The following is a 56375-nucleotide window of genomic DNA, read 5'->3' on the forward strand; positions in this document are numbered from 1 at the left end:
AATACCCGAAAACGATTCCTGGGTAAAGGTGGACAAATTGGATAGGAACTCCTGCACCTTGGTACTTCTTTTGTGGATCACCTTACTGATCTGGTAGATCAAAACCGATAAAATAGGTAAGGGCAACAGGGTATAGGACGCCAATGTTGGTGCCTTGATGAACATAAGCGGAATAAGAAAGGCAAAGAGGGTTAAGGTTTGGATACCGTACATAATGGCCGGACCGGCATACATACGAACCTCGTTCACGTCTTCACTAATCCGATTCATCAAATCCCCGATCCTATGTTTTTTGTAAAAATTGAGGCTCAGCAACTGGTAATGATCAAACACCTCATTTTTGAGGTCGTATTCAATATAGCGAGATACATTGATGATCGTCTGGCGCATCCAATACGTGAAAAGTCCGGACAACAAGGCCGTGCCTATGATGATCAAGATGTATTGCAGCAACAATTCCTTGGCATCGGTAAGGGAAATGGTCTCTGACAAAAAATCCTCCACGGCCTGTATGGACTTGTTCACATACGAAGGCAGTACCAAAGAAAAGATACGTGCAATGATGGTAATCAAAATCCCCACCAGCAGCTTTAACCAGTATTTTTTAAAGTATTTATTGAGGTGTTTTAGTTCCTTCATAAAAGGGAGAGGCAGTTTTTTGAGTGTCCGTGTCTAAAGACAATCCAGCAAATATATGCCATTGGGCACAAACTAAATGTTATAAAACTGATAAGAAAACAACTTTGATAGGTAAGATTGAAATATAAGATTACTTTTGCGGGGTGAAAGCCAATCAACGACTTTAAAAGTTCTTACAAATGCTTACCCGCAGGCATATTAGAGTAAAAGTGATGCAGTGCATTTATGCATTGATCCAGTCCAAGGACGATTCCTTGGTGAAACAGGAAAAATTCCTAAGAGTGAGTATAGAAAACATGTATGTGCTCTATCTCTTGATTTTGAGCCTTTTGGCCGAACTTCATCGGATGGCCCAAATACATGTCAGCCACGCCAATAAAAAATACCTCGCTACCGAAGAGGATAAATTCCCTGACCGCGAAAAGTTTGTCAAGAACAGATTGCTGCTTCAAATAGCCAATAATGAGGCCCTAAAAAATGAGCTTTCCAAAAGGAAATTGAACAATTGGTACCTTAATGAGGAGTATATCAAAATTCTCTACAAAGAGGTTATCGGCAGTGATTTGTACAAAGGGTACATGACCAGTGGAAAAAACAGTTATGATGAAGACCGTGATGTGGTGCTGCAACTGTTTCGTGAAATCATCGCGCCTAATGAAAAGGTATACGAATACTTTGAGGATGAGAAACTTACCTGGGTGGACGATTTTCCCATTGTGAACACCTATGTCATCAAGCGGTTGAAAAAGGCCAACGAAACTTCTCCGGACCGATTCTTTTTGCCGGCCTTACTAAAGGACCAACAGGATATGGATTACGCCAATGAGCTGTTGACCAAAACTTTGCTCAACGATGCCAAATGGGAAAAGGAAATTGAGGGCAAAACCCCCAATTGGGACAATGATCGTATTGCAGAGATCGATTCCATCATTTTGAAAATGGCCATTTGCGAGTTGCTCAACTTCCCCTCCATACCCGAAAAGGTAACCTTGAACGAGTATTTGGAGATAGCCAAAGAGTACTCCACGCCCAAGAGCAGCATCTTTATCAATGGCGTTTTGGATAAGCTGGCCAAGGAGTACAAAGCCTCTGGAAAATTGCAAAAAATAGGAAGGGGTCTCCAATAAACAATATTTGTTTAATTTTGGGAAAACAAATTTTAATCATGAAAAGAATAACAACAGTTTTTAGTTTGATCGCAGCGGTTGCCTTGATGGGCATTTCCTGCAAGGACAAAGCTTCAGAAAAAATAGTTGCAGACAATGTAGAAAGCGCTACCACAAGGGATGAAGCACAGAAGAAACTTCCAGTAATGACCTTTGAAACTTCAGAGTTCGATTTCGGCACCATTCAAAGAGGTACCCCGCAGGAAACCGTATTCAAGTTTACCAATACAGGTGATGCTCCTTTGATCATTACCGATGCAAAAAGCAGCTGTGGTTGTACCGTTCCGGAATACCCAAAGAACACTCCGATCGCTCCAGGAGAAACCGGAGAGCTTTTGGTGAAGTTCAACGGATCTGGACAAAACCAGGTGACCAAGACCATCACCGTAACGGCCAACACCGCCAAAGGTTCCGAGATCTTGAGGATCAAGGCTTTTGTTAATGCCCCTGAGGCCATGCCAGCTGGTCCGGTTAAATAAATAGAAGATTTAAATGGAAAACCTCGGGAATTTTTTACCTCTGATCATGATTTTTGCCGTGGCGTATTTTTTTATGATACGTCCGCAGATGAAGCGTCAGAAGGATGAGAAAAAATTTACTTCAGAATTGAAAAAAGGAGATCGCATCATTACCAAAAGTGGTCTTCACGGTAAGATCGTGGAATTGAACGACAAGGATTTTTCCTGCGTCATCGAAACCATGGCCGGCCGTTTAAAGTTCGATCGTTCTGCCATTTCCATGGAGATGAGCAAAAAATTGAACACGTCTGAAGAAAGTAAATAGCGTACAAATTGTTTTATCCAAAACGTCCCTTGTAACATTGCGTTTCAAGGGACGTTTTTTTTGTATCTTATTCCAAATTTTAAAAGCATGAACACACGTAGGCAATTTGTAAAAAGAAGCTCCTTGGGAATGGCAGGACTAGGGGCCAGCTTTATGTTCCCGATCGAAATGTTGGCCTCCATTCGAAGGACCATCAGTCCCAATGACAAGATCCAAGTGGGACTCATTGGTTGTAACGGGATGGGTTTTTCCGATTTGAGCTCCATGTTGCAGAACAGCGAAGTGGAAGTGGTGGCCCTTTGTGATGTGGATGAAAATGTACTACGTGAAAAAACGGCGGAACTGGAAAAGGGCGGTATCAAAAAGCCAAAATGGTATTCCGACTATAGAAAACTGCTGGAGGACAAGGATATCGACATTGCCATCATTGGAACACCGGACCATTGGCATTGCCTGCAACTTACCGATGCCATTGATGCCGGAAAGGATGTGTACTGCGAAAAGCCCATTGCCAATTCGGTGGGTGAAAGTCAAGCTATGTTGGCCAAAGTGAATGCCAGTGACCGAATGGTGCAAATAGGGCAGTGGCAACGTAGCGAGCCTCATTTTGTGGATGCCATCAACTATGTGCATTCCGGGAAACTGGGACAAATACGATTGGTAAAGGCATGGGCCTACCAAGGGTGGATGCAATCCATTCCCGTGTTGCCCAACAGTCCTGTGCCTTCCGGGGTAGATTATGCTATGTGGTTGGGGCCTGCACAAAGTAGACCTTTCAATGCAAACAGGTTCCATTTTAACTTTAGATGGTATTGGGACTACGCAGGTGGTTTAATGACCGATTGGGGCGTGCACATGATCGATTATGCCCTTTTTGGTATGAAAGCCTCCGACCCCAAATCGGTGATGGCCATGGGGGGTAAGTTTGCCTATCCTGATGATGCGGCCGAAACACCCGATACCTTGCAGACCATTTATGATTTTGGTGATTTTTCGCTGCTTTGGGAACACGCTACGGGCATTGATGGTGGCAATTATGGTCGAAACCATGGGGTGGCCTTTATTGGAAACAACGGGACTTTGGTGCTCGACCGAGGCGGTTGGGAGGTGATCCCCGAACACGATCGCCCGCATTGGAGTAAAGATTTGGGCCCAAAAATAGAACCGGTTCCCCTGCAAAAAGGAATTGGCCAAGGTTTGGGACTACATACCAAAAATTTCTTGGAGGCCGTTAAAACAAGAGACGCCTCCATCCTAAAAGCGCCCATAAAAGTGGGGTATGATGCCGCAATGGTAAGCCACTTGGGCAATATTGCCTATAAAACGGGTGAACGTTTGTTCTGGGATGCCGAAAATAAAAAGTTCAATAATGCCAAGGCCGATGCTCTTTTGACCAAAGAATACCATAACGGTTGGAAGTTTCCGAAGATGGGTTAGGTTTTAACTTGTTATGTTTTAGGTTTACTTGTTGCACTTATCGGTTTGGCTATGCGTAGTGCGGAGGCAAGGAAGCGTTGAGTTCTCGTCTGGGTGCTAAGCTAAAGCTTATCGTTTTTTTTTTGTCCAAAGCTAAATCCATCAGATATAGCAACGTATTAAATATACACAGACTTTCCCCTTTTTCCCTAAAGTCCGCATTACGTAGTAGGTTTTGTTGTGTTTAGTTATTTTTTTTTCGCCTCCAACTTCTTAATCAATTTGCTTACAGTTTTGGTGTCCATTCTCGTTACTATTTCATCACTAATATTTTCAATCCGTTCGTTATCAAATTCGTACAAATCCTTTTCAATTCGATCAGATAACGATTGTAAAAAGCCTAGACTACTGTCTTCAACTCTTGCATAGAAACTTAACAAGTCCGTATATTTCAAATCTTTTTTGTTTTGAAACTCTTTTATATTTTTTGTTTTATTGTCTAAAATATTAAGTGAGTGTTTTATTGCGTTATTGAGATTTCTTAAGTCCCGCAATTCTATATAGTTAGACAATTCCTTCGGGTTTATCTTTTTTGAAGTCAAAAAATCCTCAACATTTTCCCAACGAAATAACTTTCTTTCATTAATTTCCGAAGAGTATGAAGCTTTCAATAGCCACTTTAAATGAGTTTCAAAATGCTTGTAACCGTAAAGTATTTTCATTTCTGAAACAACATACAGTTCCTTTTCCAGAAAGTAGACCTCCATGTGTTTCATGTAACCGGACCCTTTTTCGTCCGTTTCAATTTGAGATTTGAGTAGGGCTACTTTTTTTTCAAGGTCTTTAATAAGTTTATTGGAGACGAAATCGTAATGATTATTCTGAATGTTCATGAAGAAAATTTGAAGTCCAAACTTTCTTTGTTCTCTTTTATCTCTAAATGACTCCTGTTCTCTCAATTTATTTATAATTAAACACAACGTTATTAGATATGAACCGTTTTAATGATTGATATAGATCTATAAGTCAAGTTAGTTTTTCTATTTAAAAATGAACTGAGGAATTCCGTAATGGCTCATTGTACATTGCCCTACCTATACCCATCATTCAACCCAACCCCCTTTTCGATCAAGGGAAGGATTTTATCCAGCCTACGCAATTTGGTGGCTTCCTGTTTGGCTTCCGCAATGTATTCGCAGAACTCTTTCTGTTTGTAGGGGGCAAAGGCGTCAAAAGCACTTTTTAAACGTGCGTTTTCAGACAATTTGGTTTTGAGTAGGTCTGGAATTACAGCCTTTGTAGGTTTGGCAGGTGCTAGTTCAATTCCCTTTTTTTGGTTTTGGATGGCTTCTTGCATGTAGGCTGTTACACCCTTTTTGTCAACCTCCTCCAAAGAAAAGAACTTCCAATGCCGCATGCCCTTCGTCTTGCCTTCCTGGGCATTTTCCAACACTTTTTTTGGATCGTTCATTAGGGCCCCATTGAAGAACCAGACACCAAAATAGCCTTTGAATTTACTGATGCCAAAAACGTTTTTACCATTTACGGTATACACCGGAAAACTCCATTTAAAATCCTCCACACAATCGGTTTGGAGGGCCAACTCGCGCAAAAGTGCAATACCATCCTTAAATGGGTGTTCCTTTTCATAAAAGGCTTCTAGTTTTTCCGATCTTTCCATCTTACTTGATTTGACTGGCGGTCAGCTCACAAATTTTCACAATGACCTCCACTGCTTTTTGCATGCTTTCCAAAGGAATGTACTCATATTTTCCGTGAAAATTATGTCCGCCCGCAAAGATATTGGGGCAGGGCAGGCCCATAAAACTCAGTTGGGAACCATCCGTACCACCCCGAATGGGTTTGATGATGGGTTCAATGCCCAAGGATTTCATGGCCTCTTCGGCAATCTCCACAATATGGAAAACGGGCTCCACTTTTTCCCGCATGTTGCGGTATTGGTCCTCAATGACCAAACTCACATAGTCCCCGTACTTTTGGTTGAGTTTGTCCACAATGTCTTTCAACAATTCTTTTCTGGCCTCAAAATGAACGGCATCGTGGTCGCGGATGATCAGTTCGATCTCGGCCTTTTCAATTTCGCCCTTGATCTTGTGCACATGGAAAAAACCTTCCATTCCCGTAGTATGTTCCGGAACTTCCCTTGGGGGGAGCAGGCTTAAAAATTCATTGGCAATGCCGATGGCGTTCACCATTTTGTTCTTGGCATAACCTGGGTGCACACTTTTGCCCGTCAAAGTGATGTTGGCCTTGGCCGCATTGAAATTTTCGTATTCCAGTTCGCCGATTTGGCTGCCATCCATGGTGTAGGCCCAATCGGCCCCGAATTTTTTCACATCGAACTTGTGGGCTCCTCGGCCAATTTCTTCGTCGGGGGTAAAGGCAATGCGGATTTTCCCATGTTTGATCTCGGGATGTTGCACCAAATATTCCATGGCTGTAACGATTTCCGCCACACCGGCCTTGTCATCAGCACCCAAAAGGGTAGTGCCGTCGGTGGTTATCAACGTCTGTCCCTTGTATTGCAACAGGTCTTCAAAATAATCGGGAGACAGTACAATGTCCTTTCCCTTGTGCAAAACGATGTCCTCACCATTGTAATTTTCAATGACCTGGGGCTTCACGTTCTTCCCTGAAAAATCAGGTGATGTGTCCATATGCGAGATGAAACCGATGGTGGGCACTTTTTTGTCCACATTGCTCGGCAGCGTGGCCATGATATAGGCATTTTCATCAATGGAAACCTCTTGAAGACCAATTTGATGCAACTCCATCACCAGCTTTTTGGCCAGGTTCCATTGCTTTTCGGTACTTGGAGTCGATTTGGAATAAGGGTCACTCTGGGTATCGGTCGTCACATAGTCCAGAAAACGGGGCAGTAGTTTTTCCATGTTGGGCGTTTCATCAAAAATAAGGCTTAATCGGGCTCATTTTGAATTTCGAATGGATTAAAAAAGTATCTTTCCCTATCATTTAAATCAACCTACATTGAAGCCAATTTGTTTGATTTTTTTTCTAATCCTATGTATTTCGGCCAATGCCCAAATGGAATGTATGCTGGGTGTGGGCGGAAAGGACAACGAGACCATCACAAAGGTTTTTGAACTTACACAGGAGCAACAGAAGAGCCTGAAAAACTGGAGCGCCGAACTAAAGGTCAGGAATGATATTTTAAGGGAAAAGGCCGAATACCTGATGAAGAAGAACGAAGAGAGTTCGCCTGAGGTTTTGGTCACGGTTTCCATAGAATATCAGGTTATTTTGGATAGCATGAAACAGAACATCCGGATGATGGACAAACGTCTGTTGGGCACCTTCAGCGAGGTGCAATATGAGCGTTATACGAAGTTGTGCAACCAAATGACCTTGCGTCCTATCTACGTAAATAAGTCTGTTGACGAAAATTGAACGAATTGCGATAATCTGTAGCTAGAGTTTTTATTTTTGTCCAAAATCTTTTTGATGTACAAAATCCTCGTCCGCCCAATCCTTTTTTTGTTCGATCCAGAGACTGCACACCACTTTTCATTTTGGGCCATTAGGATTTTTTCAAGGTTGGGTCTGGGCTTTCTTTTTAGGAAAACCTTCGTCTTGGACGATCCCAAGTTGGAGCGTAATCTTTTTGGGTTGAAATTTAAAAACCCTGTGGGGTTGGCAGCAGGATTTGACAAGGATGCGAAATTGTACAACGAATTTTCGGATTTCGGTTTCGGATTTGTGGAAATCGGGACGGTAACACCCAAACCCCAGCCGGGCAACCCACGGAAAAGGTTGTTCCGCCTGGTGCAGGACAAGGCCATCATTAACCGCATGGGCTTTAACAACAAAGGAGTTTTTGAAGCCGTGGAACAATTAAAGAAAAAACATCGGGTATTAATAGGTGGAAACATTGGAAAGAACAAAGTGACCCCAAACGAAGAAGCCATCAAGGACTATCTTATTTGTTTTGAAGCTTTGTTTGAACACGTGGATTATTTTGTGGTGAACGTGAGTTCACCCAATACTCCGGGACTTCGTGAACTTCAGGATAAGGAGCCCTTGACAAATCTGTTGAAAAAATTGAAAAGCCAGAATGCGAAGCTGTCCAAAAAGCTCAAACAAAAGGAGAAGCCGATTCTGTTGAAGATTGCTCCGGATTTAACAGATGATCAACTCATGGATATCATCGATATTGTTAAGGCCACCAATATAAATGGAATCATCGCCACGAATACAACCATTGAACGCAAGGATTTAAAGACCCATTTGATTGTTACTGAGGAAAAGGGCGGTTTAAGTGGTAAACCCTTGACTAAAAGAAGCACGGAAGTCATTCGGTTCCTGTCCGAAAAAAGCAATAAAGCTTTTCCGATCATCGGTGTGGGTGGAATCCATTCGGCGGAAGATGCATTGGAAAAATTGGATGCCGGGGCCGATTTGGTCCAGCTCTACACTGGGTTTATCTACGAAGGCCCAGGACTCATCAAAAAAATCAACAAGGCCATTTTGGACCGGATGTAATAGGTCATGCACAGCTTGTTTTTGTATACCGAGGAAACCATGCATTACCCTATTCTGATAGGGTTTGTGGTGTCTTCATTGGCCTTGGCCCTTTCCCCTGGACCGGACAATATTTTTGTACTCACAGAGAGCATTTCCAATGGTGTAAAATCTGGATTGGCCACAGTGTATGGATTGATTTCAGGTTGCTTGGTGCACACGACCTTGCTGGCTTTTGGTGTTTCGGAAATCATCAAACGGAGCGACACCTTGTTTTTTGCAATGAAGCTTTTTGGGGCAATGTACCTGTTGTTTTTGGCCTTCAAGGTGTATCGAAGTGATGCATCCATCCTATTGAACAAGGAAAAGACGCCGGCCAAATCCACAAAAAAATTGTTCATGACCGGTTTTACCATGAACGTGCTCAACCCGAAGGTTACCATTTTTTTTCTGGCCTTTTTTCCTGGGTTTTTGTTCAGTGATACGTTGAATACCGTACTTCAATTTTATGTCCTGGGATTACTGTTCATGCTTTGCGCCCTGATCATTTTTAGCCTTCTTGCCGTGTTGGCAGGAAGTGTTTCCAAATACCTTACAACCCATAACAAGGCCGGATTTTACTTAAAATGGGTCCAAATCGTGGTTTTTACGGGCATCGCCATTTATCTGATCTTATCGGATAAATAGTGCTATTTTTACGTTTGCCTATGTCAAATATCAAACTCATAGAATGTCCTCGGGACGCCATGCAGGGAATCAAGACCTTTATCCCCACAGATGAAAAAGTGAGGTATATACAGGCTTTGTTGGGCTGTGGTTTTGATACGATTGATTTTGGAAGTTTTGTCTCGCCCAAGGCCATTCCACAAATGCAGGACACCGCAGAGGTTTTGGCCAAACTGGACCTTTCCCGCACCAAGAGTAAACTATTGGCCATTGTGGCCAATATTCGGGGTGCGGAGGATGCCTGTGAACATCAGGCGATTGACTATTTGGGCTTTCCTTTTTCCATTTCGGAGAACTTTCAGATGAGGAACACCCATAAGACCATAGCACAATCTGTGGAAACCCTGAAAGGGATTTTGGATTTGGCCCATGCGCACGACAAAAATGTGGTCACGTATATTTCCATGGGTTTTGGAAACCCGTATGGTGATCCGTGGAATGTGGAGATCGTGGGGGAGTGGACCGAGAGGCTAGCCGAAATGGGCACTCATATCTTGTCTCTGTCCGATACTATCGGAAGCTCTACGCCAGAAGTGATCGACTATCTTTTTTCCAATTTGATTCCCAAGTACCCAGAAATTGAGTTTGGGGCCCATTTACATACCACGCCCACCAAATGGCACGAGAAAGTGGATGCTGCCTATAAGGCAGGCTGTCGTCGTTTTGATGGTGCGGTACAAGGTTTCGGTGGTTGTCCTATGGCCAAGGATGAACTCACGGGAAATATGCCCACGGAAAAAATGCTTTCGTACTTTACCTCCCAAAAAGCGGATACAGGAGTAAACTGGATGGTTTTTGAGGCAGCATACAACAAGGCTACCGAATTATTTTCCGTATATCACTGAAAATCAATACTTAATTTCATTTTTGAATCCTTTCTACCTTGTGATTTAAATTAAGTCTAAATAAATTTGGTTAATCATGAAAGTAAAAATAAATTTGCCGCGCTATTATCTAAAATCTCATGAAACAATCAATTTTACTGTTCAGTTTACTTTTTACAAGTTTAATATTTGGCCAAACCATAACTGATTCAATACAATTGGATCCGCAAAAACAAATTAATGCCGCCCAGCGTTTGCTATCTGGTAATTATGCTTCTGCGGTAACAGTAGGGGCCTACGGCGAAATGCTCTACAATCAACCCGAAGCCCAGAATGGTGAACTTGATGTTCAACGTTTGGTGGTATTGTTCGGTTACCGATTTGATGATAGAACCCAGTTTGTTACCGAAATTGAATTTGAGCATGTTGAAGAAGTTTATGTAGAACAGGCGTTTGTCAATTATAACGCGGCACCAAATTTTAACATAAGGGGTGGCCTTATGTTGGTGCCTATGGGCATCATTAACGAGTTCCATGAACCCACCACATTTAATGGAACTGAGCGCCCTGAATTGGATAATGTAATTGTACCGACAACATGGCGCGAGTTAGGGGTTGGAGTTACGGGTAGATTTAATTCTTTGTCCCTTGGCTATCAGGCATATCTTTTTAATGGGTTCAAATCTTCCCAATCAGATGGTGAAGGTGGTGTTCAGGGATTGTTAGGGGGATCCAGTGGTCTTCGTGGTGGTAGGCAAAAAGGTATTCAATCCACTATTGATAGTCCAAACCTATCCACTAAATTGGATTATTACGGTATACCGGGACTACGCCTTGGATTTTCAACCTATTTTGGTAGAACCCAAGCGGCGGATAATGTTGAGGAGTTTGATGGTTCAGACATTGGAATGGTCATGTATGGCCTGGACGCTCGATTTGCACATCAAAATTTTACGGCAAGGGGACAATTTATCCACGCGTCTTTATCTGATACTGATTTGTATAATAATTTGACAGGCAGTAATTTAGGCAGTGCTTTGCAGGGCTGGTATTTGGAAAGTGCCTATAATGTGCTTCCAATGGGCAAAAGACAAAAGCTTTATGCCTTTGCACGGTATGAAACTTACAACTCGCACTTTAAAGTTGATGGATCTTTACAAGCCAATGAGGCATACGATCGTTCCGATATTACAACAGGATTGACCTATCATATTGCTCCAGGGGTTGTTGTAAAGGGAGATTACCAATTCAGAAGCAATGCAGCTGATGATAGTGATGTTCCTGATCGTTTGAACTTTGGTATAGGAGTGTGGTTCTGATAGATGCCAATCCAAAAGAAAGGATTAGTAAAACATTACATTTAGTCATGACAAAAGCGGGGTTTTTAGGTTTTATTTTTCTATTATTTTCTTTTGGGTCTGCTGTTTTTCCAGGTTTGGACAAGAAATCCATAAAGGAAATTGAAAAGACTTTTGGAACTGCGGATTTTAAGTTGGAACCCATATCTATCCAAGAGGAAATCAATTCAATTTTGCCGATGAAAATTGCTTGGGAAAATCTTTATAAGGTAAATACTTCGGATGCTCTGTTGGGTTATGCATTTTGGAATCAGGCGCCAAGTAAAACAGCTATGTTCGACTACCTGGTAATATTTGATGACAGTTTGAAAATTATCAATGTAAAAGTGCTTGTTTACAGAGAGGACTATGGAGGTGAAATTGGAAGCAACCGTTGGCTAAAACAATTTATTGGAAAATCAAGAGCAGATCGCATAAAAGCTGGCGAAAATATAGATGTAATTTCAGGGGCCACCATTTCAGTGAATTCCATGGCCAAGGAAATGGACAATCTTTTGCAAAGTATTGATATTCTACAAACAAAAGACCAAATTTGATGGAATACAATGGCTTGCTTTGCACCTTATCCAAAGAGATCAGACTCTTTATTGCTACTTTTGTTATCATACTTTCCATAGGATATTTTACAGGGCTACTTTTTATAAAACATACTGAGGCTACATCTCCAAATGGAATTGAGGAGAATTATTTGGGCAACGAAGAGGATGAGGAGGCAACCGTAATGAAGTTCAAAAAGGGGGATAGGGAGATGCTCACCACGGTTCACACCCATATTTTGTCCATGTCTTTCATCTTTTTTTTATTAGGCGGACTGGTTTGGATGACCCAAGCTCCAAAAAAGTGGAAGCTTTTTTTGACCATTGAGCCTTTTCTTTCCGTAATCCTCACCTTTGGTGGAATTTATCTGATGTGGTCTGGAATCAGTTGGTTCAAATATGTAGTAATCGTTTCAGGAATCCTGATGACGGTTTGCTTTACTGGAGCCGCCAGTTTGGTATTGTGGCAATGTATCAGACCGGTAAAGCTGGATAATTGATTTTCCTCAGTTCTCAATAAACTGATAATCGATATCCTGAAAATTCAGAAAGGTAATTCCGGGCTCTTCAAAGGAAAGTAATCCCATTAATTCCTGTACTTCTTCCCTGTTGACCAAAATTATAAAATGTTTTTTGCCTACAGAAATGGGGATTTTTCTATGGTGTGCCCAATGCTGCAAGTGGCTTTCCCAATACCTTAGATCCAATTGTCCAATGTATTCCTTCATGGCATCCAGTTCCCATTCATACAATTCAAAACAGAGGTTATTGAATAACAGTTGGAACAGTTTGGTATGGTTGCAAAAGGTTAAAACACCATTTTTGGGTCGATTAAGAACGTTCAAGGATTGACACATAATATGGTTTTGTGCCTTAAATATAAAAATAAATTAGAATGATTCTAAATAATGATTAAAAAATCTGGAATTGAGCTATAGAAAATCTCTATTTGGATTGCAGGCTGATTTCAATAAAAATAGTGGTATATTTGCACGCAATTAATCCGTAATTGCAATGGAAGCCCACCTAAACAAAATTGTTGGCGAAGGACTAACCTATGATGATGTTCTTCTTGTGCCCGCATATTCCGAAATTCTTCCCCGGGAAGTAAATATTCAATCAAAGTTTACTCGAAATATCACCATAAATGTGCCCATTGTTTCCGCAGCGATGGATACCGTGACCGAATCCCGTATGGCCATTGCCATGGCCCAGGAAGGAGGTATTGGGGTGTTGCATAAGAACATGACCATTGAGCAACAAGCGCTGAAGGTCCGCAAGGTGAAACGAGCGGAAAGTGGTATGATCATGGATCCTGTAACGCTTCCTTTGGACTCCAAGGTCAGGGATGCCAAGGCCAATATGAAGGAATTCAGCATTGGGGGAATCCCAATTGTGGATGCCAATAAAAAATTGATCGGAATCGTAACCAATCGTGATCTTCGTTTTGAAAAAGACAATGATCGTCCAATCTCTGAAGTGATGACCTCGGAAAATTTGGTTACTGTTGGGGAAGGAACTTCCTTGGAACAGGCGGAAGTCATTCTGCAAGAAAATAAGATTGAAAAACTTCCTGTGGTCAACGCCAAGAATGAGCTGATCGGGTTAATCACTTTTAGAGATATTACAAAACTCACCCAAAAACCCATAGCCAACAAAGACCAATATGGAAGACTACGTGTGGCGGCAGCAATAGGTGTTACCGCTGATGCTGTGAAAAGGGCAGGAGCACTGGTTGAGGCGGGTGTGGATGCCATCATCATTGATACCGCACACGGTCACACCAAAGGTGTGGTGAGCATTTTGAAAGAAGTAAAAAAAGCCTACCCACAGTTGGAAGTGGTCGTAGGTAACATTGCCACTGCCGAAGCTGCCAAATACTTGGTAGAGGCCGGTGCCGATGCCGTTAAGGTCGGAATCGGGCCAGGTTCTATTTGTACCACCCGAGTGGTGGCCGGGGTCGGTTTTCCTCAGTTTTCCGCTGTATTGGAAGTGGCCGCTGCCATTAAGGGAAGTGGGGTGCCTGTAATCGCCGATGGTGGGATTCGCTATACGGGTGATATTCCAAAAGCGATTGCGGCCGGTGCCGATACCGTAATGTTGGGCTCATTATTGGCTGGAACAAAGGAATCCCCAGGGGAAACCATTATCTACGAAGGCAGGAAATTCAAATCATACCGTGGGATGGGTTCCGTTGAGGCCATGAAAGAAGGAAGCAAGGACCGTTATTTTCAGGATGTGGAAGATGACATCAAGAAATTGGTCCCTGAAGGAATCGTGGGCCGAGTGCCGTACAAAGGCGATCTATACGAAAGCATGCACCAATTTATCGGTGGTCTTAGGGCCGGTATGGGTTACTGTGGGGCCAAGGATATAGCCACTTTGAAGGAAACCGGTAGATTTGTGAAAATCACTTCCAGTGGTATCCATGAAAGCCATCCACATAATGTGACCATTACCAAGGAAAGCCCAAATTATAGTAGGTAAAAAAAGTTTGATTTTAAACCAGATTTATTTCCCTGCGTAGGTCTGCCAATCCTTGTCTTTGTAAATGTTTTCACCAAAGTACTTGGCAATCTGCATAAAAGGTTCCACTTTTTGGTACCCGGGAACAGGGGAAAGCATGTTCATTTCCTCATCTAAAAATACAACCGTTGGATAACTCAGCTGTCCTTGCAAAAGGGCAGCTGCCAATTCATGGTAACCATTTCTTCCAGAAGGCACGAACTTGAAGGTCTTACCTTTGTATTCAATGGGAGATTTACCTTCCGCATCCAATTTCACCATATAAAAGTTGGCCTGCATGTATTTGGAAACTTCAGGATGTTGAAACGTGTCCTTGTCCATTTTTTTGCACCACCCACACCAGTCGGTGTATACATCAACGAACATTTTTTTGGGTTTGGCATCGGTCTCAGAAAGCTTTACGGCTTCTTCCCAGCTTAACCATTTTATATCTTGGGCATTGGCTTGAAGTCCTACCAACAAAAGAAAAAACAAACTGATTTGGGTAAATGTGCTACTCATGATCTCTTAATTATGAACAAATTGTCGTTCCATCCGTACAAAGCTAACGAAAATTGTGCCAAAAAAGTATTCAGGGCCAGAGCTCTATAACAAAAATCAGAAGGGTTATCAGTAAAGCCAAAGGGACATAATAGCGGCTATCCATTTCAGCGAATTTGGTCGACTTTATTTTTTTGAAGAAACCCAGGTATTTGAAATCACCAATGGCCCTTAAAAAAAATACCATCCCAATCGTCACGGAAATAAAGCTGTGCTCCTTTTCATTGGTAAAATTGATAGCTTTATTGAGATAAACCCATGCAAAAAGACTCAAGAACAGCCCCACAAGTACGATTCCCAACTTGCCCGGTTTAAAGAGAAACTTGCCATTTTCCTTCGTGGGCAGCACCACGGAAGAATCCTTGATTCCAAAAAGGGCCCAATAAAAATGGAGTCCGGCCAAAAAGATAAAAATAATGGAAAGCAACAAGGCAATGGTGCCCATACTAGTTTACCGCTTCTTTCTTGGGAGCTTCAAAAAGCGATTTAACATCCACTTGGTTCCTTAAAATATCATCAAAAGTTTCGCGCTCGCGAATCAAATGACCCTTGCCTTTGTACCATAACACTTCTGCGGGACGGTACCTTGAATTGTAGTTGCTGGCCATGGTAAAACAATAGGCCCCAGCATTTTTGAAGCATAGGATATCGCCTTCGGAAATTTCATTGATACGCCTGTTACTGCCGAAGGTGTCGGTTTCGCAGATATAACCCACAACCGAGTAGTAACGTTCCCTTCCTGTTGGATTGGAAATGTTGATGATCTCATGACTGGAACCGTACAACATGGGACGGATCAAATGGTTGAAACCAGAATCCACACTGGCGAAAACTGTGGATGTGGTCTGTTTTACCACATTTACCTTGGCCAAGAAAGACCCCGCTTCGCTCACCAAAAACTTCCCAGGTTCAAAAGCTAAGGTCAAATCTCTACCGTAATTTTTGCAGAATTCATTGAACCTTGCCGATAATTTTTTACCCAATTCCTCAATATTGGTCTGGATGTCGCCTTCTTTGTAAGGTACTTTAAATCCGCTTCCAAAATCGATGAATTCAAGGTCCTTGAAATTTTTGGCGGTCTCAAAAAGGATTTCCGAAGCATAGAGGAATACGTCGATATCCAAAATATCGCTACCGGTATGCATGTGGATACCGTTGATGTTCATCTTGGTCAAATCCACAATGCGCAACAAATGAGGTATTTGGTGAATACTGATGCCAAATTTAGAATCGATGTGGCCTACTGATATTTTAGAATTGCCCCCGGCCATCACATGAGGATTGATACGGATACAAACGGGAATATCAGGGTGTTTGCTTCCAAATTGCTCTAGAATGGAAAGGTTGTCAATATTTACTTGAACGCCCAAGGAGGCGGCAGCTTCAATTTCTTCCAAAGAAACGCCATTGGGTGTGAAGATGATGGACTCAGGCTTGAAACCGGCCAAGAGACCCAATTTCACCTCTTGGATGGAAACCGTGTCCAGCCCACTTCCCAAACTGTTCATGAACCTTAAAATACTGATGTTGGACAATGCCTTCGCCGCATAATTCAGTTTAAGGCTGGGTACTTCTTTAAAAGCATTGGTAAGCCTGTTGAACTGGGATGCAATTTTATCCGCATCATACACATATAGTGGGGCGCCGTATTGGTCAACCAATTTTAATAGATCTTTGGAATTCATGTTATATCCTTCTTTACAGGGCAAATCTACAGCAAGTCCGTGGGTTACACAAGAACTTTGAACATATTTTATGTATTTATAACAAAATGTTTGAATCTTAACATTTATCCTTTAAAGAATAGTTTGTGGCTTTTCCTGCGACATTGTACTTTTAACCAAACCGCAACCATGAAACTACCCTTATTCCCGCTACAGTCCGTATTCTATCCCGGTGAAACCGTGCCCCTTCATATTTTTGAGGATCGTTACAAACAATTGATCCATGATTGTAGAAAAGAAGCCCTTACCTTCGGTATTCCGGTTTTTATCAATAATTCCATTTCCTACGGTACCGAGGTGCAATTGGTGGAGGTGGTCACCACATACAATTCTGGGGAAATGGATGTAGTCTGCGTGGCCAGGCAGGTGTTTAAGATTTTGGGTTTTGAAAAACAACTGCCGGGAAAATTGTACGCAGGCGGAGATGTAGAGTTTTTGGAAATGGAGAACGATGCAAACGATGACCTTCGGAAGGAAGTGATTCAAAAAGTTGAAACCTTGTACGACCTTATGGATGTGCCTTTCACCCAAACATCGCCCAAACAGTTCAACAGTTATTCGTTGGCGCACAAAATGGGACTTTCCTTTGAACAGGAATACGAACTCCTTCTGATGACAAGGGAAACCGATAGGTTGAATTTCATCAAGGCCCATTTGGAATCCACCACCAATGTTCTGAACGAGGTAAACCGCACCAAGACCGTCATTGAAATGAACGGACATTTCAAAAATTTCGACCCGTTGGACTTTCAGGATTTTAAGCCTTAAGCCAAGATGGGGTAAAAGCATGTAATTATGGTCGAATAATTGGCAATAATTCCTTATTGCCTTCAATTTCTCAGTAGTGTTTTCTATTTTTGTCGGCAAACAAAAGTAAAATTCACAGATGAATCTTCACGAATATCAAGGAAAAGAGATTTTGGCCAGTTTTGGGGTCAGGATCCAGCGAGGTATTGTTGCCCGCAACGCCAAGGAAGCGGTAGAGGCCGCGAAACAACTTACACAAGAAACCGGTACCGGATGGCACGTGATCAAAGCTCAGGTGCATGCAGGTGGCCGTGGTAAGGGCGGCGGTGTAAAACTTGCCAAAAACTTGAAAGAAGTGGAAGAATTGGCGGGAAGCATCATTGGGATGAACCTGATCACCCCGCAAACATCTGCAGAAGGTAAAAAAGTACACCAGGTATTGATTGCTGAGGATGTATATTATCCTGGCGATAGTGAAACCAGCGAGTTCTACATGTCCGTTTTGTTGAACAGGGGAACCGGCAGGAACATGGTAATGTATTCTACCGAAGGTGGTATGGACATAGAAGAAGTGGCTGAAAAGACCCCACACTTGATTTTCACAGAGGAAATTGATCCAGGATTGGGATTGTTGCCTTTCCAAGCAAGAAGGATTGCCTTCAACCTAGGTTTGTCCGGAAACGCTTTTAAAGAAATGGTGAAATTCGTTTCTTCCCTGTACAAGGCTTATGAACAAAGTGATGCCAGTCTTTTTGAGATCAACCCTGTTCTAAAAACTTCTGATGACAAGATCATGGCGGTGGATGCCAAGGTGACCATCGACGATAACGCTCTATATAGAAGAAAGGCCTATGCCGAAATGCGTGATCTTAGGGAGGAAAACCCCATCGAGGTTGAAGCTAGGGAAGTAGGTTTAAATTATGTGGATTTGGATGGAAACGTAGGTTGTATGGTGAACGGTGCTGGATTGGCGATGGCCACCATGGACTTGATCAAAATGGCAGGTGGAGAACCAGCCAACTTCTTGGACGTAGGTGGTACTGCTGACGCCAAAAGGGTAGAGGAAGCTTTCCGTATCATCTTGAAAGATCCCAATGTGAAAGCGATCTTAATCAATATTTTTGGTGGAATCGTACGTTGTGACCGTGTGGCGCAAGGTGTCGTGGATGCCTATAAAAATATGGGCGATGCCATTCAAGTGCCGATAATCGTGCGTTTGCAAGGTACCAACGCCGAGTTGGCCAAGGAAATCATCGATAATTCTGGATTGGCCGTGCATTCTGCGGTACAGTTTCAAGAAGCCGCCGATAAAGTGAAGGAAGTTTTGGCGTAAGAAACCAAAAATCTAAACAAAAAAGGGCAATGTTTTGTTAACGTTGCCCTTTTTTGTTTTTTAATCTCTCCATATCTGGGATATCATTTTTGATTCGATTTCAGAAAAGGTTTGCAAGGTTATTTGTCCTTTTCAAAATTGGTTGAAGAGTATTCATGCTTGGCCCTGTTTTCTTCAAAATTTGCAATATTACTTCCTGGTTACACAAGTTAAACATAGGTTAAATCTGAAAATAGTGTAACATTTTACATTTTTTATCGTCTTATTTTTGTGATGTCATTATAAAAGGGTGTCCTTTTTGACAAAACACAAATCATTCATCAAAACATCAAAAAACAAAATCATGAGAAAAATTAAAATTGCATCCGTAGCTTTTATGTTGTTCGCCACTTTGGGCGCATTCGCTAACAAAGGAAACAACGAGATTCCAGAAAAGAGCTTGTCTTCCCAAATTTATGAAATGTTGAAGCAGAACTCGTTCGAGCTTCAATATAACGAGATGACGGCCGATGTCCGTTTCACCATCAATGAAAAGGGCGAAATGGTGGTACTTTCTGTAGAAACCAAGAATGAGGTTTTGGAAAACTTTGTAAAAAGTAGATTGAACTACCAAAAAGTAGAATCTGGAAATCCTGTAGAGGGTAAGATCTATACGGTTGCCGTACGAATTACCGCATAATTGACGGAGATTGTTTGAGTTAGTTGGAAAGCCTTGATCACATCAAGGCTTTTTTATGCACTAAAATCAACCTTTTTGAGTTATGTAATAGGAAGTAAGCCCTAAAACCAAACCAAATGGGTACCTACGAAGAAAAACTTAGCATCCTTTCTGAGATGATCGCATTTGCACGGGTGGATCATTCCATGAAGCGGTCCGAATATGAATTCTTGCTCAAGGTAGCTTCCAATTTGGGGGTGGACAAAGAAACTTTTGATGGTCTTTTAAAACATCGTTCCCCAAAAATAAACCTGAAGACACAGGCTGAACGGATCGTTCAGTTCCACAGACTGTTGCTTTTGATGAACGTTGATAGGGAACAGCACAAAAGTGAGGTCGATACACTCTATAATATTGGCCTTAAAATGGGGCTTCCGCCCGTGGCCATTGGTCAGGTTTTGGAGGTCATGCACCGATATCCTGACAATGTGATCCCGCCAAATGTGCTCATCGATATCTTCAAGGCACATTACAATTAATGTCATTTTGACATCATTTCTCTTTTAAAAAATGCCATAAAGGCATGTTTTGGCCATTGGTATACCATTTGCCCAGTACTAGGTGATTTAAATGTTTAACTAAAAATTGAATCGCCATGAGTATAGTAAAAAGAAACAACCTGTTTTTTCCATCTCTAATGAATGATTTTATAGGTCCTGATTGGTTTGGTGGAACAGAGAAGTGGAATGCTTCCGTTCCTGCTGTAAACATAAAGGACAATACCGAAAATTTTGAATTGGAATTGGCTGTTCCTGGTATGAAAAAGGATGATTTCAGAGTAGAAATCGATAACGATGTGCTGACCATTGCCAGTGAGGTACAGACCGAAAATGAGGAAAACAAGGAAAACTACACCAGAAAAGAGTTTTCGTTTACCTCTTTCAGAAGGGCCTTTACCTTGCCAGAAACCGTTGATGGTTCCAAAATAGATGCCAAATACGAAGATGGAATATTGAAATTGACCTTGCCCAAAAAGCAAGAAGCTTTACCAAAACCAAAACGATTGATTGAGATCGCTTAAGAAATTGAAGGCACCAACTAAATGTGTTTCATGATGGTTGGATTAGTTGGTTAGTTTGTTGGCGCGCCCCTGCAGCAATGTTCGGGGCGCGCTTTCGTTTATTCCTTTTCCTGGAGCATTTTGATCTCGTCACGCAACTTGGCCGCTTCCATAAAGTTGAGTTCTTTGGCCGCTTTTTCCATAGCCTTGCGTTTTTCCCGAATCAATTTATCCTTTTGGTCTCCGGTCAAGTAGTTAAGGTCGGGCTCTGCCGCTCGCAGTTCTTCTTTCTGAAAATGATAGGTGGATACAGAATTCTTGGCCAGGGCATTGTCCAAGTTTTTCTTTAAGGCTTTGGGAATAATATTGTGCTCCCTGTTGTAGTTCATTTGCTTGTCCCGACGGTAATTGGTCTCATCAATCGTCATTTGCATGCTATCAGTGATCTTATCCGCATACATGATGGCTTTCCCGTTCAAGTTCCTGGCCGCACGGCCTACAGTCTGCGTTAAGGAGCGGTTGCTACGAAGGAAACCTTCTTTATCCGCATCCAAAATTGCAACCAATGAAACTTCCGGTAAATCCAATCCTTCCCGAAGCAGGTTTACACCAATGAGAACATCAAAAATACCTTTGCGTAGATCTTGCATGATCTCCACCCTCTCCAAGGTATCCACGTCACTATGGATGTAACGGCATCGAATATCAATTCTGGTAAGATATTTGGTCAGTTCCTCGGCCATCCTCTTGGTCAAGGTGGTCACCAAGGTACGCTCATCCAGTTCTACCCGCTGCTGAATTTCTTCTACCAAATCATCAATTTGATTGGTACTGGGTCTTACCTCGATTACGGGGTCTAACAATCCGGTCGGACGAATTACCTGTTCCACAAAAACACCTTGGCTCAATTCCAATTCGTAGTCCGCAGGGGTGGCACTTACATAGATCACTTGGTTCTGAAGGGTCTCGAATTCTTCAAATTTTAATGGACGGTTATCCATGGCGGCGGGCAATCGGAACCCATATTCCACCAAATTTTCCTTGCGTGAACGGTCACCTCCGTACATGGCATGCACTTGGGGAATGGTCACATGGCTTTCATCAATGACCATTAAGTAATCATCAGGGAAATAATCCAATAAACAGAAAGGCCTTGTGCCAGGCTCCCTGCCATCCAAATAGCGGGAATAGTTCTCGATACCGGAACAATACCCCAATTCCCTAATCATTTCGAGATCAAAATTGGTACGCTCGTCCAAGCGTTTGGCCTCCAAGGGTCGTCCTATTTCTTTGAAATAGTCTACTTGTTTCACCAAATCATCCTGAATTTCACGAATGGCATTCTGTAGGATGTCAGGCGAGGTCACGAACATGTTGGCCGGATAAATGTTAAGGGAATCGTAGATTTCTATGACATTATTGTTGAACGGGTCAAGGGCTTCAATCTCTTCGATCTCGTCCCCGAAAAAATGGATACGGAACGCATGGTCTGCATAGCCTGGGAATACATCCACCACATCGCCCTTAACCCTGAAATTTCCATTCCGGAAATCTGCGGTAGTCCTGGAATAGAGACTCTGTACCAATTGTTTCAGGAATTTGGTCCTGGAAATCACTTGGTCTCTGTGGATGGTAATCACGTTCTTTTGGAACTCGATAGGATTTCCGATACCATACAGACAGGAAACGGATGCTACCACAAGCACATCCCTTCGTCCCGAAAGCAGGGAAGAAGTCGCACTCAATCGTAATTTTTCAATATCCTCGTTGATGGAAAGGTCCTTTTCAATATAAAGTCCACTTGTAGGAATGTAGGCTTCAGGCTGATAGTAGTCGTAATAGGAAACAAAGTATTCCACCGCATTGTTGGGGAAAAACTGTTTGAACTCCGAATACAACTGGGCCGCCAAGGTCTTGTTATGTGCCAATACCAAAGTGGGTTTTTGCACCGACTCCACCACATTGGCCACGGTAAAGGTCTTACCGGAACCTGTGACCCCAAGCAACGTTTGATGGCGCACATTTCCCTCTATACCCTCCACCAATTGTCGTATGGCTTCGGGCTGGTCCCCAGTGGGTTTAAAATCTGAGACTACCTGAAATTTCATTTGATAAAAATAGTAAAGGATACTGCCATTCCGAAGTGAATCGGTAAGATTATCTTTTCAATGAAAAATGACCTTTAATTTCTTGGTTCCCATCATAGATGGCTACAAACCAATAGTCCCCGGATGGTAGGGGTCGACCTGCGATTCTTCCGTCCCAGCCCTGTGAATCTTGTGATATCTGCTTGAGAAATTTCCCGTACCGATCAAAAATGCGGATACTTTGAAACACCACATCATCGGATTCCTTCGGTTGGATGAACTGCCAATAATCGTTGATATTGTCCCCGTTCGGTGTGAAGAACTTAGGGAAACCTTCCAAAGTTAGGTCTTGAACAAAGGTTTTTTCGACCAATCCACAACCGTTTTTATCACGGACATAGAACGTATGGTTGCCAGGTTCAATGTTATTAAAGATGTTGCTGTCGGAATAAGGACCATCCGCGCTATCAATAGCAAATTCGTAATTGCCATTGCCTGATACTTCTACTTGGATGCTGAGCAGGCCATTGTTGTTTTCAATCGAAAGGTTGTCTATAGAAGCCATTTCAGAAGAGACTACATGGAATATTTTGGTGGTGGGACATTCCAAGGTGCCAGCTTCCCTGTCCACCATATTGTAGGCTTCATAACGATAGGTCCCATTTTCAGTGATGGCAACTTCACTGTTCTCTGATAGCAATGTTTCATTATCCATGCTGTCCAATTTGTACCAACGGTAGCCATCGGCAACATCGGTTGAGAAGGCAACGTATGGGGCCTCGTTTTCACAGAAAGAAATGGTATCAGGAAAGGCAATTTCAGGATTGATGGTTACAAAATCCCCTACGTTTACATCCCAATACGGGCCACATCCAAAGGATGTGGTAAAACTTTCCTGTTGGCAACCATAAGCCGTGCCTGTTTCGTTTGATGGAGATATGGTGATGAAATAGGTCTTGTTGGGTTCCAGGTTGAAAATAGGGGTAGAGTTAGTATAGAACTGTGAGTTATTCAGGATGTCATTTGTATTGGGCGTAGTCCCGATGTTTACATAGTATGAGGTGGCTCCAGGCACTTCCAACCATTCCAATTCTGTAGTCAAAGGAACATTGGTTTCCCCATTGGCCGGATATATCATACTGGTGCATTCCGGTATATTGGTAATCACGCCTGTGGTAAACTGTTGTGTAGAACAACCAACTGCCATTCCGTTCTCATTGTAGGGAACAATGGTAACAAAAATGAGGGTTTCAGATGGAAGATCGGTACTTGGGTTCAAGGTTAGACTGTTCCCAACATCTTGCTCCAAGATGTCATTGCTCCCCGCAGTTGTTCCCAATCTAACCAAATAGCCGGTAGCCCCGTAAACATAATCCCATGAAATGTTGGTTTTTGGGTTCACGTTGGTGGCCATATTAGGAGGTTGTGACATTGTTGCACATGAAGAAGGGGGCTGTGTCAAGGACTCTGTGGTGAAACTTTTACTAAGGCAAGTAATATCCGGCCCATCGTAAAAGTAAAGGGAAATAGTCACATAGATCATCGTATTCTCTGGTAGTCCAAGAGGTGGGGCATAGGTGGTCCCGCTCACGAATTTGGGTGATACAATATCGGTGCCACCGGGTGTTGTGCCTATTGAGATGATAAATGCATTTACCCCATTCACCGGATTCCAAGAAATCATGGTGTTCAGGGGAACATTCAAGGCACCTTCAGCGGGGGTTAGAAGGTTGGGGCAATTTTGCGCCCGCGCCATCAAACCCATCAAAAGCATCAGGAAAACTAATTTTCTGTTCAGCATTTACATGACATGAGTATCTCCCAAGATACTACAAATCACGCTTTTTCAATAAAACATAAGACAAATAGATAAAAATGGAGGCCCAAACGATGGCGATCAGGAACTCGTACCAGTAGGTGTGGTAGTCAAACTTCATGTCTTCCCCGATCTGTTGACCGATGTTCTGCACAGCTGAAAGGCGGGTAAAGGGCTCCTTGATCAAATTGGACATGGATTGCAATGGAAAAAAGTTCTTGATTATCCTTGCTGAATCCCAACTCATCACTTTCCAACCTAAAAGCCCAAAGACCACTTGCTCCAAAATGCTCCAAAGAATCAAAAAGCCCAAAGCAAAGGCCGAACGTTTTACCAAGATGCCCAAAAACAGACAGAAGGAGAAAAAGGCCACCAGTTTTACAAAAAAGGCGAATAAGAAGTCCAGGTCGGAGAAGATGATGGACATTTCATTGTAATCGGAATAGATGAGTCCCAAAATCATGGACACCACAAAAACAAAAACGGTCGAAATTAGGGCAAAGGAAATAACGGTCAGTAACTTGGATAGGATGAATTCCTTTTTGGAAAGTCCGTCGATCAAGTTTTGTTTAATGGTCTTGTTGCTGTATTCGTTGGACATCATGGAAACGATCACAATGGCCAGGAACAATTTAAAAAGTGCCGTAACAAAGGTATTGAAGTGCCAGATGTAGGGAAAGTTGAAAATACCTTGATCGGCCAAGTGGAACTGTACCGGTCCTATATCGAACTTGATGGCCGCGATCAATGCGATGGAGGTCAGAAGCACAAAATAGGAGATGATCAAGACCTTGCTGGCCCTATTGTTCCACAGTTTTATGAATTCTATTTGGAGTAGACGTAACATTCGTTTTTTGATTAGTTGTTTTTGGTCAAGGTTAAAAATTGTTCTTCAAGGCTTTCTTTGCGTTTTACCAAATGGGATAGGATAATACCTTTTTCAAATAACATTTTGTTCAAAGATTCGGCGTCCATTTCCTCTTTCAGGTAAGCCGTAAGGGTGCCGTTGAAGTTTTCAATTTTCCCAAAACTTGCATTTTTTTCGAGCAGATCCTGTAGTTTGTCCAGTTGTCCACATCTCAGTTCAAAAAAGCCATGGCTGGCCAACATACTGTCTACCGGGCCGGAATACAGGTTTTCGCCCCTTCTCAAGATGACCACATGGGAGCAGACCTTTTCCACCTCATCCAGTAAATGCGAAGCCAACAAAATGGTAGTGCCTTGGCTGGCAATTGTTTTAATGATCTCCCGGATCTGATGGATACCTTGGGGATCCAGACCATTGGTGGGTTCGTCCAAGATAAGGATCTCAGGGTCGTTGAGCAGGGCGGAGGCAATGGCCAATCGCTGTTTCATCCCCAGGGAATACGTCTTGAATTTGCTGTCCTTTCTTTCCCAAAGCCCGACCAATTCCAATTTTTCCTGGATTTTGGTCTCGGGCACTTCCTTGATCTTGCATACCAGTTTCAGGTTTTGGATGGCGGTCATGTAGGGATAAAAGTTTGGGCGCTCAATGATGGCCCCTACTTTTTTCAGAGCTTCGTGCGTGGTAGTGTTACCGTCGAACCAACTGAAATCGCCGGAAGTTCGGTTCACCACGTTCAAAATGATGCCTAAAGTTGTGGACTTACCACTTCCATTGGGTCCCAAAATGCCATACACGTTTCCTTTTTCAATGGTAAAGGAAAGATCGTTCACGGCAGTCAGGTAACCGAATTTCTTGGTGAGATGGTTAACGGTCAGAATTGTTTCCAAAGGTTGCTAACGTTTTTTGAATGGTTTATACTAACTTGACGATGTTTATCGAAATTTGTTACAAAATAACCCTTTACAATGTCCGAAGAAAAATTGATGTCCAAAAAGAAACCTGCCTATCCCATAAGCAAGGAACTGGATGAATATTTGGATTACTACAACCGAAAGATAGAGATTCCCATCCACTATGACGACCTTCTTCGGTTTTCGGGCAGCGTGGCGGTTTATGATGCGAATGATGAGGACACCCTATGGGTGAGGGTCTATTATGCAGAGTTTGATAGGGACGAGATCGACCTTGCCCTTAAACGGGTCTATTCCATTTTCGTTTCCGATGGTAGCGATTCCATTTTGCAATACCTGAATGTGGATTATGTGGACTATTGCACTTTTGGGAACTCCAAACCCTTTCGGATCAAGATCCGTAACATTTTGAACGATAACTACACCTTGCTCTATGTAAAAAAGACGGATGCCTCTCGTGTGTATGGCCTGGAATTGGAGCACATGCTCTCTCCTTACAATCTTAACTTTGTAATCTATGAGAATACCTTGATCGAGGAGCATATTGTGGGCATTCCCGGGGATCTTTTCATCAAGAACAATTTACCCGAATGTTCGGAATTTGACAAGGCACAGATTGCGAAGGAGTTCGTAAAGTTCAATGAGCGATGTATGATCCGACTTTTGGGCGATATGCGTTCTTACAATTATGTAATCGTCCCCACCCATGATTTTGACAGTGTGGTCTACAAGATACGCGCCATAGATTTTGACCAACAGTGTTATGAAGGGAAGCTAAAGGTGTACCGTCCTCAATTTTTTAAGGAGAACAAGGTTATGGTGGACATGGTACAGAACAAATTGCGAATGGACTCTGTGAACCAGTACATCGTGGAGGAGCGTTCCATCATTGCCAAACGGATTTTGAGTTGGGGACACCGCCTTACCTCACTTTTGGAAGCTTGCCGTAAGGATACCATTTCCACTCCGGAGAATATTGAAATGCTCAAAACCCAATTACAGGAACTTACGGGCGACATCAATTTTAGGGACAGTAAAAACATGGGGGAAATATTGACCCATGCCCTGGATTTTGTCCGTAGGAATTACGAGGATGTCAGTATGAAACAGATTATTGAGAAGAAGTTCTAGCTTTTCTGCTCCTTGTTGAAGTAGACCAAATAGTAGTACATCTGGCGTTCCTCGTCCCACCCTTTTTCCACAAATTTCTCTGCAGATTCCGGGTTGATAAAGTCCAATTTGATTTGGATGTTAGTGTCCAGATTGATGACGTTCTTGATTTTCCTTCGGGCATCGCTCACCGCCTTGTTAGCAATATCGAAGTTGGAAACATCCTCAATGCTATACTTGGGTCCTTTTTCCACTTTGTAATGCTTGAATTCGGGAATCAATTCCGGGTTTTCCATGACCTCGTTCAAGAAGGCGGTTTCCTCAAAGGCGTCGTTCTTGGCAAAATGGTTCACCGCGCGGTTCATGAACAAAACTTCTTGTTGTTTGTCCTCGGCAGGTAAAACCACATCCTTGGCAAAGTTTTGGCAGAATTTCAGGTAGTTTTTGGTGTAAAAGTTCTCATCTGTCAAAGGGACTAGGCCCAAAAAGTTCTCCAACCAGTATTTGGCATCATAACGGTTGCTGTCCACCGACAACACTTTGTAGCCTTCCTCTTTTTCCACATTGAAGACAATACAACCTTTATCCAGTTTGTTGACGTTGATGCCTTGTTTGATCAAGATTTCCAGATTTTGTTCCGTTTCCTTGAACTGAAGAAAATCATGCTTCAACTCGCTCTTGAAGATGCCCACGGCATCGGTTTTCTTGTTATCGATGACCACGTCCGAAAAATGCACCACATAAACCTCACCGCTTTTGATGTGTGGGTGATTGGATTGGTCATACAGGTGTTGGGTAATCTTTTTGGAAAGCTCGTGCCCGTTGGCCGGGTTTTCAAAAATGCCTGAAACGGCCGTGAACACATCATTGAACTCTACATCCACATCATTGGCGAATCTGTAGTAATTTTCTTCCTTCTCCCTAAACGGTCTGAAAAAATATTCCTTGAGCAGACCTGCCATTTCATCGTTCATGGTAAAAGGTTCCGATGATAAAAAAGCAGCTTCGTTCTTGCTTTTGTTTCCTACTCGGTGCAGTGAAAGACTTTCGATTTGGGCGGTATATAGGTTTAGCATTTTTGGGTAAAGGATTAAGGGTGAAAGGTTTATAGTAAAAGGGTAAAGGGTTTGGGGTGAAAGGTTAAGTTCGATTCAATTCCAATTTTCATCAAAATCCATATCATCATAGCTGTCAAGGAAGTCATCATCGTCACCAAAGTTGTCCTCCAACTCGCCTTCCTCGGCCTCAAAGTTTTTCTCTGGTGGGGCATCGGGCAGTTCCCCAAAACTGAACAACAGACTTGGGTATATGCGTCCATCCTCTTTTTCGGCAATGTCGGCCAATTCCACAAAAAAGGTCCACATGCTGAAAAAGTCGTACACATAGATCATTTTTGGGGTTTGCTCCGTAAGTACGTCGTCCAAACTGGTCTCGTTCATTAATCGGATATCGGAACCGTTCTCGCTCATGTCGAACAGGGCAATCTCCTCATCTTGGTTCCATTCTTCATCACAAGTATAAAAGGAGGCCATTTCACTGCCTTCAAAACCAAAGGCTTGGGTAATGGCGTTGTGGAAATCTTCCAAAGTATTGTTGTCCTCAATCTCAATATCCCTAAAGATATCCTCCTCAGCATCAAGTATTATCCTGATTTTATAAATCATCCAAAAATTTTTAAAGTGGGCACAAAGTTACAATAAATAGACCTTATTTGGTGAACCTGTGCAAGGTAAACGTCATGGTGGCCAAAAGAAAAAATGCCCCTATCTGGTGTGCGATTCCCAACCACAAAGGCACGGCGTAGATCAAGGTAAGCACCCCCAATAAAAATTGTACAAAAACCATGGCCAAAAGTATTTTCAGGCCCTTTTCCTGCAAAGGGGTACGCTCCACTTTTCTGGTCTTGAACCATATCGCCAAAATGAATCCCACCACCACGTAGGCAAGATAACGGTGAACGAATTGCACCCCACTTTTGCCTTCAAAAAAGTTTTTGATCACGGGCTGTTGCTCAATGTAAACCGTTTCGTGCATGAGTTTCCCCTCGCTCATCAATGGCCAATGATTGTGGATGAACCCTGCATCCAACCCGGCCACAAATGCACCCCAAATGATTTGGAGCAGCAGGCCCACCAATGCAATTCGTATGAGGTTCCTGATTTTTGTATTGACTTCCTTTTTGTCGGGATATATCAAATCTAAAGCCACCCAAAGGCTATAGGCAAAGGTAAGGAAGGCCGTTGTCAAGTGGGCGGCCAACCTGAAATGGGACACGTCTGGCCGATCCACCAAACCGCTTTTTACCATGTACCATCCCAAAAATCCCTGAAAGCCACCCATGATCAATAGGATAATCGCCTTTTTAGTGGTAGACTTATCCAATCGCTTGGTGATCAAAAAGTACAGGAAAGGTACAATGAAAACAATACCGATAAACCGGCCAATGAACCGGTGCAGCCATTCCCAAAAATAGATGTCTTTAAAATCCTCCAGATCAAAATGGCTGTTCAGCTTTTGGTACTCTGGGTATTGTTGGTACAGTTCAAAAGCTTCCTTCCATTCCTGCTCATTCATGGGGGGCAATGTACCATGTATCAATTTATAGTCGGAAATGGAAAGCCCGGAGTGGGTTAGGCGGGTAATACCCCCAACCAAAACCATCACAAAGATGAGCGCACAACCCGTTAACAACCAATACACCACATATTTGTTCTTTTTCATTTGGAGTGGACTTTTAGGTTCATTGATTTGCCTTTTTCCAACATAAATTGATAAGCGGCCTCGTATTCGTTCGGAATTTCACCTTCCAGAATGGCCTCTTTGATGGCATCCTTGATGATGCCGATTTCCTTGGAAGGTTTTAGATTGAAGGTTTCCATGATCTCTTCCCCGGAGACCGGTGGTTGAAAGTTTCGGACGTGGTCCCTTTCTTCGACCTCCACTATTTTTTGACGAACAATCTGAAAATTGTTCTTGTACCTTTTCTGTTTCTTTGGATTTTTTGTAGTGATGTCGGCTTCGCATAGGGTCATGAGGTCGTCCACAAAGTCCCCGGCATCAAAGACCAACCGCCGCACTGCGGAATCGGTAACGTGGTCTTCGGAAAGGATGATAGGACGGGAGCTCATCAACACCATTTTTTGCACGAACTTCATTTTTTCGTTCAGGGGCATGTGCAGCCTTTTGAACAGTTTGTATACCATTTTGGAACCCACGAACTCGTGGCCATGGAACGTCCATCCAATTTTATTATGGAATTTTTTGGTGGGTGCCTTGCCAATATCGTGGAGTAGGGCGGCCCAACGCAACCAAAGGTTGTCCGTGGTTTCGGATATGTTGTCCACCACCTCCAGCGTATGCCAAAAATTATCCTTGTGGCGTTGTCCTTCCACCTCTTCAATGCCTTGAAGGGCAGTCAACTCTGGGAGGATCAAAGGTAGCAATCCTGTTTGGTGCATCAACTTAAAGCCAATGGAGGGCTTGGGGCTCATCAAAATTTTGTTCAACTCGTCCACAATACGTTCCTTGGACACGATTTGAATACGCTCTTTGTTTTCCGAGATGGCCTGGAGTGATATCAGTTCTATGGTAAAGTGCAATTGCGTGGCAAAACGGATGGCACGCATCATCCGCAAAGGATCATCGGAATAGGTAATCCCCGGTTCAAGTGGCGTACGTAATATTTTTTGGTCCAGATCGGACAATCCGTTGAAGGGATCCAACAGGGTGCCGAAGTTGTCCTTGTTCAAGGCCAGGGCCATGGCGTTGATAGTGAAATCGCGCCGATTTTGATCATCTTGCAAAGACCCGTCTTCCACCACAGGTTTTCTGCTGTCGTGGTGGTAGCTTTCTTTACGGGCACCTACAAACTCCAATTCCAGGCCATGGTGTTTGATCATGGCGGTCCCAAAAGTTTTGAACACGGTTATTTCCGGTTTCCCTTGAAGTTTGGACGCTACTTTTTTGGCGAGTTCAATACCGCTGCCAATAGCCACAATATCAATATCTTTTGGAGCGCCCCTTTTCAAAAGATAATCCCTCACAAATCCCCCAATCACATAGGAATCAACGCCAAGTTCGTCCGAGGCTTCGCCAATCAGTTTAAAAATGGGATGTTGTAGGGCTTCTGTGTGCAACTCCTTCGTCATTTATTCGCGGATTACCTTCACTTGTCCATCATTACTTAACTTGATGATGGAAGAGGGAACGGCATTTTTATTTACATCCGGCAAATTTACCACATAGTCCACTCCTTTTAAAATTTCGGTGGAGATATCCTTGAATTGTTTTGGGGTGGGTTCCCCTGAAATATTGGCCGAGGTGGAAACAATGGGTTTACCGAATTTGTTGATGAGGTATTGGCAAAATTTATCCGAGGCCACCCGAATGGCCAAGGTATTGTCCTCAGCTACGAGGTTTTCGGCAATTCCCTTGGGTTCATCAAATACGATGGTAGTGGGTTTGGTAGCTAGATCCATGATGTCGTAGGCTACATCAGGAACTTGTTTTACGTGGCGTTCAAGCATGCCCTGGTTGCCTACCAAACAGATAAGTGCCTTACTGTCCTCGCGTTTTTTAAGGGCGTATACTTTTTTTACGGCTTCAGGGTCAGTGGCGTCACAGCCAATTCCCCATACGGTATCGGTGGGGTAGAGGATGAGTCCACCTTCCTTCAATATTTTGATACAGTTGTTGATTTCTTCGGTCATGATATTTTGTTACTGATTGCTTTCCAAAAAGTTGACATACCTGTTTTTTTGTTCTTCAAAAGACCACTTTTCCGAAACGTAATCTTTTTTGCTGATTTCCCCATTAGAAATTTTTGTGAAGATTTCGGATAATTCGATGGCATCCTTATAAAATAAGGAATGCGATACCATGTCCTGAATGTGTTGAATATCTTGGGGAGATATGAGGTTTATCCCGTAACCGAAAGCTAGGTTATAAGATCCCATGATTTTGTACTTTGCATAGTTGTCTCCCACGGAACGTAATGGGATCAATATGTAATCGGAGTTTTTGAGATACCCATGAAAGGCATCGTTCTCCAAAAAATGCTCAAATGTGATGAAATAATTTAAAAGATTGTGTGCTTCTAGGTATTCCAAAAATTCTTTGTTTTTTGGGTCCGAAGGATAAGTACTTCCCAAAATGAGAATTTTCAGGTCGTTTTTGATGGGCATTTTTTCTAAGGCCTCAGCTACCAAATAATAGTCCCTTCTACCAAAATCCAGTTTTCCTGGGATGCTTATCCAAACTTCATCTTTGGGTTTAGCAGGAAGAGAATTTCCATATTCCGGAAAAAATATGGGATAAAAGCTTTTGATCTTGATGGAGTTGTCTTTCAGCGGAACGGAATCCAACAAGAAATCATTCAACACAAAAAAATGCTTTATTGCCTTATTGATCAGTTTTTGGGAGAAGCTGTGGTTCACCTTTTTTAAATTGTGCAATATGCCAAAAAGGTGGGCTTTTCGCCTTAATAAATGACTCAATAGAATCACCTCCAATCTGGAACTGGCCGTATTGAAAACAATGGTCTGTATCCTTTTTTTTCCAACAAGACGGTATAACCGTGTAATAAAGGCAATTCGATTTAAAAACCTTTTTTGAGAGTTTTTGGGATAGATAACGGTATCGTCCACCAACTGTAAATATTCATGGGCCCTTTCAAAGATCTGCTGACTAATGATCAATGTTACCTCGTAACCAGAATCCTTAAGAAACTTTATTTGAGAATAAAGGCATTCGTCGTGATAGGAATTGAACTCGACTAGAGCGGCTTTTTTCATTGTTGATGTTTAAAAAGAAAAGTACTTTTTGCAAAGTTATTCTTTAAATTACAGACTTTGTTATTTTTGCCAGAATGAACCCAATGGAACAAGAAGCACCGAAAATTTCAGTGATCGTGAGTACCTACAATGCCGAGGAGTGGTTGAGGAAAGTACTCTGGGGTTTCAATTGCCAAATTTTCAAGGATTTTGAAGTGGTTGTGGCCGATGATGGTTCAGGTCCCAAGACCAAAGCGTTGTTGGATGAGCTTTCCGAACAAGTTTTTTACCCGATCATCCATGTTTGGCAGGAAGATGATGGTTTTCAAAAATCGAGGATATTGAACAAGGCGGTGGAGGCCTGCAACGCGGAATACATTATCATGACCGATGGGGACTGTATTCCAAGGGAAGATTTTGTTGAGGTGCATTATATCAATAAAGAATCGGGTTATTTCATCTCGGGGGGATACTACATGTTGCCGATGAACATTTCCAAGTTGATCACTCTGGAAGATATTGAACAGCAGAATTGTTTCAACATACAATGGCTCAAGGAAAAGGGAATTCCACAGACCTTTAAAAACAACAAGCTCACGGCCAAAGGGTTTGTTTCCAAGTTTTTGAATACGTTCACCCCAACCAATGCCAGTTGGAACGGTCATAACTCATCGGGTTGGAAAAAGGACATCCTGAATGTGAACGGTTTTGACGAACGTATGCAGTATGGTGGTCAGGACCGGGAATTAGGGGAACGATTGTTTAATTTCGGGATTAAATCCAAACAATTGAGGTATAGTGCCGTTTGTGTACATCTGGATCATAAGCGAGGATACAAAACCCCGGAATCCATTGCCAAAAATCAGTCGATAAGAAAAGAAACTAGGTCACAAAAGATGGTTTGGACCCATTATGGCATCACCAAATAATAGGCGAGCTCGTTCTTTTTTTCCAATCTTTTACGCTCTTTGAACCTTTCCAAAACCCCAAGGGCGTTCAGGTAACAAATGGTAATGCCTTTTTTTCCGTCCAAAAAACCTAAACGGATGATGTAATGGTTGAAAAATTTCCAAGCCGGTTTTACCACCATCATAAAATAGTTGAAATATTTTTCCTTGTAGAAATCCTCTTTGGCCTTTAGCTGGCCGTATTTAAGCATTTTACTTTTGTAATCTGCATAATCCTTGTAGCAATAATGAATCAGTTTTTCTTTTAGAACTCCTGATTTTCCATCAACCTCCAAGGTTTCATGAACAATTTTTCTATCGGTAAAAACAGCCTTGCTTTTTCTGAAAAGTCTATGGTTCTTGTCCGTTTGCCAACCACTAAAATTGAGAGGTTGGTTTTGGAACATGAATTTTCTATAGAACCAATAGGCCTCATTGGCCTCAGGGTTGTTTATGGTTGAAATGATTTCGTTCTTTAAGCCATCGGTCACCACTTCATCGGCATCCAAAAACAAAACCCAATCGTTGGTGGCTTGTTTTAAGGTGAAGGATTTTTGGGCCGTAAAATTCTCGAACGGATTCTGGATTACCTTTACTTTGGGATGACCCAACAAGTATTCGTAGGTACCATCGGTACTGAATGAATCTACTACAATAATTTCATCGGCAAAGGAAATGGAATTGAGACATTTTTCAATGTAACCCATTTCATTGTAGGTGATGATCAATGCTGATAATTTTTGCCTTGGGGTGCTCAATCCAGCCATATTTATTGGTGTAGTATTTTGGTATTTTACAAATTTATAACAAAAAAAAAGCTCAAAAATTGTTTCCTGCTTTATTTTTCTTACAACAATCAGATCTTCATTTTCCCTACCTATTTTTTGATAAAATCCAAATTTAGGGTAGACCTTTTACTGGTAGAGTCCAAAAAAGAAATAGGGTTGCTTCTCTTTATCGAAAAAAAACAACCCTAATTTTAAAAAATGCTATACTTGGTACTTTGGGGTAAAACGATGCTTTAAACCGCTACATCATGTTCCCTTAATGCATTGTTCAGCGATGTTTTCTTATCGGTACTTTCTTTTCGCTTGCCAATGATCAAGGCACAGGGTACTTGATATTCCCCAGCAGGGAATTTTTTGGTGTAACTTCCTGGGATCACTACCGAACGTGCGGGCACCCTTCCTTTAAGTTCAATGGGTTCATCTCCGGTAACATCAATGATCTTAGTCGATGCGGTCAAAACCACATTGGCACCTAAAACTGCTTCTTTTTCTACACGGACACCTTCCACAACAATACAACGTGAACCGATAAAGGCATTATCCTCAATAATTACCGGAGCAGCCTGGAGGGGCTCCAAAACACCTCCGATACCCACGCCACCACTCAAATGAACGTTCTTGCCAATTTGGGCACAACTACCTACCGTGGCCCAGGTGTCCACCATGGTGCCTTCATCTACATAAGCCCCAATGTTCACATAGCTGGGCATTAAAATGGTTCCTTTGGAAATGTAGGAACCGTGTCTTGCCACAGCATGCGGAACAACACGAACCCCTTTTTCTTTAAAGCCTCTTTTTAACGGAATCTTATCGTGGAATTCAAAAATGCCCGCTTCCAGGACCTCCATTTTTTGGATAGGGAAGTAAAGTACCACCGCTTTTTTAACCCATTCGTTGATCTGCCATCCCTCCTTGGTGGGTTCTGCACAGCGCAGTTCTCCCATGTCTATGAGGTCGATCACCTCCCTGATGGCCACTTGGGTCCGTTCGTCTTCCAACAATGCCCTATTGTCCCATGCTTCTTCAATAAGCGTCCTTAAATTGGTCATTTTTCTTAAAATTTTCGCAAAGATACGGCCCTCCCCAGAATAATGCCCGCCATTTTTAAGGGCATAACATTTTTAGGGTTATTTTTGCCAAAAAATTGTCTTGGCAAGAATTTTGGCTTTGGATTATGGTAAGATTAGAACAGGAATTGCAGTGACCGATGAACTGCAATTGATTGCCTCTGGACTTACCACCGTGGAGACCAAGGAACTGATTCCGTTTTTGGAGAAGTATCTCAAACAAGAGTCCGTGGAACGTTTTGTGATAGGGGAACCCAAACAAATGAACAATGCCCCCTCGGAGTCCGAAGCTTTGATCCAAGGTTTTTTAAAGAATATAAAAGCCAAATTCCCAACAATACCCGTGGACCGACAAGATGAACGGTTTACCTCCAAATTGGCACTCCAATCCATGTTGGACGGGGGTATGAAAAAGAAAAAGCGAAGGGACAAGGCCTTGGTTGATGAAATTAGTGCTACGCTTATATTGCAGGCATACCTTAACAGATTTTAGTTTATGATTTTACCCATTGTGGCATACGGCGACCCCGTGTTACGTAAAGTGGCAAAGGATATCACAGAGGAATATCCAAAACTTCAAGAGTTGATCAACAATATGTGGGAGACCATGTACAATGCCCACGGCGTTGGGCTGGCCGCACCACAGATAGGTCTTCCCATCCGACTTTTTGTCGTGGATACCACGCCTTTTTCAGATGATGAAGACCTTACAAAAGAAGAGCAAGAAGCATTGAACGGGTTCAAAAAAGTATTCATCAATGCTAAAATAGAGACCGAAACGGGTAAGGAATGGGATTTTAATGAAGGGTGCCTGAGCATTCCGGATATCCGTGAGGATGTAAAACGTAAACCGGAGATCACCATTCGGTATTTGGATGAAAACTTCAAACCTCACTCCGAAACTTATGATGGACTTTTGGCTAGGGTAATCCAACATGAATATGATCATATTGAAGGGGTACTGTTTACAGATAAGCTATCGTCCCTTAAAAAACGTTTGTTGAAAAGCCGTCTTGATAAAATTTCCAAAGGAAAGATAGATGTGGAATACAAAATGAAGTTTCCCAACATCAAAAAAGGACGTTAAAAAAATCACAGTTTACGATAAAAACATATTTTTGCCCGCATAAATTATACTACATGGCTCTGGACAAGATTTTATCTATTGGTGGGAAACCCGGACTTTATAAATTGCTTACCCAAACAAGAAGTGGTTTTGTTGGGGAATCCTTGTTGGATGGCAAACGCGTTACCGTTGGCATCCGTAGCAATGTAAGTGTACTTTCAGAAATTGCCATCTATACCTTGGAAGAAGAGGTTCCCTTAAGGGAAGTTTTCCAAAAGATAAAGGAAAAGGAAGGTGGTAAAAAAACATCCGTTAGCCATAAAGCGGATAAAATCGAGTTGGAGGAATACTTCTTTGAAATCCTTCCAAACTATGATGAGGATAGGGTCTATGCCAGCGATATCAAGAAAATTGTGCAGTGGTACAACATCCTTCTAGACAACAACCTTACTGACTTTGTTGAAGCGAAAGATGTTGAGGAACCGACTGCGGTTGATGCCTCTAACGAAGAGGAATAATCATTCTTCTACCCAGTCCACCAACTCGGTAGGATAGTAATTGATGTTCATGGCCTTTAAATAAGGAGCTTGTTGGGCCAAACGTACCTTGTAGTCGTCCCAGTTTAAATTTTCACTGGTGGACCATCCCAACTCGGCAACGCCCACAATGCGTGGGAAAGCCAGATATTCCAGTTCTGCACTGTTGCTGATGGTTTCGGACCATAACGGGGCCTCAATACCTAAAATGCTTTCTTTTGGCAATCCTTCCACATAGGTTTCGGGATCCCAATTGTACCCTTCGTCCACTGGAATATAAGCGGCCCAATGCAACCCTAATTTGGTAAGGGAGTCGTACTGCATATCCAGATAGACCTTTACGGCAGGGGATAAGATGATCTTGGACCCATTTTCAGCCGCTCTGATGGCATTGTGGGGCTCGTTCCAAAGTTGTGCTATGGACGAAGGATCAATTTTGGCCTGCGCGATCTCGTTCCAACCAATCATGGTCTTGCCATGTTTTTGAACAATCTTTTCCACCTTTTCCACAAAATGGATGTAGTCACTTTTTTTGGTAGAATGGCTTTCATCCCCACCCATATGAAAGTAAGGACCAGGGGTCATTGCCGCAATTTCACCGATGACATCATCCAAAAAACTGTAGACCGTATCCTTGCGGGCATCGAAGGTGCTAAAACCTACATGGGTGCCGGTGTAGGCCTCCAATTTTTTGCCGTTTCCGTTCAAGAAGGGATAGCTGAAGGAAGCTGCATTGGTATGGCCCGGCATATCAATTTCGGGAATAATGGTAATGTATCTTTCCGCCGCATATTGGACCAGTTCCTTATACTCCTCCTGGGTATAAAAGCCGCCTTTGCCACCACCTACTTCGGTAGCACCGCCTACCTCTGTAAGTTTGGGCCAGGATTTGATTTCGATTCGCCATCCTTGATCATCAGAAAGATGCAGGTGCAAGGTGTTGAACTTGTAATACGCCAGAATGTCCATGTATTTTTTTACTTCATCCATGATGAAGAAATGCCTAGCAACATCCAACATGGCACCGCGGTGCACAAATTTTGGGGCATCGATTATTTTGCCCGAAGGAATCACCCACAGAGGATGATCGGTCAAAGTGTCATTGCTTTTTTCTGGGATCAATTGTCGCAAGGTTTGGATACCCCTGAACGCCCCGGCCGCCGTTTTGGCATTCAGCAAAATGGAATCCTTTTTAATGTAAAGTTGGTAGGATTCAGGCGTTTCCAAATCGGTGCTATCCGATTGGTTGATATAGATCATGCGTCCAGTGGTTTCATCAAGGGAGGAATTTACAGCAAGTTCCAACCCTGTTTTGCCCTTTATTTTCTCGGAAAGAAATTTACCGACCTTTTCAAACTCAGGGTCAATTGTACTGGTATAAATGACCGTGGCACTATCCAACCCAAAGGCCGAATTGGTGGCAATGGTCTTGATGGGTTTTGGGATCAAAGGGGCACTCGCCAGATCGGTCTTTGGGAAGTTGATTTCCTTTTTTTCGGTTTGGCATGCTGCCATGCAGAGTACTGCGGTGAACAGCAAAAGGGTTTTTTTAATCACGTTTGTTCAGTTTTAGTCTATGTAGTCTTTTAGGGTCTCATACCAGATGTCGTACCCTTTTTTGTTCATATGCAATCCATCTTCCACAAAGATGTCCTGTTTTACTTTTCTCTTGTCCAACATGGGGTACCATACGTCCACAAAATCGACTCCTTGCAGTTCACTGGCCAATTTGCTCAGTTTTCGGTTTAATCGTCGGTACTTTCCGCGGTAGTGCCATCTTGAAATGCTTGGTTTTGCCGAGATGAGCACAATTTCCATAGTTGGATTTTTTTGTCGTAACTGCGACAGGATTCCTTCTGCAGTTCCCAGAATTTTTCGAGGCCTCTTCTTGGCGAAAATATCGTTGTCCCCTTCATAAATGAACACTTTCACCGGATTGTAGTTCAAGATCAATTCGTTCAGGTAAAGTTCCAGGTCTGAAAATTGAGAACCCCCGAACCCTGTGTTCAATACCTGATGCTGCGGGAACCGTTCCTGTACATCGTTCCAAAAACGAATGCTGGAACTACCGGTGAACACGATGGTCGGCCTAGCGGAGTCCCAAAGGCTGTCATTTTTTATCTGAATAGCCTTCACTTCACTTTCAAAAGGTTTGGAAGTTTGGGAATACCCAATGGATGAAACCAATAAAAATGCTAAAAAAATCTTTCTCATGGATTGGAATGTTTCTTCCAAAAATACAATTTATGGCATGGATCCTTGACTATTCGTTGCTTTCCGCATCAACTTTTTAAAAAAACGTTGAAAGTTGCCTAAAAATGCCCATAATCCAACATGTCCTAAAATATGGGATTTGTACTTTTGACTAAAATTTAATAGATGAACGCAAGATCAGAGCAGCTAAAGGCATTTGAACGACTGTTGAACATCATGGACGAGTTGCGGGAGCAATGCCCTTGGGACAAAAAGCAGACCATGCAGACCCTTCGGCATTTGACCATTGAAGAAACCTACGAACTTGGGGATGCCATTCTGGACAACGATCTTGAGGAAGTAAAAAAGGAATTGGGTGATCTGCTGCTCCATATCGTATTTTATGCCAAGATCGGTTCGGAGACACAGGATTTTGATATTTCCGATGTGGCGAATGGCATCTGTGAAAAGTTGATCAACCGCCATCCCCATATTTATGGTGATGTGAAAGTGGAAAATGAAGAGGAAGTGAAACAGAATTGGGAAAACATCAAACTTAAGGAAGGCAAAAAAAGCGTGCTCGAGGGAGTACCCAATAGTTTGCCCGCCTTGGTAAAGGCCAACCGTATCCAAGAAAAGGTGGCGGGAGTGGGATTCGATTGGGAACATCCTGAACAGGTTTTTGAAAAATTGAAAGAGGAACTCGGGGAACTTCAAGAGGAAGTGAAAGTCAATGATGCCGATAAAATGGAGTCCGAATTTGGCGATGTGTTGTTTTCCATGGTCAACTATGCTCGGTTTTTGAACATCAATCCGGAGAATGCCCTGGAGCGGACCAATAAAAAATTCATCAAGCGTTTTCAATATTTGGAAAGTAAGGCCAAAGCATACGGAAAGAGCCTTAAGGACATGACCTTGGCTGAAATGGATGTTTTTTGGGAAGAGGCCAAAGGACTGTGATGCACTATAATTTATCCTTTAGCTCATGTTAGTTTGACTTCATTGTTGTGTCAAACTAGCTATATTTGCCATCTTTTCATACGTATCCGTTTTGTTTCAACAGTATACCAAAGAATTCGCCTATAACCTAAAGTTGTCCTATCCCGTTATTTTGGGGATGTTGGGGCATACGTTTGTGGCTTTCGCCGATAATATCATGGTGGGTCAATTAGGACCGACGGAGTTGGCCGCGGTTTCATTAGGGAATAGTTTTGTGTTCATTGCCATGTCGCTGGGTATTGGTTTTTCCACGGCCATAACACCCTTGGTGGCAGAGGCGGATGGGGCGGGTGATCAGGCAGCGGGCAAGAATGCCCTGAAACATGGCTTGGTACTTTGTACGCTCTTGGGACTCTCTCTTTTCGGAATCATTTTGCTTTGCAAACCTCTGTTGCATCATATGGAACAGCCACCGGAAGTGGTGGAACTGGCCGTTCCTTACTTGGAGCTTGTAGCCTTTTCACTAGTGCCCTTGATCATGTTTCAGGCGTTCAAACAATTTTCGGAAGGACTTTCCCAAACCAAATACCCCATGTATGCCACCATTTTGGCGAATGTGGTGAACATCACCCTTAACTACCTGTTCATTTTCGGTTCCTTCGGGTTTCCTAAACTGGGCGTGGTCGGGGCGGCCATCGGTACGTTGGCCTCACGAGCCATTATGGTATTGTTTATCTGGTTTTTATTGAATCGTAAGGAAAAATTCAGGCCCTACGTGACCCATTTCAATTTCAAGATTATTGAAAAAAAGATGATCAATAAGATCATCAGTCTGGGTTTTCCATCGTCCATGCAGATGTTTTTTGAGGTGGCTATATTCACGGCGGCCATTTGGTTGAGTGGGGTACTGGGTAAAAACGCCCAAGCGGCCAACCAGATTGCCTTGAACCTGAGCAGTATGACCTTTATGGTGGGTATGGGGCTCAGTGTGGCGGCCATGATTCGTGTGGGCAACCAAAAAGGGCTCCAAAATTTCAGGGAACTGAAGCGTATAGCCGAATCCATATTTTTCTTGACCTTGATTTTGGAAATTGTTTTTGCCACGCTCTTTTTAGTGGGTAGACATTGGTTCCCGACCATTTATTTGGATGTGGACGACATTGCCAACCAAATGGACAATACCGAAGTGATTATCATCGCCGCCAAATTATTGTTGGTAGCGGCTTTTTTTCAAATTTCAGATGGTTTGCAAGTGGTGGTCTTGGGGGCTCTCCGTGGTTTGCAGGATGTGAAGGTGCCCATGCTGATCACTTTTGTCGCTTATTGGCTCATTGGTTTTCCAGTCTCTTTTTATTTGGGTCTGTATACAGATTTGACGAGTACCGGGATTTGGATCGGATTGCTTTTGGGGCTCACGGCATCGGCCGTAATGTTGTATCTTCGGTTTAAGTATTTGACCCAAAAATTGATAACTGAATAGTATTTACCCTTTTGGGTCCAAATTGATAACACACATGGAACTACCTAAATTTTTGTTGGCCGACAATACGGACTATCCCGAGGCCATTTTCATTGTACATACCGAATACCCGCGTTTTATCATCAATTTGGAAAATGATGAAGTGGAATGGATGGAGGAATTCTCCAAAGAAGATGAAGCCGATTTGATGGAAGAAGCCGAAAGTCTGATCGAGGCCGCAACAGCGTTTTACGATCGTGAAGTGGCAAGATACGACGCATAATGCTCGAACAAATCCTACAGTACGATAAAGACCTCTTCCTGTTCCTGAATGGTTTGGGAACGGAAACTTGGGATGGTTTCTGGATGTTCATGACCACCACCCGAAATTCCGCTCCACTTTATCTGCTGTTGCTTTACCTTACCTATAAACATTTTGGGTGGAAGAATACGGCCATCGTTTTGGTTTCCGTTGCGCTTTTGATTACTTCTACGGATCAGTTGGCCAATTTTTTTAAATATGGGGTGGGCCGTTTGCGCCCATGCCACGACCCAGAAGTGAGCAGTATGATGCGCTTGGTGAAAAGTTACTGCGGTGGACAATATGGCTATTTTTCGGCCCACGCGGCCAACTCCTTCGGGCCAGCCGTATTTTTTATCGTGTTGTTCCATCAAAAGGTGAAGTACATCAGTTGGGTTTTGTTACTTTGGGCCTGTATCGTGGCCTATAGCAGAATCTACATCGGGGTGCATTATCCACTGGATGTGATCACGGGAGCTTTTATCGGTTCGCTCTTCGGATGGTTGTTTGCCAAGTTGGCTATATTTGCATTCCAAAAAATAGGGACATGATCTCCACCACCCGGTATTGGTTTTTTATCGCCCTCATTATACTGGTGTACATCATCGGCATGTTTGTGACCCTGTTTGAGAACGACTCCGCACAATTTGCCGTAATGGCCATGCGAATGGTCCAGGAAAACGATTTTTTAAGCCTTTTCAAAGGCCCGGAGGAGTATCTGGACAAGCCACACATGCACTATTGGTTGGCGGCACTTTCCTATAAGATTTTTGGTATCCATGATTGGGCGTACCGAATTCCCGGTATTCTGTCCACCTTGTTGGGTGCTTATAGCTGTTATGGCCTTGGAAAATTGCTCTACAACAAAGATGTAGGCCGGTTTGCTTCCTTGATCTTTATGACGGCCCAGACGATGGTGCTGGCCAATATTGATGTACGTACGGATGCCGTGCTCACCGGCTTTACCATATTTTCCATTTGGCAGTTGGTGGCCTATATTGAAAAGAATTCCCTGAAAAATATTGCCTTGGGTGCATTTGGGGCGGGAATGGCCTTTTCCACCAAAGGACAGATTGCGTTGGTGGTTATTGGTATTTCCGTATTGTGCCATTTGGCCTATACCCGAAAATGGTACCGATTGCTCAACTGGAAACTATTGGTGGCCGTTTTGGTGTTCGGGTTGACGATTGCGCCTATGTTGTATGCGTATTATCATCAGTTTGATCTACATCCCGAAAAAGTGATTCGCGGAAAGGACCATCGCAGCGGTATCTTCTTTATTTTTTGGGAACAGAGCTTTGAACGCATGAGCGGTGAAGGGGTAGGGAAGAACAGTAGCGATTTCTTCTTTTTCTTCCACACTTTTTTGTGGGTCTTCCTCCCTTGGACGGTTTTGGCTTTGATTGGGTATTGGAACCAATTAAAAGCATTTTGGCAGGTGAGATTTGCCTACAGACCCAATCTGGAGTTTTTGACCTTGGGCGGTATTTCCATCCTGTTTTTTGTCATCAGTTTTGCACAGTTCAAGTTGCCACACTATATGAACATTTTAATGCCGCTGTACGCTATCCTATCGGCAGCATTTCTTTATTCCCTTTTTCAAAAGAAGAATGCAAAATTGTCCAAGGTGATCTTGGGCATCCAATATTTTATATTGGGATTGGTCGTGGTGTTTGTCTTGCTGGTCAGTTTTTATATTTTCCCATTGGAATATTGGTATGGGTATGTCTTTTTGATAGTTGCTCTCGCATTGACCGCCTATTTTATTTGGAAGAAAGAAGAATTGGCCGCCAAAATTGTAACCGTGGCCTTATTCAGTTCGTTATTGTTGAACGGTTTGATGAATGCCCAGTTCTATCCGAAACTGTTGGAATACCAAGGCGGGTCCACCATGGCCGAAAAGGTAAAGGAGCAAAATATTCCGGTGGACAAGATCTACAAAGTTTCCGAACAACACACGTGGGCCTTGGATTTTTACGACAAAGACCCTGTCAATATTGTTTCCATCCCTGAACTAAAATCCAAAAAGGATGTTTGGGTATATGCCACCGATCAGGAATTGGATAAGCTTTCCAAACAAGGGATTCAGTGGGATGATCAAATCACGGTGGACCAGTTTAGGATTACCCGGTTGCAGATCAAGTTCCTGAACCCGGATACCCGCCAAGAAAAAGTAAACAAGATGCATTTGGTGCATCTAGATTAAGCAACCGATTCCAATTCCGGTTTTTTGAAATGATACACGATCCCAACCAAGGAGGTGAGTGCCGTAATCAAAAAGAAGGTAAAACTGATGCCGATGGAGGTGCTGGCATCCAATCCCAACCATTCGGCCCCATATAAAAAGGTAACCTCCCGACTTCCAATGCCACCAATGGTCAATGGAATGACCGACACGATGGAGGATACCAAGAACACAAAAAGATATTCGATGGCATCCAAGGAAATGGATAGCGCCTTCAAGATGAAAATCACACAGACCAACTGCGCCAATTGCACCAGGGCAGAATAGCCGAACGATTTCCAAAAAACGGGTAGCGTAGTGGTAAAGAACAGCTTGTTCATGAACCAAAAGGCCATCAAACTCAAAGGAATGGCCAAAATCAACAACCAATCAAATCCATCAAAAAAAGGATTCTTGGACAAAGTACCTAGGAAACAGGCATATATGAAAAGCAACAGCATGCCGCTCAAGCGGTCCAACAACAAGCTGGAAACCACTTTCTTGGTCCCAGGTTGAAACGCTTTTTGCACCACATATCCCTTGTAGGCATCGCCACCTATTCCACCAGGTAAAAAAAGATTGTAGAACATACCCAATAAATAGAGCTTTAAATTGCTCTGATGCGAGACTTTGGCCCCAATTTGATGGAAGTATGCATTGAGTCGAAAAGCGGCTATAATCTTGGAAAGTACAAAGAACACCAAGGCCAAGAAAAGAAATATAGGATTGCTTTTCTTCAGGGTTTCCAAAACGTCCTTCAGATCTATTTTCGTGAAGATAAAGTAGATCAGGGCTGCACTTACAACAAGTTTTAAGGCAGTGATGAGCTTTTTACGCAGCTTTTCCGTCACCTATCGTGATTTTTTTAATGCGATATGGTCGTTTTTGTTGGGACTCGTAATATGTGCGGATCAAGAGTTCCATCACAATACCGATGGTGAACAATTGTATGCCTCCGAGAATGAACATCATACCAAAAATAAGCAAAGGCCTACTACCTATGTCTTCCCCAAACCCAAGTTTTACGATCAATAGGTAAATATTGATGAATACACCCAGAATGACCAGCAAAACACCCAAAATGCCAAACAGGTGTATGGGGCGTTGGAAATACTTTCGGATGAAGAGCAGTAACATCATATCGGCCACCACTTTGAAAACACGCTCCAAACCATATTTGGAAACCCCGGCATGGCGTGCATGGTGTTTTACGGGAACCTGTTTGATCTGGGCGCCTTCCAAAAAGGCCAACAGGGTGATGAAGCGGTGCATTTCCCCGTACAGGTTCAAACCTTTTGCAATGTCCTTGGTGAACACTTTTAGGGCACAGCCATTATCCTTGATATCGAGTTTGGTAACCCTTCGCACTAAAAAGTTGGCAATCTTGGAAGGGATTTTTTTAACAAGGGAATCCTTCCGTTTCTGACGGATACCTGTGACTACATCATATTCACCACTTACGGCATATTCCAGCATATGCGGAATGTCCGAAGGGTCGTTCTGAAGGTCGCCGTCCATTGTGATGATGTATTCCCCTTCCGCATAATCTAGACCAGCGGCCAAAGCAAGGCTTTGCCCGTAATTTTTCTTCAGCTCGATCAAATGGACCTTGTCGTCATCCATTTCCTTGACCTTTTGACGGGTCTTGTCCGTGGAAAAGTCATCTACGTACACGATTTGGTAATGGTATCCCGGAAGACTTTCATGGATTTTTTGGGTTAACAAGACCACATTGTCCTCCTCGTTGTACAAAGGAACCACTATGGATAAAAGGGAATCGGTTACGGTGCTCATTTGGTATAAAATCTGTGCAAATTTATCGCTTTTATTTAAAGTTCCTTGGTAATCTGATCCAATAGGAGCTTGGCTGCATAAAATGGAGAAATTTTGTTCTCGTCAATGTCCTTCAAAAGGGCAATTTGGGCATTTTTAAAGGATTCCTTTTGATGAAAAAACTGTTTAATGTGTTCATCCACGGTCTGTAGGAACCAATTCTTGTTCTGGGTCTTCCTGTTTTTATCAAAAAAACCATTTTCCTTGTTCTGTTGAACAAAGTTTTCCACTACTTCCCAAATTTCTTCGATTCCTGTGTTTTCGCTAGCGGAACATTTCAACACTTTGGGGATCCATCCATTTGCCTTTGGTGGATAAAGATGTAGGGCCCTTGAAAATTCGATGGCGGCAAGCTCCGCCTTTTCTAGATTGCTTCCATCCGCTTTGTTAATGGCAATAGCGTCCGCCATTTCCATAATCCCTCTCTTAATACCCTGAAGTTCATCCCCGGCACCGGATAATTTCAATAAAAGGAAAAAATCCACCATACTGTGCACGGCAATCTCACTCTGGCCCACCCCGACCGTTTCCACCAAGATCACATCATAGCCTGCAGCTTCACATAAAATGATGCTCTCCCTTGTTTTTCGGGCCACACCACCCAATGAAGTTCCCGAAGGAGAGGGGCGAATAAAGGCGTTTGGATCTTTGGACAGTTCCTGCATTCGGGTCTTGTCTCCCAGAATACTGCCCTTGCTCAATGAACTGGTGGGGTCCACGGCCAAAACGGCCACCTTTTTGCCCTTTGCGGTCAAATAGCTTCCCAACGTCTCGATAAAAGAGCTCTTGCCCACGCCAGGCACCCCGGTTATCCCCAATCGGATACTGTTATTGGGTTTTGCCAAACATTTTTCAATCACGGCATTTGCCTTCTCATAATGAAGCGGTTGGGTACTTTCCAAAAGGGTAATTGCCCTGGCCAAAAGGGTTTGGTTTCCCTCAAATATGCCCTTTGTCAAGGTTTCCACGGAAATTTCCTGTTTGCGGAGTGCCTTGATTTTGGTAATGGTATTTACAGGTGTGTTCTTTTTGTTCGTCAAGGGAATTGATCAGGGATTTCACTACTAAAATAGCAAGATTTTGTGGGATGATATCCATTTCAAATTCTCTGTAGTTCCATTGATGTCCATTTCACATAAATTTAATAAGCGGAATAGGGGAGTTCCCTCTACAATTTGCTAACTTTTCCAATTATAGACCGGAGACAATGGTTTTCCGGTGAATATGAACCCAAAAAACTTTGACAAGATGAAGACAATTTTTGAAGCAAAGGCAACCAATACAGGAGGACGATCCGGACATGTAGAAAGTGAGGATGGCGTATTGGATTTTGATATTTCCATGCCAAATTCCAAAGGAAAACCCGATCCAAAGTCCACTAATCCCGAAGAATTGTTCGCGGCAGCATATTCCACCTGTTTTGCAGGGGCATTGCAAGCCGTCGCCAAAGAACAGGGCATTGACGATTTGGGCGACTTTAGTGTGACGGCCACCATAGAATTCAATAAAGAAGAAGAAGGTTTTTACCTTGAGGCGACATTGGATGCCTATTTGCCCAATGTAGGTCAAGAGACCGGAGAGGATTTGATCAATGCTGCCCATGAAATCTGCCCCTATAGCAAAGCTACGCGTGACAATATTACGGTCCATCTAAATTTATTGTTGGACGAATAAGTTACATAACGTATTGATTCATAATCCCGTTGAGGTAACTCTTCGGGATTTTTTTGTTAAAAGGGATGCAAAATCGCACTAATTTGCAACGAGGCCACTTTTGTCTCGTCCTTAAGATGAACAACTAATAAACCAAGCATAGAACCGAGCGTGTTCCATATTGAGCTAGTGGAGCGGTGCAAAGCGAACGATCGCCAGGCACAGCTTAAACTGTACCATCAGTATTGTGATGGTATGTTCGGTGTGGCCATGCGGTTCCTTAAAAATGCAGATGATGCAGAGGATGTGCTACAGGAATCATTTATCAAAGCCTTCCAACGTATCCATCAATTTAAGGGAGAGGTAACCTTTGGGGCTTGGTTAAAAAGGATAGTGGTGAACGGGAGCATCGATTTTTTAAAGTCGAAACACCAACAAATGGTGGAACTCAGTGAAAACCATCTACATGTAGCGGATGATGATGTTTGGACAGTGGAGGAAGGAATTTCCTTGGAACAGGTTAAAACTGCCATTGAGGAATTGCCCCAAAAGTATAGATATGTGGTACAGCTGTTCTTGGTTGAAGGGTATGACCACAGTGAGATTTCGGAAATTTTGAACATCTCGGAAACGGCTTCTCGCACGAGGTTGTTACGAGGAAAGGCACAATTACAGGAAAAATTAAAGGATTTGGCTTATGGCACATGATCTAAGGGAATTATTTAAAAAAGAGAGAGAGGAAAAGCGCCACAACTTAAAAAAGGGGCACGAGGCACGGTTCTTGGCCAAATTGGATGAACAATTGCCAACCACTCTTCCCATGAAGAAAGCGTTCACCTGGTGGTTGCAGGTTGCCGCTTCGGTAGTGGTAGTTCTTGGATTGTCGGTATATATTTTCTTGGGTTTCAGTGATGGAATTGAACCGGATGAAAATATCACCGTGGTGGACAGGCAAGATTCGGATGGGGAGGAACAGACCATTTCCTTGGGTGATCTTTCCCCGGATTTGAAAAAAATAGAGACCTATTACACCACCAACATCAACCTACAGCTTTCCGATCTGGAAATAGACCCGGACAACAAAGAGCTTATGGACAGTTATATGGACCGCTTGGCAGAACTCGATGCCGAGTACCATAGGTTGAATGCCGAACTGAACGAATTTGGTCCCAATGACCAGACTATAGAGGCCCTGATCAAGAATCTACAGCTTAGGCTACAGTTATTGCAAAAATTAAAAACAAAGTTGAATCAATTAAAATCATCAAAAAATGAACAGGAAACGTCTAATATTGTTTAGTGGTTTACTCGCTGTGCTGGCAGGGTTCACCTGCCAAGCACAGGAGAAATCGAAGACCTACAAGGAAACCTATAACGTGGACAAGGACACGGAACTCAACATCAACACCAGTTATGCCGATATTGAGTTTGTGACCTGGGACAAGGACCAAGTGGAAATTACGGCCATCGTGGAGTTGGATGGCGTGCCCGATGAGGATGCTAAATCCTATTTTGACCAAGATCTTGTAAAGATCATGGGCAATAGTAAGGAAATTGAAGTGAGCACCGAAGGTGCCGGACCTTATGCATTTGATTTTAGAAGCATTGACATCAATATACCTGAAATTCCCTCCGTGGCCCATATCATGGAGAATATCGATATTCCCGAAATGCCCAAGATTGCGGTGCTTCCTGAACTGGCCATCATGCCCCCCCTGCCTCCTATCCCACATATGGATTTTGATTATGATGCCTATAGAAAGGATGGGGACAAGTATATGAAGGAGTGGAAGAAGAAGTTTGATAAAAACTTTGACGAGGATTATAAAAGGCACTTTGAGGAGTGGAGCAAAGAGATGAAAGAAATGGCCAAGGCTCGCGAGGAGCAAATGGCAGAATTGAAAAAGCAGCGTGAGGAAATGAGGGTCGATCGTGAAAGAATGCGCCAAGAAATGCGGGAAGAACTGCAGACACAGCGCGAAGAGCTAAGAAACCAAAGGGAAGAAGCCAGGAGACAACAAATGGAAGAGGCCAGGGCCGTTCGTATTTCTCCCAACGTGTTCTACTTTTCATCTGATGGCAAGAACAAGGAATACAAGGTGAAGAAGCATATCATCATCAAAATGCCAAAATACCTTAAATTAAACTTGAACGTGAGGCACGGCGAGGTAAAACTCGCCGCCAATACCAGGAACATTAACGCAAGCTTGTCCTACGCAAGCTTGCTTGCCTCTACCATTGATGGCGACAAGACCGAAATCAGGGCGTCCTATACCCCAGTTGTGGTGCAACGTTGGAACTATGGTACCTTGAGAACCAATTATTCCGATGATGTAAGTCTAAAGGAAGTGAAGGAATTGAAATTGAACTCCGTATCGTCCAATGTGGTGATTGGCAATTTGACGAGTAAAGCATCCATGACCAATAACTTTGGCAACTTAAGCATCAATTCGGTTTCCGATGGATTCCATACGTTGGATATTTCTGTGGAAAACGGGGAATTGGATTGTAAATTACCGGCCACATCCTTTGTGATTTCCGTAAACGAAACCACCTCGGGGTCAGGTTTCAAGTATCCCCAAGCCTTGAAACTCCAATCTTCTAAAAGTCATGGTTCCAATCTTTATAAAGGGTACCATATTAACAATACTGAAGGTAAATCCATCAACATCAGATCCAAATACAGCGAGGTGGTTCTAAAGAATGAATAACACCTCCTATTCCCAAAGAGCCAACTACTTGCCGCAGGCCGATTCTCCTTCCCAGGCCAAAAATAATTCCTAAGGATTCAAGGTTCTTTACCCAAAAAATGGTCTCTTTTTAATGCACATCTTCCTTTAGGAAGGATTTGAAATTCTTTTTGAACCGGTTCAACCTAGGGATGGATACATTTTGGATGTAACTGTTGTTTGGGTGCAGTTTTTCATAGTCCTGATGGTAGTCCTCAGCTTTATAAAACTTGTCAAATTTTTTCACCTCGGTCACTATCGGGCTACCGTACACATGGTCGGCTTCCAATTTGGAAATGTAATCTTTAATGATTCTCTTTTGCTCCTCATTTTTATAAAAGGCAATGGAACGGTATTGGGCACCCCTGTCCGGCCCTTGTCGATTTAAGGTGGTGGGGTCGTGCGAACCGAAGAACACTTGCACTAATTGAGTGAACGAAAGCACTTTTGGGTCATAGTACACTTCCACGGACTCTGCATGGTGCGTTTTTCCATAGGATACCTGCTCGTATGTCGGGTTTGTTTCAGTGCCACCGGAATAGCCGGAAATAACTTCCTTAACGCCCTTTACACTCTCAAAGATGGCCTCCACACACCAAAAACATCCGCTGGCAAAATACGCCGTTTCATATTCCTGCAGTTCTGAAGGGGTCAGTTTGGGGGTTTCTTGGTTTTCGGTCGGCTGTTGATGGGCCATTTCTGGTTCGGCGGATTTCTCTTTGGGTCTACAACTGGTCGATACCAGAATCAGAAGGATGAAAAAGGGAATTCTCATAGTATTCATGTCTTTCTTGCTTAGTTGTTTTAAGATACCAAGAATTACACGAACTGGTGTTAAAATTTTGAAAACCGACCCCTGTTCATTTCTAAGCTATGGTTTGCCGTTTAATACGTTAGTTTACATTTTTCCTACATATTGATGTTTAAAAATAATCCTTTTCCTACAAATATAATATTCATTGTCAATCACTTAGAAATGTCCTTACATATTCATGATCGATGAAATGCACATGGCTTCGGTATGGTGTATTTGACCCCAAAAACGTTCGTCGTCGATAAAATGCACTTTAACCAAGAAAAGTTTTTACACCGAAAATATGGATCGGTTAAGCGACACAAATCGGATCAGGGGTGGGTGCGAAGGTAATTTTACCTCGTAATAAAAACCCAAATCATGAAAACAATTTTAACCATCATCGCAGTAGTTTTTTTCGGAACAGTGGCCATGGCCAACGAAACTTCCAAAGAAGTTAAGGTAAATACCATTACTGTGGGCGTTGAATTGAACATCGACCTTCATACCCCTGTTAAGAAAAACAGGGAAGTTGCCAGATTGTACAAATTCAAAAACTCCAGGGTTAAAAAAGAGCTTTCTTTTACTACAAAAAAGAATACCGCTAAATTGGCTTGATCATGATTGCAGGTTTGTTGGTTCCTTGTGCGTTGTTTTTGAGTTTGGCTTTCGTGATTGCTTCGATAGCTTTTTCGCTTAGGGAAAGAAAATTTCAAAGAATATAGGGTGCAGTAGTATATTTCATAACTGAAGAAGGCCGGTCTTGAACCGGCCTTCTTTATTTTTTGTGGTTAAATTAATCCACCGAATTGAATTCTTCCACAATTTCTTCGAACTCAATGCGGTAATACGTTCCCTTTTTGTCGTAATCCCTGCTGATGGTGCCCCTTAGCTGTCTTGCCAAATTGTAAATTAATTTAAGTCCCAATGAATTGGAAGTTCTAGGGCTGATGTCTTCCGGATATCCGATTCCGTTATCGCCCAAATACATTGCAAAACGGTTGTCGCCAATTTTGTGCACCGAAACGTGGACTTCTCCATCATGTCCTTCTGTAATGCCATATTTGAGGGCATTGGTGATCGTTTCGTTGATAATCAGCCCCAAAGGTATAACTGTATCAATGCTTAGCTTATGGTCATCGATGTCCAGATCCACCTTAACGCTGTTATTGCTTCCCTTTACGGAACGGACCAGATAATCGCACAGTTCCTTCACATAGGGTTTAAGTTCTATTTTGGAAAGATAGTCGTCCCTTTTGTAAAGCATTTCGTGTACCATGGCCATGGATACTACCCGGTTTTGACTACTTTTGATAATGTTGCTGATTTTTTCATCGGCAATGGCCCTGGATTGCAAACTCAAAAGACTGGAAACAGTTTGAAGGTTGTTCTTAACCCGGTGATGCACCTCTTTGAGCAGGGTTTCCTTTTCTTCGATACGTTCCTGGATCTCGTTGCGCGATTTGTACAGTTTGTGGTGTGCCCTCAACAGGTTTTTTCCAAATACGCCCCCAAGTAGATACACGGCAAAAACAGCACTCAAAAAGGCAAACCAATTCCGTGATTCCAAGGGTACTGTATTTCCGGATATCTTAAAGTCACCTGTATCATAAAGAAACAATATGGTAAGTACCGCCAGATTGATGATCAAATACAGTTGTCCGAAGACCTTGGTGGTCACATAACCGGCAAACACCACAATGGCAAGAACAAATATAAAAGGACTTTGTATGCCACCACTATAAATGGTGATGACAATGGCCCCGATCATGGATAGGATGGAAGTAAGGTTGTAGGTAAGTACCAGATTGTTATGTTGTTGGTACAATAAGGTATTGATCAGGTTGATAAAGGCATAAATCAGAAAAACATAAGGGATAACGCCCCTGATGTCCAATAAGAAAAAGCAGATCAATCCAAAAACGGCGGCAAAAATGGAAGAACTATAGTTAACCTTTAGTATCAAATCAGTCTTATCTTGTAATCGATATTTATCCTCACCAGGAACTTTCATATGCTGCACGAGATGTTGCCCTTTACTGCCAAAAGGTTGAAAATTGGGCCAGTAAAAGAAACTTAATGGGGTGTTTCAAGGTGTAAATCTAACTATGTTTTTGATATAAAAAAAGTGGCAGCTATAAATAACTGCCACTCTTGTTTTATTTGGATGATGAGGGACTATTCTTCCACCAATACCCAATCTCCTTTATCGAGCAGGGGCTCTGCCTGCTTAAACTTCATGGATTTACTCTCTCCCGACATGACATTTTTAATGGTGACCTTGTCGTTACGCCCAATTTTCGGTTTTTCCCTAACAATGGTTTCGGTAACATGGGGTCTTTGCCCCTGTGTTTGACCGACCGCCCTGTTTTGGGCCGCAAGTTCATCACTATTAGGTATTTCCTCCTTGGAGGTCTGTAGATTTTCTTTGGGTTTGCGAACTGTTCTGGCTTCTTGGATCTGGTTGGTATTCTCTGAAGGCAGTTCCCCTTTAAATAAGAACGAAATCACTTCTTTGTTCACCTTGTCGATCATACTTTTGAAAAGTTCGAAGGCTTCGAACTTATAGATCAACAGAGGATCTTTCTGTTCGTGCACTGCCAATTGAACGGATTGTTTCAACTCGTCCATTTTACGCAAATGCGTTTTCCACGAATCATCGATTATGGCAAGGGTGATGTTCTTTTCAAAATCGGTGATCAATTGTTTACCGTCCGTTTTATAGGCCTTTTCCAAATTTGTCACCACGTTCAGGGTTTTGATCCCATCGGTAAAGGGAACCACAATACGCTCAAACTTGTTGGAGTCGTCCTCATATACCTTTTTGATCACTTGGAAGGCCACGGTGGCACTGCGTTCCATCTTTTGTTGATAGTGTCCATAGGTAGCCTTGTACACCGTGCTGGCAATTTCCTGGAATCCCATTTTTTTGAATTCTTCTTCGGAAATTGGTGATGTGATCGAAAAATATTTGATCAGCTCAAACTCAAAATTTTTGAAATCATCTGCCATTTTGTTGGTCTCCGCCACCACTTCACAGGTGTCGTAGATCATATTGGCGATGTCCACCTTTAAGCGTTCTCCTTGGAGGGCATGTCTCCTTCTTTTGTAGACCACCTCCCTTTGGGCGTTCATCACATCATCATATTCCAACAAACGCTTACGGATACCAAAGTTGTTCTCTTCAACCTTTTTCTGGGCACGCTCGATGGATTTGGTCATCATGGAGTGTTGGATCACTTCTCCTTCTTCCAGTCCCATGCGGTCCATCATCTTGGCTACTCGGTCCGATCCGAACAATCGCATCAAGTTGTCTTCCAAAGAAACGTAGAATTGGGAACTTCCCGGGTCTCCCTGTCTACCGGAACGACCCCTCAACTGCCTATCCACGCGTCTGGAATCATGGCGTTCGGTACCAATAATGGCCAATCCACCTGCTTTTTTCACATCAGGGCTCAATTTAATATCGGTACCCCTACCGGCCATGTTGGTGGCAATAGTGACCACACCAGACTTACCGGCCTCGGCCACAATGTCCGCTTCTTTTTTATGGAGCTTGGCGTTCAAAACGTTGTGCGGGATCTTACGTACGCTCAACAATTTGGACAACAATTCCGAAATTTCTACCGAAGTGGTGCCAATTAGTACTGGTCGGCCGGCGGTGGCAAGTTGGGTCACTTCTTCAATAATGGCATTGTATTTTTCGCGCTTGGTCTTGTAGATCAGGTCATGCCTGTCATGTCTTGAAATTGGTCTGTTGGTAGGGATTTCCATTACGTCCAACTTGTAGATTTCCCAGAACTCCCCAGCTTCGGTAACGGCGGTACCCGTCATTCCCGATAGCTTGTTGTACATTCTAAAATAGTTCTGAAGGGTGATGGTGGCAAAGGTTTGGGTCATGGCCTCGATCTTCACGCTCTCCTTGGCCTCAATGGCTTGATGGAGACCGTCGGAATATCTTCTACCATCCATGATACGACCTGTTTGCTCGTCCACGATCAACACTTTGTTGTCGATCACCACATATTCCACATCTTTTTCAAAGAGGGTATAGGCCTTTAGCAACTGGGTAAGGGTGTGGATCCTTTCGCTTTTGATAGCAAAATCCTTGAAGAGGTCTTCCTTGAGTTCGGCCTCTTCTTCAATTTCCAGATTTTGGTTTTCGATCTTGACAATTTCGCTACCAATATCGGGCAGTACGAAAAAGTCCTTGTCCTGATCTCCGGAGATGTATTCAACTCCCTTATCGGTCAGTTCTATCTGGTTGTTTTTTTCATCGATCACGAACAACAGTTCCTCATCCACTTTGGGCATTTCCCTGTTGTTGTCCTGCATGTAGTAATTCTCGGTCTTTTGCAGCAATTGCTTCACACCTTCTTCACTCAAGAATTTGATGAGTGCTTTATTCTTTGGAAGGCCACGGTGTACACGTAGCAATTGGAAACCACCTTCTTTGGTGTCCCCTTCCTTGATCAACCGTTTGGCTTCTGCCAAAACTCCGGTCAAATATTGTCTTTGTTTTTGAACGATATCGGAAACCTTAGGTTTGAGTTCGTTGAACTCATGTCGATCTCCTTCTGGAACGGGCCCAGAAATGATCAACGGGGTACGGGCATCATCGATCAATACGGAATCCACCTCATCCACAATGGCATAGTGGTGCGGACGTTGTACCAAATCATCAGGTGTGTGCGCCATGTTGTCACGTAGGTAGTCAAAACCAAACTCATTGTTGGTTCCATAAGTGA

The 56375-nt window shown here is 42.8% G+C and carries 60 protein-coding genes (2 of these 60 running past the window's edge); 32 read left to right on the forward strand and 28 right to left on the reverse strand.

What is annotated here, in order from left to right:
- Positions 1 to 639: the 5' portion of an ABC transporter ATP-binding protein gene (locus GTK07_RS13660; protein ID WP_163635807.1), read on the reverse strand. The gene continues 1116 nt to the left of window position 1, outside the view; 639 of the gene's 1755 nt are visible here — the first part of the coding sequence; the start codon lies at positions 637 to 639; the stop codon falls past the left edge of the window.
- 179 nt (positions 640 to 818) lie between these two features.
- On the opposite strand from GTK07_RS13660, the gene nusB reads away from it, so the two are divergent.
- From nusB to GTK07_RS13680, 4 genes are all read left to right on the forward strand, one after another.
- Positions 819 to 1766 carry a transcription antitermination factor NusB gene (nusB, locus tag GTK07_RS13665; RefSeq protein ID WP_163635808.1) on the forward strand — a complete coding sequence of 316 codons (948 nt, stop codon included), beginning with the start codon at positions 819 to 821 and terminating at the stop codon, positions 1764 to 1766.
- Positions 1767 to 1804: 38 nt separating this feature from the next.
- Positions 1805 to 2284, forward strand: coding sequence for a DUF1573 domain-containing protein (locus tag GTK07_RS13670; protein ID WP_163635809.1), 480 nt, complete (start codon positions 1805 to 1807; stop codon positions 2282 to 2284).
- A gap of 13 nt (positions 2285 to 2297) precedes the next feature.
- Positions 2298 to 2588 carry a preprotein translocase subunit YajC gene (gene yajC / locus GTK07_RS13675; protein WP_163635810.1) on the forward strand — a complete coding sequence of 97 codons (291 nt, stop codon included), beginning with the start codon at positions 2298 to 2300 and terminating at the stop codon, positions 2586 to 2588.
- Between the two features lie 87 nt (positions 2589 to 2675).
- Positions 2676 to 4025, forward strand: a complete 1350-nt coding sequence (locus GTK07_RS13680) for a Gfo/Idh/MocA family protein (RefSeq protein ID WP_163635811.1) — start codon at positions 2676 to 2678, stop codon at positions 4023 to 4025.
- 227 nt (positions 4026 to 4252) lie between these two features.
- On the opposite strand, the gene GTK07_RS13685 is transcribed toward GTK07_RS13680, so the two are convergent.
- The 3 genes from GTK07_RS13685 to pepT form a co-directional block, all read right to left on the reverse strand.
- The gene (locus tag GTK07_RS13685) at positions 4253 to 4963 is read right to left on the reverse strand and encodes a hypothetical protein (RefSeq protein WP_163635812.1); all 711 of its coding nucleotides are present in this window, start codon (positions 4961 to 4963) and stop codon (positions 4253 to 4255) included.
- Between the two features lie 131 nt (positions 4964 to 5094).
- Positions 5095 to 5685 (reverse strand): YdeI/OmpD-associated family protein, encoded by a 591-nt coding sequence (locus GTK07_RS13690; protein WP_163635813.1) that lies wholly within the window; start codon positions 5683 to 5685, stop codon positions 5095 to 5097.
- Position 5686: 1 nt separating this feature from the next.
- Positions 5687 to 6916, reverse strand: a complete 1230-nt coding sequence (gene pepT / locus GTK07_RS13695; RefSeq protein WP_163635814.1) for a peptidase T — start codon at positions 6914 to 6916, stop codon at positions 5687 to 5689.
- 112 nt (positions 6917 to 7028) lie between these two features.
- Between pepT and GTK07_RS13700 the strand changes: the two genes are divergently transcribed.
- The 7 genes from GTK07_RS13700 to GTK07_RS13730 all read left to right on the forward strand — a co-directional run bounded on the left by GTK07_RS13700 (position 7029) and on the right by GTK07_RS13730 (position 12448).
- Entirely contained in the window at positions 7029 to 7433 is a 405-nt protein-coding gene (locus tag GTK07_RS13700) for a hypothetical protein (RefSeq protein ID WP_163635815.1), read from the forward strand.
- A gap of 54 nt (positions 7434 to 7487) precedes the next feature.
- Positions 7488 to 8525: a quinone-dependent dihydroorotate dehydrogenase gene (locus GTK07_RS13705; protein WP_163635816.1), complete on the forward strand. Its 1038-nt coding sequence runs from the start codon at positions 7488 to 7490 to the stop codon at positions 8523 to 8525.
- Positions 8526 to 8531: 6 nt separating this feature from the next.
- Positions 8532 to 9191, forward strand: coding sequence for a LysE family translocator (locus GTK07_RS13710; protein WP_235932873.1), 660 nt, complete (start codon positions 8532 to 8534; stop codon positions 9189 to 9191).
- A 20-nt stretch (positions 9192 to 9211) separates the two neighbouring features.
- Positions 9212 to 10075, forward strand: coding sequence for a hydroxymethylglutaryl-CoA lyase (locus GTK07_RS13715; RefSeq protein ID WP_163635818.1), 864 nt, complete (start codon positions 9212 to 9214; stop codon positions 10073 to 10075).
- Between the two features lie 119 nt (positions 10076 to 10194).
- Positions 10195 to 11373, forward strand: coding sequence for a hypothetical protein (locus GTK07_RS13720; RefSeq protein WP_163635819.1), 1179 nt, complete (start codon positions 10195 to 10197; stop codon positions 11371 to 11373).
- A 47-nt stretch (positions 11374 to 11420) separates the two neighbouring features.
- Positions 11421 to 11948 (forward strand): FMN-binding protein, encoded by a 528-nt coding sequence (locus GTK07_RS13725; protein WP_163635820.1) that lies wholly within the window; start codon positions 11421 to 11423, stop codon positions 11946 to 11948.
- Positions 11948 to 12448, forward strand: a complete 501-nt coding sequence (locus GTK07_RS13730) for a hypothetical protein (RefSeq protein ID WP_163635821.1) — start codon at positions 11948 to 11950, stop codon at positions 12446 to 12448. Before GTK07_RS13725 ends, GTK07_RS13730 begins: the two co-directional genes overlap by 1 nt.
- Positions 12449 to 12454: 6 nt before the next feature.
- Here GTK07_RS13730 and GTK07_RS13735 read toward each other — a convergent pair whose 3' ends face one another.
- On the reverse strand, positions 12455 to 12805 hold the full coding sequence (locus GTK07_RS13735) for a DUF6686 family protein (RefSeq protein WP_163635822.1): 351 nt from the start codon (positions 12803 to 12805) through the stop codon (positions 12455 to 12457).
- Positions 12806 to 12962: 157 nt separating this feature from the next.
- Between GTK07_RS13735 and guaB the strand changes: the two genes are divergently transcribed.
- Entirely contained in the window at positions 12963 to 14435 is a 1473-nt protein-coding gene (guaB, locus tag GTK07_RS13740; RefSeq protein WP_163635823.1) for an IMP dehydrogenase, read from the forward strand.
- Between the two features lie 24 nt (positions 14436 to 14459).
- Here guaB and GTK07_RS13745 read toward each other — a convergent pair whose 3' ends face one another.
- The 3 genes from GTK07_RS13745 to lysA all read right to left on the reverse strand — a co-directional run bounded on the left by GTK07_RS13745 (position 14460) and on the right by lysA (position 16699).
- On the reverse strand, positions 14460 to 14975 hold the full coding sequence (locus GTK07_RS13745) for a thioredoxin family protein (RefSeq protein ID WP_163635824.1): 516 nt from the start codon (positions 14973 to 14975) through the stop codon (positions 14460 to 14462).
- A 70-nt stretch (positions 14976 to 15045) separates the two neighbouring features.
- Positions 15046 to 15459, reverse strand: coding sequence for a DUF3995 domain-containing protein (locus GTK07_RS13750; RefSeq protein WP_163635825.1), 414 nt, complete (start codon positions 15457 to 15459; stop codon positions 15046 to 15048).
- A 1-nt stretch (position 15460) separates the two neighbouring features.
- Positions 15461 to 16699 (reverse strand): diaminopimelate decarboxylase, encoded by a 1239-nt coding sequence (gene lysA, locus GTK07_RS13755; RefSeq protein ID WP_163635826.1) that lies wholly within the window; start codon positions 16697 to 16699, stop codon positions 15461 to 15463.
- A gap of 168 nt (positions 16700 to 16867) precedes the next feature.
- Between lysA and GTK07_RS13760 the strand changes: the two genes are divergently transcribed.
- From GTK07_RS13760 to GTK07_RS13780, 5 genes are all read left to right on the forward strand, one after another.
- The gene (locus tag GTK07_RS13760) at positions 16868 to 17506 is read left to right on the forward strand and encodes an LON peptidase substrate-binding domain-containing protein (protein ID WP_163635827.1); all 639 of its coding nucleotides are present in this window, start codon (positions 16868 to 16870) and stop codon (positions 17504 to 17506) included.
- A 118-nt stretch (positions 17507 to 17624) separates the two neighbouring features.
- Positions 17625 to 18818 (forward strand): ADP-forming succinate--CoA ligase subunit beta, encoded by a 1194-nt coding sequence (gene sucC, locus GTK07_RS13765; protein ID WP_163635828.1) that lies wholly within the window; start codon positions 17625 to 17627, stop codon positions 18816 to 18818.
- A 343-nt stretch (positions 18819 to 19161) separates the two neighbouring features.
- On the forward strand, positions 19162 to 19497 hold the full coding sequence (locus GTK07_RS13770; RefSeq protein ID WP_163635829.1) for a hypothetical protein: 336 nt from the start codon (positions 19162 to 19164) through the stop codon (positions 19495 to 19497).
- 116 nt (positions 19498 to 19613) lie between these two features.
- Positions 19614 to 20015: a TerB family tellurite resistance protein gene (locus GTK07_RS13775; protein WP_163635830.1), complete on the forward strand. Its 402-nt coding sequence runs from the start codon at positions 19614 to 19616 to the stop codon at positions 20013 to 20015.
- A gap of 116 nt (positions 20016 to 20131) precedes the next feature.
- Positions 20132 to 20557, forward strand: a complete 426-nt coding sequence (locus tag GTK07_RS13780; protein ID WP_163635831.1) for an Hsp20/alpha crystallin family protein — start codon at positions 20132 to 20134, stop codon at positions 20555 to 20557.
- A 98-nt stretch (positions 20558 to 20655) separates the two neighbouring features.
- Here the strand turns inward: GTK07_RS13780 and uvrB are convergent, their stop codons facing one another.
- The 4 genes from uvrB to GTK07_RS13800 are packed head-to-tail and all read right to left on the reverse strand — an operon-like array spanning position 20656 to position 26194.
- Complete coding sequence (uvrB, locus tag GTK07_RS13785; protein ID WP_163635832.1) at positions 20656 to 22644, reverse strand: excinuclease ABC subunit UvrB; 1989 nt, start codon at positions 22642 to 22644, stop codon at positions 20656 to 20658.
- A 49-nt stretch (positions 22645 to 22693) separates the two neighbouring features.
- Positions 22694 to 24424, reverse strand: coding sequence for a T9SS type B sorting domain-containing protein (locus GTK07_RS13790; protein ID WP_163635833.1), 1731 nt, complete (start codon positions 24422 to 24424; stop codon positions 22694 to 22696).
- Between the two features lie 28 nt (positions 24425 to 24452).
- Positions 24453 to 25286 carry an ABC transporter permease gene (locus tag GTK07_RS13795; RefSeq protein ID WP_163635834.1) on the reverse strand — a complete coding sequence of 278 codons (834 nt, stop codon included), beginning with the start codon at positions 25284 to 25286 and terminating at the stop codon, positions 24453 to 24455.
- Positions 25287 to 25297: 11 nt separating this feature from the next.
- Entirely contained in the window at positions 25298 to 26194 is an 897-nt protein-coding gene (locus GTK07_RS13800) for an ABC transporter ATP-binding protein (protein WP_163635835.1), read from the reverse strand.
- Between the two features lie 78 nt (positions 26195 to 26272).
- On the opposite strand from GTK07_RS13800, the gene GTK07_RS13805 reads away from it, so the two are divergent.
- Positions 26273 to 27349 carry a hypothetical protein gene (locus GTK07_RS13805; protein ID WP_163635836.1) on the forward strand — a complete coding sequence of 359 codons (1077 nt, stop codon included), beginning with the start codon at positions 26273 to 26275 and terminating at the stop codon, positions 27347 to 27349.
- On the opposite strand, the gene GTK07_RS13810 is transcribed toward GTK07_RS13805, so the two are convergent.
- The 6 genes from GTK07_RS13810 to GTK07_RS13835 form a co-directional block, all read right to left on the reverse strand.
- Positions 27346 to 28404, reverse strand: coding sequence for a nucleoid-associated protein (locus tag GTK07_RS13810; RefSeq protein WP_163635837.1), 1059 nt, complete (start codon positions 28402 to 28404; stop codon positions 27346 to 27348). The two genes, GTK07_RS13805 and GTK07_RS13810, sit on opposite strands and share 4 nt — an antisense overlap.
- Before the next feature lie 75 nt (positions 28405 to 28479).
- Positions 28480 to 28992 (reverse strand): IS1096 element passenger TnpR family protein, encoded by a 513-nt coding sequence (locus GTK07_RS13815; protein ID WP_163635838.1) that lies wholly within the window; start codon positions 28990 to 28992, stop codon positions 28480 to 28482.
- A 43-nt stretch (positions 28993 to 29035) separates the two neighbouring features.
- Positions 29036 to 30049 carry a COX15/CtaA family protein gene (locus tag GTK07_RS13820; protein ID WP_163635839.1) on the reverse strand — a complete coding sequence of 338 codons (1014 nt, stop codon included), beginning with the start codon at positions 30047 to 30049 and terminating at the stop codon, positions 29036 to 29038.
- A complete protein-coding gene (locus GTK07_RS13825) occupies positions 30046 to 31476 on the reverse strand; it encodes a CCA tRNA nucleotidyltransferase (RefSeq protein WP_163635840.1) in 1431 nt (476 codons plus the stop codon). The genes GTK07_RS13820 and GTK07_RS13825 overlap by 4 nt, the downstream gene beginning before the upstream one ends.
- Entirely contained in the window at positions 31477 to 32037 is a 561-nt protein-coding gene (locus GTK07_RS13830; RefSeq protein ID WP_163635841.1) for an L-threonylcarbamoyladenylate synthase, read from the reverse strand. It abuts the gene before it with no gap.
- A gap of 9 nt (positions 32038 to 32046) precedes the next feature.
- Positions 32047 to 33120, reverse strand: a complete 1074-nt coding sequence (locus GTK07_RS13835) for a glycosyltransferase family protein (RefSeq protein ID WP_163635842.1) — start codon at positions 33118 to 33120, stop codon at positions 32047 to 32049.
- A 74-nt stretch (positions 33121 to 33194) separates the two neighbouring features.
- Here GTK07_RS13835 and GTK07_RS13840 point away from each other — a divergent pair, with 74 nt between their 5' ends.
- Positions 33195 to 34028 (forward strand): glycosyltransferase family 2 protein, encoded by an 834-nt coding sequence (locus GTK07_RS13840; RefSeq protein WP_163635843.1) that lies wholly within the window; start codon positions 33195 to 33197, stop codon positions 34026 to 34028.
- On the opposite strand, the gene GTK07_RS13845 is transcribed toward GTK07_RS13840, so the two are convergent.
- Both GTK07_RS13845 and GTK07_RS13850 read right to left on the reverse strand, forming a co-directional pair.
- Positions 34010 to 34813: a glycosyltransferase family 2 protein gene (locus GTK07_RS13845; protein WP_163635844.1), complete on the reverse strand. Its 804-nt coding sequence runs from the start codon at positions 34811 to 34813 to the stop codon at positions 34010 to 34012. The two genes, GTK07_RS13840 and GTK07_RS13845, sit on opposite strands and share 19 nt — an antisense overlap.
- A gap of 254 nt (positions 34814 to 35067) precedes the next feature.
- Positions 35068 to 35883, reverse strand: coding sequence for a 2,3,4,5-tetrahydropyridine-2,6-dicarboxylate N-succinyltransferase (locus tag GTK07_RS13850; protein WP_163635845.1), 816 nt, complete (start codon positions 35881 to 35883; stop codon positions 35068 to 35070).
- Positions 35884 to 35983: 100 nt separating this feature from the next.
- Between GTK07_RS13850 and ruvX the strand changes: the two genes are divergently transcribed.
- Genes ruvX through GTK07_RS13865 form a run of 3 tightly spaced genes read left to right on the forward strand, consistent with a single transcriptional unit; the run spans position 35984 to position 37485 of the window.
- The gene (gene ruvX, locus GTK07_RS13855) at positions 35984 to 36394 is read left to right on the forward strand and encodes a Holliday junction resolvase RuvX (protein ID WP_163635846.1); all 411 of its coding nucleotides are present in this window, start codon (positions 35984 to 35986) and stop codon (positions 36392 to 36394) included.
- 3 nt (positions 36395 to 36397) lie between these two features.
- Complete coding sequence (def, locus tag GTK07_RS13860; RefSeq protein ID WP_163635847.1) at positions 36398 to 36988, forward strand: peptide deformylase; 591 nt, start codon at positions 36398 to 36400, stop codon at positions 36986 to 36988.
- Positions 36989 to 37041: 53 nt separating this feature from the next.
- Entirely contained in the window at positions 37042 to 37485 is a 444-nt protein-coding gene (locus GTK07_RS13865; protein ID WP_163635848.1) for a DUF5606 family protein, read from the forward strand.
- On the opposite strand, the gene GTK07_RS13870 is transcribed toward GTK07_RS13865, so the two are convergent.
- Together GTK07_RS13870 and GTK07_RS13875 are read right to left on the reverse strand one after the other, a co-directional pair.
- Positions 37486 to 39018: a family 20 glycosylhydrolase gene (locus GTK07_RS13870; RefSeq protein WP_163635954.1), complete on the reverse strand. Its 1533-nt coding sequence runs from the start codon at positions 39016 to 39018 to the stop codon at positions 37486 to 37488.
- Between the two features lie 54 nt (positions 39019 to 39072).
- Positions 39073 to 39717: a GDSL-type esterase/lipase family protein gene (locus GTK07_RS13875; RefSeq protein ID WP_163635849.1), complete on the reverse strand. Its 645-nt coding sequence runs from the start codon at positions 39715 to 39717 to the stop codon at positions 39073 to 39075.
- A gap of 165 nt (positions 39718 to 39882) precedes the next feature.
- On the opposite strand from GTK07_RS13875, the gene mazG reads away from it, so the two are divergent.
- The 5 genes from mazG to GTK07_RS13900 all read left to right on the forward strand — a co-directional run bounded on the left by mazG (position 39883) and on the right by GTK07_RS13900 (position 44601).
- A complete protein-coding gene (gene mazG / locus GTK07_RS13880) occupies positions 39883 to 40656 on the forward strand; it encodes a nucleoside triphosphate pyrophosphohydrolase (protein ID WP_163635850.1) in 774 nt (257 codons plus the stop codon).
- 91 nt (positions 40657 to 40747) lie between these two features.
- Entirely contained in the window at positions 40748 to 42115 is a 1368-nt protein-coding gene (locus tag GTK07_RS13885; RefSeq protein ID WP_163635851.1) for an MATE family efflux transporter, read from the forward strand.
- Between the two features lie 34 nt (positions 42116 to 42149).
- On the forward strand, positions 42150 to 42377 hold the full coding sequence (locus GTK07_RS13890) for a hypothetical protein (protein WP_119640798.1): 228 nt from the start codon (positions 42150 to 42152) through the stop codon (positions 42375 to 42377).
- Complete coding sequence (locus tag GTK07_RS13895; RefSeq protein WP_163635852.1) at positions 42377 to 42946, forward strand: phosphatase PAP2 family protein; 570 nt, start codon at positions 42377 to 42379, stop codon at positions 42944 to 42946. The genes GTK07_RS13890 and GTK07_RS13895 overlap by 1 nt, the downstream gene beginning before the upstream one ends.
- Positions 42943 to 44601 carry an ArnT family glycosyltransferase gene (locus tag GTK07_RS13900; RefSeq protein ID WP_163635853.1) on the forward strand — a complete coding sequence of 553 codons (1659 nt, stop codon included), beginning with the start codon at positions 42943 to 42945 and terminating at the stop codon, positions 44599 to 44601. The genes GTK07_RS13895 and GTK07_RS13900 overlap by 4 nt, the downstream gene beginning before the upstream one ends.
- Here GTK07_RS13900 and GTK07_RS13905 read toward each other — a convergent pair.
- Genes GTK07_RS13905 through meaB form a run of 3 tightly spaced genes read right to left on the reverse strand, consistent with a single transcriptional unit; the run spans position 44598 to position 47492 of the window.
- Positions 44598 to 45470: a lysylphosphatidylglycerol synthase transmembrane domain-containing protein gene (locus GTK07_RS13905; RefSeq protein ID WP_163635854.1), complete on the reverse strand. Its 873-nt coding sequence runs from the start codon at positions 45468 to 45470 to the stop codon at positions 44598 to 44600. The two genes, GTK07_RS13900 and GTK07_RS13905, sit on opposite strands and share 4 nt — an antisense overlap.
- On the reverse strand, positions 45451 to 46413 hold the full coding sequence (locus GTK07_RS13910) for a glycosyltransferase family 2 protein (protein ID WP_163635855.1): 963 nt from the start codon (positions 46411 to 46413) through the stop codon (positions 45451 to 45453). The genes GTK07_RS13905 and GTK07_RS13910 overlap by 20 nt, the downstream gene beginning before the upstream one ends.
- Before the next feature lie 35 nt (positions 46414 to 46448).
- Complete coding sequence (gene meaB / locus GTK07_RS13915; protein WP_163635856.1) at positions 46449 to 47492, reverse strand: methylmalonyl Co-A mutase-associated GTPase MeaB; 1044 nt, start codon at positions 47490 to 47492, stop codon at positions 46449 to 46451.
- Between the two features lie 208 nt (positions 47493 to 47700).
- On the opposite strand from meaB, the gene GTK07_RS13920 reads away from it, so the two are divergent.
- The 4 genes from GTK07_RS13920 to GTK07_RS13935 all read left to right on the forward strand — a co-directional run bounded on the left by GTK07_RS13920 (position 47701) and on the right by GTK07_RS13935 (position 50816).
- Complete coding sequence (locus GTK07_RS13920; protein WP_163635857.1) at positions 47701 to 48126, forward strand: organic hydroperoxide resistance protein; 426 nt, start codon at positions 47701 to 47703, stop codon at positions 48124 to 48126.
- Positions 48127 to 48276: 150 nt separating this feature from the next.
- Positions 48277 to 48813: an RNA polymerase sigma factor gene (locus GTK07_RS13925; RefSeq protein ID WP_163635858.1), complete on the forward strand. Its 537-nt coding sequence runs from the start codon at positions 48277 to 48279 to the stop codon at positions 48811 to 48813.
- Positions 48803 to 49405: a hypothetical protein gene (locus GTK07_RS13930; RefSeq protein WP_163635859.1), complete on the forward strand. Its 603-nt coding sequence runs from the start codon at positions 48803 to 48805 to the stop codon at positions 49403 to 49405. The genes GTK07_RS13925 and GTK07_RS13930 overlap by 11 nt, the downstream gene beginning before the upstream one ends.
- Complete coding sequence (locus tag GTK07_RS13935; protein WP_163635860.1) at positions 49377 to 50816, forward strand: MAP7 domain-containing protein; 1440 nt, start codon at positions 49377 to 49379, stop codon at positions 50814 to 50816. Before GTK07_RS13930 ends, GTK07_RS13935 begins: the two co-directional genes overlap by 29 nt.
- A 109-nt stretch (positions 50817 to 50925) precedes the next feature.
- Here the strand turns inward: GTK07_RS13935 and msrA are convergent, their stop codons facing one another.
- A complete protein-coding gene (gene msrA, locus GTK07_RS13940) occupies positions 50926 to 51618 on the reverse strand; it encodes a peptide-methionine (S)-S-oxide reductase MsrA (protein ID WP_163635861.1) in 693 nt (230 codons plus the stop codon).
- A gap of 390 nt (positions 51619 to 52008) precedes the next feature.
- On the opposite strand from msrA, the gene GTK07_RS13945 reads away from it, so the two are divergent.
- Positions 52009 to 52245 (forward strand): hypothetical protein, encoded by a 237-nt coding sequence (locus tag GTK07_RS13945; RefSeq protein WP_163635862.1) that lies wholly within the window; start codon positions 52009 to 52011, stop codon positions 52243 to 52245.
- Between the two features lie 178 nt (positions 52246 to 52423).
- Here the strand turns inward: GTK07_RS13945 and GTK07_RS13950 are convergent, their stop codons facing one another.
- Together GTK07_RS13950 and secA are read right to left on the reverse strand one after the other, a co-directional pair.
- Positions 52424 to 53593 carry a sensor histidine kinase gene (locus GTK07_RS13950; RefSeq protein WP_235932874.1) on the reverse strand — a complete coding sequence of 390 codons (1170 nt, stop codon included), beginning with the start codon at positions 53591 to 53593 and terminating at the stop codon, positions 52424 to 52426.
- A gap of 212 nt (positions 53594 to 53805) precedes the next feature.
- Positions 53806 to 56375: the 3' portion of a preprotein translocase subunit SecA gene (secA, locus tag GTK07_RS13955; protein WP_163635864.1), read on the reverse strand. It continues 793 nt past the right edge of the window; the window shows 2570 of its 3363 coding nt (coding positions 794-3363); its start codon lies beyond the right edge, outside the window — the gene reads right to left on this strand; it ends in the stop codon at positions 53806 to 53808.

Source organism: Flagellimonas sediminis, assembly GCF_010500845.1.
Classification (GTDB): Bacteria; Bacteroidota; Bacteroidia; order Flavobacteriales; family Flavobacteriaceae; genus Flagellimonas; species Flagellimonas sediminis.

Excerpts from the sequence above, each read along its gene's own strand:
- nusB (WP_163635808.1), top strand. The coding sequence starts at position 819 with ATGCTTACCCGCAGGCATATTAGAGTAAAAGTGATGCAGTGCATTTAT.
- GTK07_RS13670 (WP_163635809.1), top strand. The coding sequence starts at position 1,805 with ATGAAAAGAATAACAACAGTTTTTAGTTTGATCGCAGCGGTTGCCTTG.
- yajC (WP_163635810.1), top strand. The coding sequence starts at position 2,298 with ATGGAAAACCTCGGGAATTTTTTACCTCTGATCATGATTTTTGCCGTG.
- GTK07_RS13680 (WP_163635811.1), top strand. The coding sequence starts at position 2,676 with ATGAACACACGTAGGCAATTTGTAAAAAGAAGCTCCTTGGGAATGGCA.
- GTK07_RS13690 (WP_163635813.1), bottom strand. The coding sequence starts at position 5,685 with ATGGAAAGATCGGAAAAACTAGAAGCCTTTTATGAAAAGGAACACCCA.
- pepT (WP_163635814.1), bottom strand. The coding sequence starts at position 6,916 with ATGGAAAAACTACTGCCCCGTTTTCTGGACTATGTGACGACCGATACC.
- GTK07_RS13705 (WP_163635816.1), top strand. The coding sequence starts at position 7,488 with ATGTACAAAATCCTCGTCCGCCCAATCCTTTTTTTGTTCGATCCAGAG.
- GTK07_RS13710 (WP_235932873.1), top strand. The coding sequence starts at position 8,532 with ATGCACAGCTTGTTTTTGTATACCGAGGAAACCATGCATTACCCTATT.
- GTK07_RS13715 (WP_163635818.1), top strand. The coding sequence starts at position 9,212 with ATGTCAAATATCAAACTCATAGAATGTCCTCGGGACGCCATGCAGGGA.
- GTK07_RS13720 (WP_163635819.1), top strand. The coding sequence starts at position 10,195 with ATGAAACAATCAATTTTACTGTTCAGTTTACTTTTTACAAGTTTAATA.
- GTK07_RS13725 (WP_163635820.1), top strand. The coding sequence starts at position 11,421 with ATGACAAAAGCGGGGTTTTTAGGTTTTATTTTTCTATTATTTTCTTTT.
- GTK07_RS13730 (WP_163635821.1), top strand. The coding sequence starts at position 11,948 with ATGGAATACAATGGCTTGCTTTGCACCTTATCCAAAGAGATCAGACTC.
- GTK07_RS13735 (WP_163635822.1), bottom strand. The coding sequence starts at position 12,805 with ATGTGTCAATCCTTGAACGTTCTTAATCGACCCAAAAATGGTGTTTTA.
- guaB (WP_163635823.1), top strand. The coding sequence starts at position 12,963 with ATGGAAGCCCACCTAAACAAAATTGTTGGCGAAGGACTAACCTATGAT.
- GTK07_RS13745 (WP_163635824.1), bottom strand. The coding sequence starts at position 14,975 with ATGAGTAGCACATTTACCCAAATCAGTTTGTTTTTTCTTTTGTTGGTA.
- GTK07_RS13750 (WP_163635825.1), bottom strand. The coding sequence starts at position 15,459 with ATGGGCACCATTGCCTTGTTGCTTTCCATTATTTTTATCTTTTTGGCC.
- lysA (WP_163635826.1), bottom strand. The coding sequence starts at position 16,699 with ATGAATTCCAAAGATCTATTAAAATTGGTTGACCAATACGGCGCCCCA.
- GTK07_RS13760 (WP_163635827.1), top strand. The coding sequence starts at position 16,868 with ATGAAACTACCCTTATTCCCGCTACAGTCCGTATTCTATCCCGGTGAA.
- sucC (WP_163635828.1), top strand. The coding sequence starts at position 17,625 with ATGAATCTTCACGAATATCAAGGAAAAGAGATTTTGGCCAGTTTTGGG.
- GTK07_RS13770 (WP_163635829.1), top strand. The coding sequence starts at position 19,162 with ATGAGAAAAATTAAAATTGCATCCGTAGCTTTTATGTTGTTCGCCACT.
- GTK07_RS13775 (WP_163635830.1), top strand. The coding sequence starts at position 19,614 with ATGGGTACCTACGAAGAAAAACTTAGCATCCTTTCTGAGATGATCGCA.
- GTK07_RS13780 (WP_163635831.1), top strand. The coding sequence starts at position 20,132 with ATGAGTATAGTAAAAAGAAACAACCTGTTTTTTCCATCTCTAATGAAT.
- uvrB (WP_163635832.1), bottom strand. The coding sequence starts at position 22,644 with ATGAAATTTCAGGTAGTCTCAGATTTTAAACCCACTGGGGACCAGCCC.
- GTK07_RS13790 (WP_163635833.1), bottom strand. The coding sequence starts at position 24,424 with ATGCTGAACAGAAAATTAGTTTTCCTGATGCTTTTGATGGGTTTGATG.
- GTK07_RS13795 (WP_163635834.1), bottom strand. The coding sequence starts at position 25,286 with ATGTTACGTCTACTCCAAATAGAATTCATAAAACTGTGGAACAATAGG.
- GTK07_RS13805 (WP_163635836.1), top strand. The coding sequence starts at position 26,273 with ATGTCCGAAGAAAAATTGATGTCCAAAAAGAAACCTGCCTATCCCATA.
- GTK07_RS13810 (WP_163635837.1), bottom strand. The coding sequence starts at position 28,404 with ATGCTAAACCTATATACCGCCCAAATCGAAAGTCTTTCACTGCACCGA.
- GTK07_RS13815 (WP_163635838.1), bottom strand. The coding sequence starts at position 28,992 with ATGATTTATAAAATCAGGATAATACTTGATGCTGAGGAGGATATCTTT.
- GTK07_RS13820 (WP_163635839.1), bottom strand. The coding sequence starts at position 30,049 with ATGAAAAAGAACAAATATGTGGTGTATTGGTTGTTAACGGGTTGTGCG.
- GTK07_RS13825 (WP_163635840.1), bottom strand. The coding sequence starts at position 31,476 with ATGACGAAGGAGTTGCACACAGAAGCCCTACAACATCCCATTTTTAAA.
- GTK07_RS13830 (WP_163635841.1), bottom strand. The coding sequence starts at position 32,037 with ATGACCGAAGAAATCAACAACTGTATCAAAATATTGAAGGAAGGTGGA.
- GTK07_RS13835 (WP_163635842.1), bottom strand. The coding sequence starts at position 33,120 with ATGAAAAAAGCCGCTCTAGTCGAGTTCAATTCCTATCACGACGAATGC.
- GTK07_RS13840 (WP_163635843.1), top strand. The coding sequence starts at position 33,195 with ATGAACCCAATGGAACAAGAAGCACCGAAAATTTCAGTGATCGTGAGT.
- GTK07_RS13845 (WP_163635844.1), bottom strand. The coding sequence starts at position 34,813 with ATGGCTGGATTGAGCACCCCAAGGCAAAAATTATCAGCATTGATCATC.
- GTK07_RS13850 (WP_163635845.1), bottom strand. The coding sequence starts at position 35,883 with ATGACCAATTTAAGGACGCTTATTGAAGAAGCATGGGACAATAGGGCA.
- def (WP_163635847.1), top strand. The coding sequence starts at position 36,398 with ATGATTTTACCCATTGTGGCATACGGCGACCCCGTGTTACGTAAAGTG.
- GTK07_RS13865 (WP_163635848.1), top strand. The coding sequence starts at position 37,042 with ATGGCTCTGGACAAGATTTTATCTATTGGTGGGAAACCCGGACTTTAT.
- GTK07_RS13870 (WP_163635954.1), bottom strand. The coding sequence starts at position 39,018 with ATGGCAGCATGCCAAACCGAAAAAAAGGAAATCAACTTCCCAAAGACC.
- GTK07_RS13875 (WP_163635849.1), bottom strand. The coding sequence starts at position 39,717 with ATGAGAAAGATTTTTTTAGCATTTTTATTGGTTTCATCCATTGGGTAT.
- mazG (WP_163635850.1), top strand. The coding sequence starts at position 39,883 with ATGAACGCAAGATCAGAGCAGCTAAAGGCATTTGAACGACTGTTGAAC.
- GTK07_RS13890 (WP_119640798.1), top strand. The coding sequence starts at position 42,150 with ATGGAACTACCTAAATTTTTGTTGGCCGACAATACGGACTATCCCGAG.
- GTK07_RS13895 (WP_163635852.1), top strand. The coding sequence starts at position 42,377 with ATGCTCGAACAAATCCTACAGTACGATAAAGACCTCTTCCTGTTCCTG.
- GTK07_RS13900 (WP_163635853.1), top strand. The coding sequence starts at position 42,943 with ATGATCTCCACCACCCGGTATTGGTTTTTTATCGCCCTCATTATACTG.
- GTK07_RS13910 (WP_163635855.1), bottom strand. The coding sequence starts at position 46,413 with ATGAGCACCGTAACCGATTCCCTTTTATCCATAGTGGTTCCTTTGTAC.
- GTK07_RS13920 (WP_163635857.1), top strand. The coding sequence starts at position 47,701 with ATGAAGACAATTTTTGAAGCAAAGGCAACCAATACAGGAGGACGATCC.
- GTK07_RS13930 (WP_163635859.1), top strand. The coding sequence starts at position 48,803 with ATGGCACATGATCTAAGGGAATTATTTAAAAAAGAGAGAGAGGAAAAG.
- GTK07_RS13935 (WP_163635860.1), top strand. The coding sequence starts at position 49,377 with ATGAACAGGAAACGTCTAATATTGTTTAGTGGTTTACTCGCTGTGCTG.
- msrA (WP_163635861.1), bottom strand. The coding sequence starts at position 51,618 with ATGAATACTATGAGAATTCCCTTTTTCATCCTTCTGATTCTGGTATCG.
- GTK07_RS13945 (WP_163635862.1), top strand. The coding sequence starts at position 52,009 with ATGAAAACAATTTTAACCATCATCGCAGTAGTTTTTTTCGGAACAGTG.